This window comes from Nonomuraea solani (assembly GCF_900108335.1).
Lineage (GTDB): Bacteria > Actinomycetota > Actinomycetes > Streptosporangiales > Streptosporangiaceae > Nonomuraea > Nonomuraea solani.
In genome coordinates this window covers 1-55,142 of record NZ_FNVT01000018.1, presented here as the reverse complement: position 1 = coordinate 55,142, position 55,142 = coordinate 1, and the positions used below count along the sequence as shown (strand labels likewise).

At 69.2% G+C, this 55,142-nt stretch carries 56 protein-coding genes and 3 pseudogenes (1 of these 59 running past the window's edge); 26 read left to right on the top strand and 33 right to left on the bottom strand.

Annotated features, from left to right (window positions below):
- Positions 1-818, top strand: the 3' portion of a protein-coding gene (locus tag C4V41_RS44060) for an NAD(P)-dependent alcohol dehydrogenase (protein ID WP_103962003.1). 136 nt of this gene lie to the left of the window's left edge; the window shows 818 of its 954 coding nt (coding positions 137-954); the start codon falls outside the window, past its left edge; it ends in the stop codon at positions 816-818.
- Positions 819-1,117: 299 nt separating this feature from the next.
- On the opposite strand, the gene C4V41_RS44055 is transcribed toward C4V41_RS44060, so the two are convergent.
- Positions 1,118-1,786, bottom strand: coding sequence for a GntR family transcriptional regulator (locus tag C4V41_RS44055; protein WP_103962002.1), 669 nt, complete (start codon positions 1,784-1,786; stop codon positions 1,118-1,120).
- Positions 1,787-1,909: 123 nt separating this feature from the next.
- Between C4V41_RS44055 and C4V41_RS44050 the strand changes: the two genes are divergently transcribed.
- Genes C4V41_RS44050 through C4V41_RS44030 form a run of 5 tightly spaced genes read left to right on the top strand, consistent with a single transcriptional unit; the run spans position 1,910 to position 7,562 of the window.
- Entirely contained in the window at positions 1,910-2,959 is a 1,050-nt protein-coding gene (locus C4V41_RS44050) for a sugar ABC transporter substrate-binding protein (RefSeq protein WP_200824637.1), read from the top strand.
- A gap of 28 nt (positions 2,960-2,987) precedes the next feature.
- Positions 2,988-4,073: a mandelate racemase/muconate lactonizing enzyme family protein gene (locus C4V41_RS44045; protein WP_103962001.1), complete on the top strand. Its 1,086-nt coding sequence runs from the start codon at positions 2,988-2,990 to the stop codon at positions 4,071-4,073.
- Complete coding sequence (locus C4V41_RS44040; protein ID WP_200824636.1) at positions 4,070-5,086, top strand: ABC transporter permease; 1,017 nt, start codon at positions 4,070-4,072, stop codon at positions 5,084-5,086. The genes C4V41_RS44045 and C4V41_RS44040 overlap by 4 nt, the downstream gene beginning before the upstream one ends.
- On the top strand, positions 5,083-6,048 hold the full coding sequence (locus tag C4V41_RS44035; protein ID WP_103962000.1) for an ABC transporter permease: 966 nt from the start codon (positions 5,083-5,085) through the stop codon (positions 6,046-6,048). Before C4V41_RS44040 ends, C4V41_RS44035 begins: the two co-directional genes overlap by 4 nt.
- Positions 6,048-7,562: a sugar ABC transporter ATP-binding protein gene (locus C4V41_RS44030; protein WP_103962187.1), complete on the top strand. Its 1,515-nt coding sequence runs from the start codon at positions 6,048-6,050 to the stop codon at positions 7,560-7,562. Before C4V41_RS44035 ends, C4V41_RS44030 begins: the two co-directional genes overlap by 1 nt.
- Before the next feature lie 29 nt (positions 7,563-7,591).
- Here the strand turns inward: C4V41_RS44030 and C4V41_RS44025 are convergent, their stop codons facing one another.
- The 11 genes from C4V41_RS44025 to C4V41_RS43975 all read right to left on the bottom strand — a co-directional run bounded on the left by C4V41_RS44025 (position 7,592) and on the right by C4V41_RS43975 (position 17,855).
- Positions 7,592-7,927, bottom strand: coding sequence for a DUF3703 domain-containing protein (locus C4V41_RS44025; RefSeq protein WP_235030762.1), 336 nt, complete (start codon positions 7,925-7,927; stop codon positions 7,592-7,594).
- Positions 7,920-8,687 (bottom strand): cation transporter, encoded by a 768-nt coding sequence (locus C4V41_RS44020; RefSeq protein WP_103961999.1) that lies wholly within the window; start codon positions 8,685-8,687, stop codon positions 7,920-7,922. The genes C4V41_RS44025 and C4V41_RS44020 overlap by 8 nt, the downstream gene beginning before the upstream one ends.
- Positions 8,684-9,076, bottom strand: a complete 393-nt coding sequence (locus C4V41_RS44015) for an ArsR/SmtB family transcription factor (protein ID WP_103961998.1) — start codon at positions 9,074-9,076, stop codon at positions 8,684-8,686. Before C4V41_RS44015 ends, C4V41_RS44020 begins: the two co-directional genes overlap by 4 nt.
- Positions 9,077-9,298: 222 nt before the next feature.
- Positions 9,299-9,508: a hypothetical protein gene (locus C4V41_RS44010; RefSeq protein WP_103961997.1), complete on the bottom strand. Its 210-nt coding sequence runs from the start codon at positions 9,506-9,508 to the stop codon at positions 9,299-9,301.
- A 23-nt stretch (positions 9,509-9,531) separates the two neighbouring features.
- Positions 9,532-10,434 carry an aminoglycoside phosphotransferase family protein gene (locus C4V41_RS44005; protein ID WP_103961996.1) on the bottom strand — a complete coding sequence of 301 codons (903 nt, stop codon included), beginning with the start codon at positions 10,432-10,434 and terminating at the stop codon, positions 9,532-9,534.
- A gap of 315 nt (positions 10,435-10,749) precedes the next feature.
- Entirely contained in the window at positions 10,750-11,346 is a 597-nt protein-coding gene (locus C4V41_RS44000) for a TetR/AcrR family transcriptional regulator (RefSeq protein WP_200824633.1), read from the bottom strand.
- A 120-nt stretch (positions 11,347-11,466) separates the two neighbouring features.
- The gene (gene mhpA, locus C4V41_RS43995) at positions 11,467-12,978 is read right to left on the bottom strand and encodes a bifunctional 3-(3-hydroxy-phenyl)propionate/3-hydroxycinnamic acid hydroxylase MhpA (protein ID WP_268808803.1); all 1,512 of its coding nucleotides are present in this window, start codon (positions 12,976-12,978) and stop codon (positions 11,467-11,469) included.
- Positions 12,975-14,876: an acyl-CoA synthetase gene (locus tag C4V41_RS43990; RefSeq protein WP_103961993.1), complete on the bottom strand. Its 1,902-nt coding sequence runs from the start codon at positions 14,874-14,876 to the stop codon at positions 12,975-12,977. The genes mhpA and C4V41_RS43990 overlap by 4 nt, the downstream gene beginning before the upstream one ends.
- Positions 14,873-15,832 carry a fumarylacetoacetate hydrolase family protein gene (locus C4V41_RS43985; protein ID WP_103961992.1) on the bottom strand — a complete coding sequence of 320 codons (960 nt, stop codon included), beginning with the start codon at positions 15,830-15,832 and terminating at the stop codon, positions 14,873-14,875. Before C4V41_RS43985 ends, C4V41_RS43990 begins: the two co-directional genes overlap by 4 nt.
- Positions 15,829-16,971, bottom strand: a complete 1,143-nt coding sequence (locus tag C4V41_RS43980) for a VOC family protein (protein ID WP_103961991.1) — start codon at positions 16,969-16,971, stop codon at positions 15,829-15,831. Before C4V41_RS43980 ends, C4V41_RS43985 begins: the two co-directional genes overlap by 4 nt.
- Complete coding sequence (locus C4V41_RS43975; RefSeq protein ID WP_160150592.1) at positions 16,968-17,855, bottom strand: MBL fold metallo-hydrolase; 888 nt, start codon at positions 17,853-17,855, stop codon at positions 16,968-16,970. Before C4V41_RS43975 ends, C4V41_RS43980 begins: the two co-directional genes overlap by 4 nt.
- Positions 17,856-17,919: 64 nt before the next feature.
- On the opposite strand from C4V41_RS43975, the gene C4V41_RS43970 reads away from it, so the two are divergent.
- From C4V41_RS43970 to C4V41_RS43955, 4 genes are all read left to right on the top strand, one after another.
- Positions 17,920-18,642 carry a DUF3159 domain-containing protein gene (locus C4V41_RS43970; RefSeq protein WP_160150591.1) on the top strand — a complete coding sequence of 241 codons (723 nt, stop codon included), beginning with the start codon at positions 17,920-17,922 and terminating at the stop codon, positions 18,640-18,642.
- Positions 18,643-18,815: 173 nt separating this feature from the next.
- Positions 18,816-20,006: a hypothetical protein gene (locus C4V41_RS43965; protein WP_200824632.1), complete on the top strand. Its 1,191-nt coding sequence runs from the start codon at positions 18,816-18,818 to the stop codon at positions 20,004-20,006.
- 473 nt (positions 20,007-20,479) lie between these two features.
- On the top strand, positions 20,480-21,253 hold the full coding sequence (locus C4V41_RS43960; protein ID WP_103961989.1) for a MerR family transcriptional regulator: 774 nt from the start codon (positions 20,480-20,482) through the stop codon (positions 21,251-21,253).
- On the top strand, positions 21,250-21,846 hold the full coding sequence (locus tag C4V41_RS43955; RefSeq protein ID WP_103961988.1) for a GyrI-like domain-containing protein: 597 nt from the start codon (positions 21,250-21,252) through the stop codon (positions 21,844-21,846). Before C4V41_RS43960 ends, C4V41_RS43955 begins: the two co-directional genes overlap by 4 nt.
- Here C4V41_RS43955 and C4V41_RS63410 read toward each other — a convergent pair.
- From C4V41_RS63410 to C4V41_RS43915, 8 genes are all read right to left on the bottom strand, one after another.
- Positions 21,836-22,273 (bottom strand): site-specific integrase, encoded by a 438-nt coding sequence (locus C4V41_RS63410; RefSeq protein WP_200824631.1) that lies wholly within the window; start codon positions 22,271-22,273, stop codon positions 21,836-21,838. The genes C4V41_RS43955 and C4V41_RS63410 overlap by 11 nt on opposite strands.
- Before the next feature lie 31 nt (positions 22,274-22,304).
- Positions 22,305-24,614 (bottom strand): KOW domain-containing RNA-binding protein, encoded by a 2,310-nt coding sequence (locus tag C4V41_RS43945; protein ID WP_103961987.1) that lies wholly within the window; start codon positions 24,612-24,614, stop codon positions 22,305-22,307.
- A gap of 424 nt (positions 24,615-25,038) precedes the next feature.
- Positions 25,039-25,245 carry a hypothetical protein gene (locus C4V41_RS43940; protein WP_146104008.1) on the bottom strand — a complete coding sequence of 69 codons (207 nt, stop codon included), beginning with the start codon at positions 25,243-25,245 and terminating at the stop codon, positions 25,039-25,041.
- Positions 25,242-25,676: a hypothetical protein gene (locus tag C4V41_RS43935; RefSeq protein ID WP_103961985.1), complete on the bottom strand. Its 435-nt coding sequence runs from the start codon at positions 25,674-25,676 to the stop codon at positions 25,242-25,244. The genes C4V41_RS43940 and C4V41_RS43935 overlap by 4 nt, the downstream gene beginning before the upstream one ends.
- 1 nt (position 25,677) lies before the next feature.
- The gene (locus tag C4V41_RS43930; protein ID WP_103961984.1) at positions 25,678-26,331 is read right to left on the bottom strand and encodes a DUF998 domain-containing protein; all 654 of its coding nucleotides are present in this window, start codon (positions 26,329-26,331) and stop codon (positions 25,678-25,680) included.
- A 152-nt stretch (positions 26,332-26,483) separates the two neighbouring features.
- On the bottom strand, positions 26,484-27,629 hold the full coding sequence (locus C4V41_RS43925) for an FAD-dependent monooxygenase (RefSeq protein ID WP_103961983.1): 1,146 nt from the start codon (positions 27,627-27,629) through the stop codon (positions 26,484-26,486).
- Between the two features lie 19 nt (positions 27,630-27,648).
- The gene (locus C4V41_RS43920) at positions 27,649-28,653 is read right to left on the bottom strand and encodes an NAD-dependent epimerase/dehydratase family protein (protein ID WP_103961982.1); all 1,005 of its coding nucleotides are present in this window, start codon (positions 28,651-28,653) and stop codon (positions 27,649-27,651) included.
- Positions 28,650-30,263 carry a CocE/NonD family hydrolase gene (locus tag C4V41_RS43915; RefSeq protein ID WP_160150590.1) on the bottom strand — a complete coding sequence of 538 codons (1,614 nt, stop codon included), beginning with the start codon at positions 30,261-30,263 and terminating at the stop codon, positions 28,650-28,652. The genes C4V41_RS43920 and C4V41_RS43915 overlap by 4 nt, the downstream gene beginning before the upstream one ends.
- A gap of 169 nt (positions 30,264-30,432) precedes the next feature.
- Here C4V41_RS43915 and C4V41_RS43910 point away from each other — a divergent pair, with 169 nt between their 5' ends.
- The gene (locus C4V41_RS43910) at positions 30,433-30,891 is read left to right on the top strand and encodes a GbsR/MarR family transcriptional regulator (RefSeq protein WP_103961980.1); all 459 of its coding nucleotides are present in this window, start codon (positions 30,433-30,435) and stop codon (positions 30,889-30,891) included.
- Positions 30,892-30,926: 35 nt separating this feature from the next.
- On the opposite strand, the gene C4V41_RS43905 is transcribed toward C4V41_RS43910, so the two are convergent.
- Positions 30,927-31,733, bottom strand: a complete 807-nt coding sequence (locus tag C4V41_RS43905) for an alpha/beta fold hydrolase (protein WP_235030761.1) — start codon at positions 31,731-31,733, stop codon at positions 30,927-30,929.
- Positions 31,734-32,212: 479 nt separating this feature from the next.
- Positions 32,213-33,040 carry an NAD(P)H-binding protein gene (locus C4V41_RS43900; RefSeq protein ID WP_103962183.1) on the bottom strand — a complete coding sequence of 276 codons (828 nt, stop codon included), beginning with the start codon at positions 33,038-33,040 and terminating at the stop codon, positions 32,213-32,215.
- Between the two features lie 165 nt (positions 33,041-33,205).
- Between C4V41_RS43900 and C4V41_RS43895 the strand changes: the two genes are divergently transcribed.
- The 6 genes and pseudogenes from C4V41_RS43895 to C4V41_RS64695 all read left to right on the top strand — a co-directional run.
- Entirely contained in the window at positions 33,206-33,541 is a 336-nt protein-coding gene (locus C4V41_RS43895) for a winged helix-turn-helix transcriptional regulator (RefSeq protein WP_235030760.1), read from the top strand.
- A 482-nt stretch (positions 33,542-34,023) separates the two neighbouring features.
- Positions 34,024-34,812: a DUF4158 domain-containing protein gene (locus tag C4V41_RS43890; protein ID WP_160150589.1), complete on the top strand. Its 789-nt coding sequence runs from the start codon at positions 34,024-34,026 to the stop codon at positions 34,810-34,812.
- A 54-nt stretch (positions 34,813-34,866) separates the two neighbouring features.
- Positions 34,867-36,393, top strand: a complete 1,527-nt coding sequence (locus tag C4V41_RS43885) for a DUF4241 domain-containing protein (RefSeq protein WP_103961977.1) — start codon at positions 34,867-34,869, stop codon at positions 36,391-36,393.
- 86 nt (positions 36,394-36,479) lie between these two features.
- Positions 36,480-36,848: a DUF6192 family protein gene (locus tag C4V41_RS43880; RefSeq protein WP_146104007.1), complete on the top strand. Its 369-nt coding sequence runs from the start codon at positions 36,480-36,482 to the stop codon at positions 36,846-36,848.
- Positions 36,849-36,938: 90 nt separating this feature from the next.
- Positions 36,939-37,295, top strand: coding sequence for a hypothetical protein (locus C4V41_RS43875; RefSeq protein WP_200824630.1), 357 nt, complete (start codon positions 36,939-36,941; stop codon positions 37,293-37,295).
- Positions 37,296-37,380: 85 nt separating this feature from the next.
- Positions 37,381-38,047: pseudogene (locus tag C4V41_RS64695) on the top strand (IS5 family transposase); the annotation flags it as partial.
- A 377-nt stretch (positions 38,048-38,424) separates the two neighbouring features.
- Here C4V41_RS64695 and C4V41_RS43855 read toward each other — a convergent pair.
- A complete protein-coding gene (locus C4V41_RS43855; protein ID WP_200824629.1) occupies positions 38,425-40,854 on the bottom strand; it encodes a tyrosine-type recombinase/integrase in 2,430 nt (809 codons plus the stop codon).
- Positions 40,855-40,896: 42 nt separating this feature from the next.
- Between C4V41_RS43855 and C4V41_RS66255 the strand changes: the two are divergent.
- A pseudogene (locus C4V41_RS66255) lies at positions 40,897-41,423 on the top strand (Tn3 family transposase).
- Between the two features lie 21 nt (positions 41,424-41,444).
- Here the strand turns inward: C4V41_RS66255 and C4V41_RS43845 are convergent.
- Positions 41,445-41,720, bottom strand: coding sequence for a hypothetical protein (locus C4V41_RS43845; protein ID WP_103961970.1), 276 nt, complete (start codon positions 41,718-41,720; stop codon positions 41,445-41,447).
- Positions 41,721-41,982: 262 nt separating this feature from the next.
- On the opposite strand from C4V41_RS43845, the gene C4V41_RS43840 reads away from it, so the two are divergent.
- From C4V41_RS43840 to C4V41_RS43830, 3 genes are all read left to right on the top strand, one after another.
- On the top strand, positions 41,983-42,972 hold the full coding sequence (locus C4V41_RS43840) for a hypothetical protein (RefSeq protein WP_103961969.1): 990 nt from the start codon (positions 41,983-41,985) through the stop codon (positions 42,970-42,972).
- A gap of 564 nt (positions 42,973-43,536) precedes the next feature.
- The gene (locus tag C4V41_RS43835) at positions 43,537-43,956 is read left to right on the top strand and encodes a hypothetical protein (RefSeq protein ID WP_103961968.1); all 420 of its coding nucleotides are present in this window, start codon (positions 43,537-43,539) and stop codon (positions 43,954-43,956) included.
- The gene (locus tag C4V41_RS43830) at positions 43,953-44,147 is read left to right on the top strand and encodes a helix-turn-helix transcriptional regulator (protein WP_103961967.1); all 195 of its coding nucleotides are present in this window, start codon (positions 43,953-43,955) and stop codon (positions 44,145-44,147) included. Before C4V41_RS43835 ends, C4V41_RS43830 begins: the two co-directional genes overlap by 4 nt.
- A gap of 417 nt (positions 44,148-44,564) precedes the next feature.
- Here C4V41_RS43830 and C4V41_RS43825 read toward each other — a convergent pair whose 3' ends face one another.
- Positions 44,565-44,966 carry a DUF6326 family protein gene (locus C4V41_RS43825; protein ID WP_268808802.1) on the bottom strand — a complete coding sequence of 134 codons (402 nt, stop codon included), beginning with the start codon at positions 44,964-44,966 and terminating at the stop codon, positions 44,565-44,567.
- A gap of 233 nt (positions 44,967-45,199) precedes the next feature.
- Here C4V41_RS43825 and C4V41_RS43820 point away from each other — a divergent pair, with 233 nt between their 5' ends.
- Both C4V41_RS43820 and C4V41_RS43815 read left to right on the top strand, forming a co-directional pair.
- The gene (locus C4V41_RS43820; protein ID WP_327537507.1) at positions 45,200-46,375 is read left to right on the top strand and encodes a sensor histidine kinase; all 1,176 of its coding nucleotides are present in this window, start codon (positions 45,200-45,202) and stop codon (positions 46,373-46,375) included.
- 15 nt (positions 46,376-46,390) lie between these two features.
- A complete protein-coding gene (locus C4V41_RS43815) occupies positions 46,391-47,071 on the top strand; it encodes a response regulator (RefSeq protein ID WP_103962181.1) in 681 nt (226 codons plus the stop codon).
- A gap of 426 nt (positions 47,072-47,497) precedes the next feature.
- Here C4V41_RS43815 and C4V41_RS43810 read toward each other — a convergent pair whose 3' ends face one another.
- Together C4V41_RS43810 and C4V41_RS43805 are read right to left on the bottom strand one after the other, a co-directional pair.
- Positions 47,498-47,803 (bottom strand): hypothetical protein, encoded by a 306-nt coding sequence (locus C4V41_RS43810; protein ID WP_103961965.1) that lies wholly within the window; start codon positions 47,801-47,803, stop codon positions 47,498-47,500.
- 64 nt (positions 47,804-47,867) lie between these two features.
- Positions 47,868-48,632, bottom strand: coding sequence for a M12 family metallopeptidase (locus C4V41_RS43805; RefSeq protein WP_200824628.1), 765 nt, complete (start codon positions 48,630-48,632; stop codon positions 47,868-47,870).
- A 656-nt stretch (positions 48,633-49,288) separates the two neighbouring features.
- Between C4V41_RS43805 and C4V41_RS43800 the strand changes: the two genes are divergently transcribed.
- Positions 49,289-50,218, top strand: a complete 930-nt coding sequence (locus C4V41_RS43800) for a ferritin-like domain-containing protein (protein WP_160150585.1) — start codon at positions 49,289-49,291, stop codon at positions 50,216-50,218.
- 80 nt (positions 50,219-50,298) lie between these two features.
- Entirely contained in the window at positions 50,299-50,496 is a 198-nt protein-coding gene (locus C4V41_RS43795) for a hypothetical protein (RefSeq protein ID WP_200824627.1), read from the top strand.
- A gap of 224 nt (positions 50,497-50,720) precedes the next feature.
- Here the strand turns inward: C4V41_RS43795 and C4V41_RS43790 are convergent, their stop codons facing one another.
- Positions 50,721-51,743, bottom strand: coding sequence for a glycoside hydrolase family 3 N-terminal domain-containing protein (locus C4V41_RS43790; protein ID WP_407670153.1), 1,023 nt, complete (start codon positions 51,741-51,743; stop codon positions 50,721-50,723).
- A gap of 170 nt (positions 51,744-51,913) precedes the next feature.
- Positions 51,914-52,114: pseudogene (locus C4V41_RS66250) on the bottom strand (alcohol dehydrogenase catalytic domain-containing protein); the annotation flags it as partial.
- A 1-nt stretch (position 52,115) separates the two neighbouring features.
- Between C4V41_RS66250 and C4V41_RS63405 the strand changes: the two are divergent.
- Entirely contained in the window at positions 52,116-52,418 is a 303-nt protein-coding gene (locus tag C4V41_RS63405; protein ID WP_103961963.1) for a hypothetical protein, read from the top strand.
- A 48-nt stretch (positions 52,419-52,466) separates the two neighbouring features.
- Here C4V41_RS63405 and C4V41_RS43775 read toward each other — a convergent pair whose 3' ends face one another.
- The 4 genes from C4V41_RS43775 to C4V41_RS43760 form a co-directional block, all read right to left on the bottom strand.
- Entirely contained in the window at positions 52,467-52,958 is a 492-nt protein-coding gene (locus C4V41_RS43775; RefSeq protein WP_103961962.1) for an SRPBCC family protein, read from the bottom strand.
- A gap of 32 nt (positions 52,959-52,990) precedes the next feature.
- Positions 52,991-53,635 carry an SRPBCC domain-containing protein gene (locus C4V41_RS43770; protein WP_200824626.1) on the bottom strand — a complete coding sequence of 215 codons (645 nt, stop codon included), beginning with the start codon at positions 53,633-53,635 and terminating at the stop codon, positions 52,991-52,993.
- Positions 53,636-53,942: 307 nt separating this feature from the next.
- Positions 53,943-54,143 (bottom strand): ferredoxin, encoded by a 201-nt coding sequence (locus C4V41_RS43765; RefSeq protein WP_103961961.1) that lies wholly within the window; start codon positions 54,141-54,143, stop codon positions 53,943-53,945.
- 24 nt (positions 54,144-54,167) lie between these two features.
- Positions 54,168-54,887, bottom strand: coding sequence for an alpha/beta fold hydrolase (locus C4V41_RS43760; RefSeq protein WP_103961960.1), 720 nt, complete (start codon positions 54,885-54,887; stop codon positions 54,168-54,170).
- Between the last annotated feature and the right edge of the window lie 255 nt (positions 54,888-55,142).

Genomic DNA, 55,142 nt, shown 5'->3' with positions numbered 1-55,142 from the left:
TCCGCGCGGGCAGACTGCCCGGCATCATCCGGACCCGCTTCCCCCGGGGCCTCGGCGGCGACTTCACCGGCCGCGTCGAAGCCCTGGGTTCCGGAGTTCGCGCGTGGAAGGTGGGGGAGGAGGTGTGGGGGGTCATGCCGCACTTCGCCTCCGGCGCCATCGCCGAGTACGTCACCGTCCCCGAGCGGCGGCTCGCCCGGGCGCCGAAGAACCTGAGCCTGCTGGACGCCGCCGCCCTGCCCGCCTCAGGCACCACCGTCATGACCGCCCTGATCGACAAGGCCGCTCTCCTCAGCGGCGAGCGACTCCTGGTCCGCGGCGCCGCGGGAGGCGTCGGCAGCCTCGCCGTGCAACTGGGCAAAGCTCTCGGCGCCCACGTCACCGCACTCGCCGGCGCCCGCAACCTCGACTGGGTCACCGAACTCGGGGCCGACGCGGCCTTCGACTACCGTACGACCCGGCCGGAGGACCTCGGCCGCTTCGACGTGATCGTCGACGTCGTGGGCACCGACCTCGGGGTCTACCGGGCGCGGCTCACCCGCGGCGGTCGCATGGTCGCACTCGCCTTCGACCCGGAGCGCGTCTGGACCTCCATAGCCGCCTCAGGACTACAGGCCGTCCTGTCACCCCGGCGGATGAAGCTCTTCAGCAACAACCCCTCTCCCGGCCGGATCGCCGAACTCACCGCCGCCGCCGAGGCGGGCAGCGTCCGCCCCGCGATCGACACCGTCTACCCGATGGACGGCGTCGCGGAGGTGCACCGACGGCTCGAAGCGGGCGGCGTACGCGGAAAATACGTCATCGACGTGCGCCGCTGACCTCTGACACGCCGCTCGTTCGCCCAACGCGATCTGTCCAGAAGCCCACCAACAGGTCACCTTGAACGTGCGCACGGCCACGTACACGTCGTCGGAATCCGGTGACCAGCCGAGCCGCTGTCAGAAAGGCGATGAAAGGCCGCCGCCGACGGGTCGCGCTCGTCGGCGCGGTGGTAGCTACCCGTCAGTGGATGTGAACCGCACGGCTTACTGGGTCTCCCCGTTCGCGAACGCCGGCTGACGACCGGACTCGGAGCTCGAGTGGCGGCGACCGCCCGGACCTGGCCGAATTCAGGGTGTCAGTCGAAGGCCGTCAGTTGCCGCTCGCGCGCCGCGCTCAGGTGTCCTCGCATCGCCGCTTCGGCCGCGTCCGGGTCACCGGCGCCGATGGCCGCCGCGACGCGTTGGTGCTCCGCGATCGTCGTGCCGGCGTGGGCGTAGGGAAAGTATCTCCGGTGCAGGTGAAGGTGGACATGCAGGCGTTCGAGGCCGTCGCGGAGCAGGGGGTTGCCCGACGCGTCGGCGATGAGGTCGTGGAAGCGGGCGTCGTGGGTGGTGAAGGCCGCGTGCCAGCCGCCGGGGTCGTCCGGCTCCCGCGCGATCGAGGTGGCGGCCTCCGCGATGATCGACTCGCGCTGCGCGGAGGTGGCCCGTTCGGCGGCACATCGCGCGGTGGCGCACTCCAGCAGCAGCCGCATCTCGAACAGGTGGTTGTATTCGGCACGGGTGAGCAGCGGGCTGACCGTGTAGCCGACGAGCGGGCGCTTGCGGACCAGCCCGTCGGACTCCAGGCGGGCCAGGGCTTCGCGAATCGGCGTCTGGGACACCTCGAGATCGCGGGCCAGCGCGTCGATGTTGACGCGGTCGTCCGGCCGCATGCTGTGTTCGAGGATGCGTGCCCTGAGGACGTCGTAGACGTCGTCGCCCAGCGTCGACCGCCTGAGCCGGGGCGGTTCGGTGGATGCCATCGGGCCAATCCTCCCACGGAGTCGGCGAGTCGTCCGGAAGTCAGGTCTTGACGTCCTGACAAGGAGGAACTATACCTCCATGAAACATCCTATAGGATCTACGATTCTGTGAAAGGTGTGGTCGTGAATCAACGATCATGGATCCGGTTCGGCTGGCTGGCAGCCGCCTTGGTGCTCGCCGTTACCGGGTGCACGAAGAAAAGCGACGGCACGACCACGGCCGGCGCGCCTGCCCGGACGCCCGGCCAGGTCAGAATCGCCCTGGTCCCCGGCGGGGCGCATCCGTACTTCCAGCCGTGGAAGGACGCCGCCGCCACGGCGAAGAACGATCTCCGCGCCGGCGACGTCACCTTCAACGAGACCTCCGACTGGGACCAGACCAAGCAGAACGACGTGCTGAAGTCCCTCGCCGCGCAGGGCTACAACGCCTTCGGCGTCTTCGGCGTCTCCCCGGAGAACATCAACGCCACCTTCGAGGACCTCAAGCGGCAGGGCTTCCCGGTCGCCTCGCTGGCATCCTGCCCGGCCGGCGACGTCGACAAGGCGGACTTCTGCCTGTCCACCGACGTGCGGCTGGCCGCCTACAAGGCCGCGCAGGCCGCGATCGAGGCCATGGGCGGTCAGGGCGCCCTCGTGCACCTGACCGGCAACAAGGTGGATTCCAACACCCAGCGCCGCATCCAGGGGGTGCGGCAGGCCGTCGATGAGAGCGGCGGAAAGGTCGAACTCCTGCAGACCGTGACCGACGTGGACAAGGACCTGCAGACGGCGCAGAAGGCCGTCGCCGACCTGCTCGCCGCCAAGGGCGACCAGATCCAGGGCATCGTCAACACCGCGTACAACCCCGCGGTGGCCGCCGCGGAGGGCGTCCAGCGCGCCAAGCTGCCGATCAAGGTCGTCGCGATCGACGACGACAAGACCATCCTCGCCGGCCTCAAGGACGGCTCGGTCGCCGCGACCGTGCTGCAGAACCCGGTCGGCCAGGCGTCCGTCGGGGCGTACGCGCTGATGAAGCTCGCGGGCGGCTGCACCATGAGCCGGCCGGGAGTGATCATCGACTCCGGTTCCTTCGTCGTGACCAAGGACGCCATCGACACCTACGACACGGACCGCCGGGCGAAGACGGACGAGCTGAGGAAGGCGTTCGACAGCCGGTACCTGTCCTGCAAGTAGTCCCACGAGCTCAGGAGGAGTCACCCCCTTGCCCGCGATCATCCACGCCGAGGCCTATCTCGTCGACCTCGAGGTCGAAACCGTCCGAACGGACGCCGTCCAGTCGTTCGTCAAGCAGGAGACCGTCTTCGTCGAGATCCGGACCGACGACGGCGGCACCGGCACCGGCTACACGTACACGATCGGCACCGGCGGCACCGCCGTGCTCGCCCTGCTGCGCGACTACCTGCTGCCCAGGCTGGCGGGCGCGGACGCCCGCCGGGTGGAGGCGGTGTGGCACGACCTGTTCGCCGCGACCCGGGCGACCACGGTCGGCGCCATCACCTCCCTGGCCCTCGCCGCCGTGGACACGGCCCTGTGGGACTGGCGCTGCCGCGACGCGGGCCAGCCCTTGTGGGTCCTCGCCGGCGGCGCGAAGGACCGCATCCCGCTGTACGACACCGAAGGCGGCTGGCTGCACCTCACCACCGAGGAACTCATCTCCGGAGCCAAGGCGAGCCAGGCCGCGGGCTGGCCCGGCGTCAAGCTCAAGATCGGCCGCTCGCCCGCGGAGGACGCGGAGAGGCTGGCCGCGGTCCGTGCGGCGGTCGGGCCCGGCTTCGACCTGATGCTCGACGCCAACCAGTCGCTCACCCCCGCGGAGGCCGTCAGGCGGGCCCGGCTGCTCGAACCGTCCGATCCCTACTGGTTCGAGGAGCCGCTGCCGGGCGATGACATCGCCGGGCACCAGGCACTGGCCGCGGCCGCCTCGATCCCCATCGCGGTCGGCGAGTCGCTCTACTCCGTGGCGCAGTTCCGCGAGTATCTGCACCGGCAGGCCGCCGGCATCGTCCAGGTGGATGTGGCGCGCATCGGCGGCATCACGCCCTGGCTCAAGGTCGCGCACCTGGCCGAGGCGTACAACGTGCCGGTCTGCCCGCACTTTCTCATGGAGCTGCACGTGAGCCTGTGCTGCGCGGTGCCCAACAGCCGCTACCTGGAGCACATTCCCCAGCTCAGGGCGATCACGCGGCGGGAGATCGAGGTCGTCGACGGGCACGCCCTGGCGCCGATGTCCGCCGGCCTCGGCATCGAGTGGGACCGCGACGCGATCGACGATCGGAGAGTGGGGTGAGCGCACGGACGGCGACACCGCTCTGGGCGAACCCGCGCCTCGGGCTGCTCATCCTGCTGATCGCCCTGGTCGCGCTCTTCACCGCGCTGCGGCCGGCGTTCATGGACACCACGCTCACGCTCGTGCCGCTGCAGGCGGACATCAGCGTGTACGCGGTGGTCGGCCTCGCCCAGCTCGCGGTCCTGTCGCTGGGGCACATGAACATGGCCGTCGGCCGGATGGCGGCGATGAGCGCGTTCGCCATGGGGCTCGCCTACGACCGGCTCGGCGTGCCGCTGGTGGCCGGCCTGGTGATCGGGCTGATCGTGGGCATGTTGCTCGGCGCGCTGGCGGGGCTGATCATCTCGCGTACCGGTGTCAACTCGTTCGTGGTCACCCTGGCGATGGACTTCGCCCTGGTGGGGCTCATCACGATCCTCTACACCACGTTCACCGACGGCGTCGCCTTCACCAGCCGGCCCGCCGGCATGGACGCGCTGCGCAACGACACCTTTGCCGACTACTGCATGGGCGATGTGTGCGGTCCGCACATCCCTCTCGTCGCTCCGCTCACCCTCGTCGCGGTGGCGGCGGTGGGACTGCTGTTCCGCTTCGGCAGGCTGGGCCGGGAGATCTTGATGACCGGCGCCAACGAGAAGGCGGCCGAGCTGTCCGGCATCCCCGTCCGGAACCGGGTGGTACAGGCCCACGCGCTCAGCGGGCTGCTGGCCGGGCTGGCCGGCTTCCTGCTCGCCGCGAACAACGGCGCCTTCTCGGCGCGCATCGGCGACGCGTTCCTGCTGCCGTCGTTCCTCGGCCCGGTCCTCGGCGGCACGCTGCTGGCCGGCGGCGCCGTCAGCGTGCTCGGCACGGTGCTGGGCGCGACGCTCACCCAGGTCATCTCCAAGGGCCTGAACCTGCTGCAGTTCCAGCTCGACCAGCTCAATCTCTACATCGGCCTGGTGCTGCTCGGCGCGCTGTCGCTCGACCGGGTGCGCCACGTCGTCGCGGAACGAAGGGGGGCGCGGGCATGAACGCCGGCATCGCCAAGGACGTCACCACCCGGCCGGAGTTCACCCTCGCGGTGCTCGCCGCCGCCGGTTTCGTCGCGCTCGCCGCCGCCACGGACGGCAACCTGCTCTCCCGCGGCACGCTGGAGGCGTTTTTCCGCTTCCTCGCCGTCCCGATCGTCATCGGACTGTCCCAGATGGTCGTGCTGGCCGTCGGCCAGATGAACCTGTCGGTCGGTACGCTCACGGGCCTGTCCGCCATGGTCGCGGCCTGGCTCATGCTCGAAGGCGGTCTGCCCGCTCCGCTGGCCGTGCTGGGCGCGCTCGGGGCCGGCCTCGCCGCCGGTCTGGTCAATGGGCTGCTCGTCGTGTTCACCCGGATCAACGGCTTCATCGTGACCCTCGCCACCATGACGATCATCGAAGGGCTGCGGTACGGGGTCAACGGCCCCGACACCTTCCAGGGATACTCGCCGGGGCTGCGTGACCTGGGCGCCGCCTCGGTGCTCGGACTGCCGGTCGTCCTCATCCTCGCCCTGGTGGTGGCCGCCCTGGTGGCCCTGTTCTTCGGCCGCGCGGTCGCGGGCCGGCAGTTGCTGGCGACCGGCGGCAGCCCGTTCGCCGCACGGCTCTCGGGCGTCTCCAACGACCGGTCGATCGTCATCGCGCACGGGCTCAGCGGCCTGCTCGCCGGGGTCGCCGCCGTCATCACGGTCGCCGCCTCCGGCTCCGTCAACTCCAGCATCGGTGACGACCTGCTGCTGCCGAGCTTCGCCGCGCCCATCATCGGCGGGGTGGCGCTAGCGGGCGGAGTCGTCAGCGTCGCCGGCACCTGCCTCGCGGCGTTCCTGATCCGGCTGGTGGACGTCATGCAGGCGCAGTTCGGCATCAACCCGCGCTGGATCGACCTGATCGTCGGCGCGGTCGTCCTCGGTGCGGTGCTGCTGGGCACCGTACGCCAGAAGCTGTCGAAAGGGCCGTCGTGATGCTCACCGCCGAGAACCTGGTGAAGACGTTCCCGGGAGTCCGCGCGCTGGACGGGGCCGGCCTGCGGCTCGCCGCGGGCAGCGTGCACGCCCTGCTGGGCGAGAACGGCGCGGGCAAGAGCACGCTCATCAAGATCCTGACCGGAGTGCACCGGCCGGACGGCGGGCGGGTCGCACTCGGCGGCACCGACCTGCACCTGAACGGGCCGCTCGACGCCCAGCGGGCGGGCATCGGCGTCGTGCACCAGGAGCGCAACCTCATCCCCGGCTTCTCCATCGCCGAGAACATCCTGCTGCACCACCTGCCGCGGCGCTTCGGACTCGTCGACCGGGCGCGGATGCGCGCCGAGGCCCGCCGCTGCCTCGGCCTCCTCGACCTGGACCTCGACCCGGACACCCCGGTCTCCCGGCTCTCCGTGGCGCAGGCGCAACTGGTCGAGATCGCCAAGGCGCTGAGCGTCGACAGCAAGGTGCTGCTGCTCGACGAGCCGACCGCGTCGCTCACCGCGGACGAGGCCGACCGGCTCTACGGCATCGTGCGCAGGCTGCGCGACAACGGACACGCCGTCGTGCTCGTCAGCCACAAGCTGGAGGAGGTGTTCGCGATCGCGGACACGGTCACCGTGCTGCGCGACGGGCGCAGCGTGGCGGAGGCCGAGCCGCTCGCCGGCCACACGCAGGACCAGATCGTCGACCTCATGGTCGGGCGGGCCTACTCCTCGGTCCGCCTCGCCGAGCGGCACGTCGACCCGGCGACGCCGCCGCTCCTGCGGCTGGACGGGCTGTGCACCGCGCGGGGCCACCGCGATATCTCGCTGTCCGTGCGGCCGGGGGAGATCCTCGGACTGTACGGCCTGGTCGGGGCCGGCCGCAGCGAACTCGCCAAGGCGCTCGTCGGGCTCGACCGGATCACGTCGGGAACGATGGAGGTACGCGGCCGTCCGGTGCGCATCCGCGGTGTCGGCGACGCGCTCCGCGGCCACCGCATCGGCTACGTGAGCGAGAACCGCAAGGAAGAGGGCCTGTTCCTGGACCAGCCGGTGGCCCGCAATGTCGCCGTCACGGTGTGGCGACGACTGGCCAGGGCCGGGCTGGTGACCGACCGGGCGGAGCGCCGCCTGCTGACCCGGTACGTCGACCGGCTGGGCATCCGAATCTCCGCACCGTCCCAGCTCGCGGGCCAGCTCTCCGGCGGCAACCAGCAGAAGGTCAGCCTCGCGAAGTGGCTCGCCGCCGAATGCGAGATCCTCATCGTGGACGAGCCGACCGTCGGCATCGACGTACGCACCAAGGCGGCCTTCCACGAGCTGATCGCCGAACTGGCCGGAGCCGGGCTGGCGCTGCTGCTGATCTCCTCGGACCTGCCGGAGATCGTCACCCTCGCCGACCGGATCGCGGTGATGAACGACTTCAGCCTCCGCGGCGAGCTGGTCAACGACCACGACTACGCCCGGATGAGCCAGGCGATCATCCGGTTGATCCACGACGAACGGGCGCCGGGGGAGCAGGACTGACATGCTCCTTGCGCTTGCGGGAGTGAGGGTCAGGCGGCCTGCAGCACGGCGGCCAGGTCGTCGGGGACGGGCATGGGCAGGGTGATGCCGACGCGGGCGCGGCCGGTGTTGCCTTCGGGGTAGCGGCCCAGCGCCGAGCCCGGTGCCGCGACGATAATGCGCAGGACCTGGCCGAACGCTTCGCGGCGGTCGCGCTGTCGGACGGCGAGGGCCAACATGGCGAGGTGGTTGGCCGTGTGCGGCCATGGCCAGGGCTGGGACAGGATGTGGGCGAGTTCCAGGTGCCGCCAGCGGGCCTGCGCCTGGGTGGCGGTGCGGGCGGCGCGCATCTCGGCCTGGTAGGCGGCGCGCACCCGCTCAGGCATCCGGCCGATCATCGCGCCTCCTGATCGTCGTGTCGATGCTGACGGTGGTGGCGGGGGTGTCGCTTTGGCAGCAGCCGTCGGCGCAGCCCTCCTCGCTCGCCGCGGCGATCTCGTCCGCCTCACCGGCGGGGGCGAGCGGGTGCGGGCAGCAGGCGTCCCCGCGCCAGGCTTCCCGGCCTTCCTTGACCGCGACGGCGGCGATGACCAGGGCGGCGATCGGGTCGGCCCAGGACCAGCCGAACAGGCTGTTGAGCGCCAGCCCAACGAGCAGTACGCCGGACAGGTAGGTGCACAGCAGGGTCTGCTTGGAGTCGGCGACGGCGGAGGCGGAGCCGAGCTCGCGGCCTGCGTGGCGCTGGGCGTACGACAGAAACGGCATGATCACGAGCGAGAGGGCGGCCAGGATCAGGCCGGGAGTGGAGTGCTCGGCTTCGACGGCGCCGAGCAGGGCGCGTACGGCGTCGAAAGTGACGTAGGCGGCCAGCGCGAAGAATGAGATCGCGATGACTCGAAGCGCGGTCTTCTCTCGGCCTTCGTGATCGGCGGCGGAGAACTGCCAGGCGACCGCGGCGGCCGAGGCCACCTCGACGATGGAGTCGAGACCGAAGCCGATCAGCGCCGCGGAGGAGGCGATGGTGCCGGCGGTGATGGCCACGGCCGCCTCGATCACGTTGTAAGTGATGGTGGCCGCGACCAGCAACCGGATGCGGCGCCGCAGTAAGGCCCGCCGGTCCGGAGCGGGCAGGTTCAGCGAGGTCATGACATACCCTGCGCCTCAGCCGAGCCCTGCTGGGTGACGTGGACAGGGCACAACACCACGGCGTGGCCGGTGGCGGCCAGCAGGTGCTCGGCCGAGGCCAGCAGATCCATCAGCTCGGGCCGGGTCAAGGAGTAGAACGACTGCCGGCCTTCGGCGCGGTAGTCGACCAGATCGCAGTCGCGCAGACAGGCCAGATGCTTGGACACCGTGGACTGGGCCAGGCCCAGCTCCGCGGTGAGGTCCACCACCCGGGCCTCGCCGCGCGCGAGCCGTTGCACGATACGGAGCCGGGTCTCGTCGGCCAGGGAGTGGAACAGCGCCGCCGCCGGGGAGATGCCGGCCGCGATGTCGGCGCTGACACACCGGCCACCATCAGAATCAATCGCCATCTAGCGATGATAGCTCAAATGGCCTATATCATCGCAATTTGTGGGCCGTTCTTTCGCCTATGAACGCTGAGCAAGCCAGCCGTTGGATGGCCGTCGACTCCAGCACCGTCGCCCACTGGGAAAGCGGGAAGGACACCATGCGCGTGCTGAACCTGGCAGCCGTCCCGCCCGCGCGATAGCGTCCGGAGCTACCTGAGGGCGGCGAGTCGTGTCAGGCGCCTATCAAGCGAGCTCGGCGTGCTCTTCCTCCTCATCGCCCGCATTGCCGAGGCCGAACGCGAAGGATGGTTCGGCGAGGTTGAAGGACTCCAGGTCAGCCTGGCTGGCGATGACGAGAAGCTCCGCCAGCTCGATCAGGGCCACAGGCCGCGGACCTTGGCATTCCCACCACGCGCGGTGATCGACGAACCTCACGAAGGTGGGCTGCCGCATGGCCGAACACCTTCACGTGTGCATCAAATGCCCTCCAGAACACGATCAAGTGCCGCCCGGCCTGCAGGTCCCCAGTTCGGCTTGCCGCCGGGAAGGCCGCGATCTCCGTTCTGCCCCATGAGCATCAGGAAGAGGCTCTTCATAGTGGCCAGCCCGCGGGCGCGCCGGATCGCCGCCTCGTCCGCGTGCGCGTACGCGTCGAAGAACCGTGCGGCCGCGCCCGCGGGGAGCAGCACCCACGCCGCGCCGAGGTCCCACGCCGGATCGCCGGCGAACAAGGCACCGAAATCGATCACGCCCGAGAGCCTCCCGTCCGAGACGACGACATTCGCGGGATGGAGGTCACCGTGCACCCACACCGGCGGGCCCTCCCACTCGGGGGCCGCGACGGCATCGTCCCAGACGGCCCGGACGGCGCGGACATCGCCGACGGCGTCGCGGTCAATGGCCTGCAAGAACTGCTCGAAGCCGCCCGTACACCTCTTGGGGTGAGCGCCGAAGTCCGAACTGGCCGGGGCGTCGGCGGGCGCCTTCACATGGAGCGCCCTGAGGAAGCCCGCCAGCGTGTCGGCCGCGTGGGCGCCGCGGCTGATCGAGCCGTGGTCCAATGGCTCGCCGGGAACCCAGGTCATCACGGTCCAGTGCTTGGGGAATTGCTCGGACGGTTCGCCGAACCGCACCGGGGTCGGCACCGGGAGCGGCAGGCGCGGGGCCAGAACGGGTAGCCATCGCCGCTCCTTGAGCTGGAGCTCCGGGGTGGAGTCCATGCGCTGCATGCGCACGGCCAACTCGTCCCCGAGGCGCCACATTTGGTTGCCCCAGCCACCCGCCACCTCGCGGATGGCCAGCCCCGCAAGATCTGGATGTTGCTCCTGCAGCAGGTCGCGGACCAGGTCGGCGGTGATCTCGATCTCGGTGTCGGTCATGCGAAGTCACAGTACTGAGGCGGCAGGCGGAGGCGGGCGTTGGTCGAGCAGATCACCCGGCGGCTCTCGGGGTCGAAGGGGGGCCCACCATCAGCTCGAACAAGGCACGGGCTACGCCCGTCCATCTGAAAGGACCAGCTCGGGTCTTTGCACAGGTCCCAAGCTGTCTCATGGGGATCAGGTCTGGGGGGAAGAGTCAACTGCCAAATCGTCGCATGGATGTAGAGCCGGAAGGGTTGAAAATTTCTTCCTGCTGGCGGATCAGGCTGCCGAGGTGCGAAGGCACATGTGTGCCGCCCGATGCTGCGACCGACCTCAGATCGCCGTGACCGGCCCTTCGTCAGGGGGAAGCGGGAGCGTCACGATCCGGTGTGCCTCGGCGTCTTCCATGCCGAACATGCGCAGCATGTTGAGCACGGTCTGATCGGCGACATGGTCGACAGACGTCTTCGGGTCGACGCCGCACAGGTGCATTGTCGCGATCAGGCTTCCCGCCGTGCAGGCGAGCGCCACGCCGATGTCCTCCGTCTTGAAGCGGCCGGCGGCGACCGCCGCCTCGATGTCCCTGCGGGCGCGGGGCGCGTGGCCGTAGGACGCGGCGAGCAGCGCGCCCCTGCCACTCATCAGGACCCGTGCGATTCTGGGGCGTGTGCGGATCAGTCTGCCGGTGAGCCTCATTGACGTTGCGAAGACCTCGGCCGGGTCGGCGACGTTCGAGAGCATGTTTTCCAGCCAGGCGGCGTGTGACTCGAGTGCCTGGGCGATCGCCGCGTCGAGGAGTTCCGCCTTGGATGAGAAATGGTTGGAGAACGATCCGAAGCCGACGTCAGCCGCCTCAGTGATCTGTTGGATGCTGACGTCGAGGTCACCGCGCTCGGCGTAGATCTCCTGCGCAGCCTCGATCAGCGCCATGCGTGTGCGCAGCTTGCGCCGCTCTCCGCGCGATGGTGGCTGTTGAGACATGGCGATGATCGTACCTGGAAGGGCCTGTGGCTCATTCATCGGTTCGCCGTGCGCGTCGTCGTGTGGGCTTCAATGCATGCCTGCCGGTCCGGCTGCGCTGATTACGCGGTCGGGGTCGACTTGGACCCAGCCCACGCCCGCGTCTCGGAGCCAGCGGGCGAGGAGTCGCTCGCCCTTGTTGCCTTCGGGGTCGATGGTCAGCCATGTCGATGGCAGCGCGTCGGGTACGGTCGCGAGGTCGACGTGGGGGAGCGCGACGATCATTGTGCGATCGCCCAGCACTTGGTCGATCAGGATGGGTTCGTCGTGTGGGCCGGGCAGGTGGACAAGGGGGAGGAGTGTGCCGCGTACGGTGTGGGGGGTGTGCCGCTGTATTCGGGGGCCGGGTTTGAGGGGCGGAGTGCGGCTGTCGAGCAGGATTCGGCTCAGGAGCCGGGAGCGTGCGAGTTTTGGCACGAGTCGGTGGCGTGCGAGTGTGGCGAGGTGGCCGCCGCCTGTCATTACTTGGCCCATGGCCTTGGCTCGTTTGATCATCGCTGTCGCGTGGGGTTTGCGTTCGGCTTCGTAGGAGTCGAGGAGTCCGGGTTTGGCGTGTCCGCGCAGCGCGGCCGCTATTTTCCACGCGAGGTTGTGTGCGTCACGTAGGCCGGCGCACATGCCCTGGCCGATGAACGGGGGCGTGACATGGGCGGCGTCTCCGGCGAGGAAGACGCGGTTCGCGCGCCATTGTCGCGCGATGCGGGCGCGGAAGGTGTACTCCGTGCATTTGATCATGGTCAGTCGTTCGTCCGGGATTGTGCGGACCCATGGTCCGATCAGCCGGCGTAGGGCTGGGATGTCTTCGAAGTCGGCGGAGGTCTCGTCGTTGAGGAGTTGGAATTCCCAGCGGTAGCGGTTGGGTCCGATGCGCATGTAGGTGCCGGCCCGGTGGGGGTCGCAGACTTGGTGTACGCCGTCCCATGTGTCGAGGTCGAGGTCGCAGCGGATGTCGGCGATGAGCCAGCGCTGGTCGAATCCGAGGTCGTCGCTGGTGAGGCCGAGCCGGTGGCGGACCGTGCTGTTGGCTCCGTCGCAGCCGATCACGTAGGGCGCGCGCAGGCTGGCCTCGGCGCCGTCGGGGCGGCGTATGTGGACGGTCACCGATGTGGCGCGGCCGGTGTGGAGGTGCAGCAGTTCGTGGCCGCCGAGAAGTTTCACGGTGGGCAGGCTGGTGAGGTTGTCGCGCATCAGGCGTTCAAGGTCGGGCTGGTCGAACATGTTGGCCTGCGGGAGACCTGTGGCCGTCGCTCGCTCGCGGGTGAAGGTGGCCAGTTCTCGGTGGTGTCGGTCGAGGAGCCGGAGGCCGGACGCGGGGCGGGTGCGGGTGGCGAATTCGTGGCCGATGCCCAGCTCGTGGAGGATTCGGTAGACCTCGTCGTCGAGGTGGACGGCCCGTGGCAGCGGGTAGACGTCGTGATGGCGTTCGACGACGGCGACGCGGAGGTCGCGGCGGCCCAGCAGGGTCGCCGCCGTCAGGCCGGTGGGGCCGCCACCGATCACGATGACATCCAGGGCTTCGGTGTCGGTTTTCGCCGGTGTCACCGTCCTGGCTCCTTTGCTTTCGTTTCGGTACGGATGTCGATGTCGTATCCCCGTAGGATGGCTGCGGCTTCGCCGAGCTTGCCGTCGCCGGTCAGGTGTGCGACCAGCCGGCCTGCGTCGTGGGCGATGTCGATGTTGACGGTGTCGATGCCGCGTTCGGTGAGCTCGTCACGGAGGTGTCCGGTCGCGGCTTGGGCGCGCAGGGCGGGTTTGAAGGGTTTGCCGATCTCGGTGAGCGGGATCGAGTCGAGCACGGTGATCGTTTTGGGGCGCGCTGCCGGTTCGCTGATGTGCTCGTCCGCCCATGCCATCAGCTCTTGCGCGGTGATGTCGGTGGCTGAGAGTGCGACGAAGGCCACCGGCACTTCGCCGGATGTACGGTCGGGCCGGCCGACGGCTGCGGCGGCGCTCACGGCGGGGTGGCGGAGCAGGACGTCTTCGATGATGGCGGGGTCGATGTTGTGGCCGCCGCGGATGATCAGGTCCTTCTGCCGGCCGCGCAGGTGGATCCGCTCGTTGAGCACGAATCCCAGGTCGCCGGTGCGCAGCCAGCCGTCGATGACGATGTCGCTGTCGGAGACCCGTCGGTGGTCACCGTCGCGCCGCAGATATCCCGCGAACACGGTGGGTCCGCTGATCACCAGTTCGCCGGTCTCGCCCGGGGGCAGCGGTCGTACTCGGCCGTTCGTCTCGTCGACGACGGCGGCCGCCACCGTCTGGTAGGGCAGCCGTTGTCCGGCCGAACCGGGGTGTGCGTCACCGGGAAGGGTCGCCGATGACGCGCACGTGCCCTCGGTGAGCCCGTAGCCTTCCAGCAGTTCGAGCCCGGTGGCCTCGGTGAATGCCCGCCGTACGCTGTCCGGTAGTGGCGCGGCGCCGACTATCGGAGTTTTCAGGGAGCTGATGTCGGCGTCGACCGGTATGGCGGCGAGGAGCGCGTAGACGGTCGGCACCGCCGACATGGCGCGCGGCCGGTAGTGCTCGACAAGCCGCCAGAACGAGGTGTAGAGCTTCGGGTCGCGGTAGCCGCGGGGGCTCGGCCAGATCGACCGGGCTCCCGTCACCATTGGCGCCAGTGCGGTCACCAGAAGTGCGTTGACGTGGAAGAGCGGCAGGCCGGCGACAATGCTCTGTCCTGCGGTGGCGCCGCCTGCCAGGGTGAGGCTCCATGCCATTACCGCCTGGTTGCGGTGGGTGTGGGCGGCCACCTTGGGGGTGCCGGTGGTGCCGCCGGTGTGGAAGAAGGCCGCGAGGTCGTCGGGCGCCGGCGGTGCGGTGGGCAGGGCCGCGGGGGCGGGCTTGTCGCCGTTCACGAGGTCGTCGAGCCGTAGGGTGCGCAGTCCTGGCCGTTTCTCCAGTTCGGGTGCCCTGCGGTGGTCGTGGCCGTCGGGTGACAGGGCGACAAGGGTCTCGATTCCGAGGGCGGCGGCGCCGTCGAGGAGTCGTTTCCAGAGTTCCTCGTCGAGTTCGGGGCCGGCGGTGATCAGCACGCGGGAGCCGGTGAGGCGGATGATGTGGGCGACGTGACGCAGGTCGAGCGCGGAGTTGACGGGGGCGGCGATGCCGATGGCCTCGGCTGCCAGGGTGGCGGCGAGGAGATCGCCGCAGTTGGGCGCCATCAGGGTGACCGCGTCGTGGCGGTCGATGCCCACTGTGTGCAGGGCGTGGGCGATCGCGTGCACGCGTTCGAGCAGTGCGCCGAACGTGACCCTCACGTGGTTCTCGATGGCGGCCGTGTCGGGGATCCACAGGGAGCATGGTTCGTTCGGCCATCGCTGTGCGGCGCGTACGAGCAGGTCGTAGGTGGTGAGGGCGAGGTCGCGGCCGGACAGTGGCTCGCGCTCGATGGCGTGGAGATCGGCCGGCCCGGTGAGCGGCGGGAGGCCGGCCGGGCTCACAGTGCGGTCCTGCGCGCCGGGCCGCGCACGATGTTCGTCTGCCGGCCGAGATCGATGCCGGTCAGGGGGTCGGTGATGGTCGCGGCGATCACGTCGCCGTCCTTGAGATAGTGGGGGTTGTCGGCCTGGCGTTTGAAGAAGGCCTTCCACTTCACCGCCGGTGGGAGGAGGGCGCCGATCTTCTCCAGTATCGGGCCGGGTGCCTTGAGGGCGGTGCCGCCCGGCGTGCCGGTGAGTAGCAGGTCACCGGCATCGAGCGCTTGGAAGCGGGCGAGCAGGGTGAGCGCGCGGGCGGGTTTGACGATCATGTCCGCTACGGTGCTGTCCTGGCGGATCTCGCCGTTGACGCTCAAGGTCAGCCGCAGTCGTTCGAGGGTGGCGAGCTCGTCGCCGTCGAGCAGGGTGAGGTACGGGCCGACGGGGGTGAAGGTGGGGTAGGACTTCGCTTCGTAGAACTGCGTGCGGGTGAGCTGGATGTCGCGGGCGCTGACGTCGTTGGTGACGGCGATGCCCGCGACCACGTCGGTGAGGTCGTCGTCGGTCACCACGGTGCCGACGTCGATTCGGCGCCCGATGACCAGGCCGAGCTCGATCTCGTAGTCGAGGAATCCGACGTGGTCGGGGCATCGGATGGCGTCGTTCGGCCCGCAGACCGAACCCGATGCCTTGCGGAAGAAGGTGGGAAGCACCGAGCGGGGGTCGAATCCGGAGTCGTGGGCGTGGCTGCGGTAGTTGACCATCTGGGCGACCACCCGGGCCGGTACGGTGACCGGGGACAGCAGGCTGACGTCCTGGAGTCTGGGCCCGTCGGGATCGGGTGTGCCGGCGGCCTTCTCTATCGGTGACCGGTCGGCGAGGAGGTCGGCGGTGGTCGTCGCGTCGGTCGTGATCCGGGTGAGCCGGCCGTCGTGTTCGGTCCACCAGCCGTCGCCGGTGCGTGCCACGTTCGTGCTCATGCCGCCATCGCTTTCGCCAGTGCCTTCAGTACGTCTTTGTCGATTTCGTTGGTCTTGTCGCCCAGCGCCTTGAGCAGGGCCGCGACCGTGCCGGGGCGGGGTGTGCCTCCGAGGAAGTCGCGGGAGACGGGTGGTCCCCATTGGGCGAGTCCGCTGGCGCTCATGGGTGCCCAGCCCGGGGTGAGGGAGGCGTCGAAGAGGTCGCCGTCGGCGTAGTGTTCGACCATCATCTGGTCGGGGTCGCGCCAGTAGTCGAAGATCTGGCTGCCCTGGATGTGCCGGCCGATGCCCCACACGCGCCGGTAGCCCTGGTCGGCGAGGTGCTGTCCGCCCGCTGCCACGGCGTCCAGGTCGGTGACCTGGTAGGCCGAGTGCACGTATCCGACGCGTGGCCCCAGGTGCATGGCGAGCGTGTGGTGGTCCGTCGGTACCGAGCCGAGGTCGCAGCGCATGAACGCCATCGTGGGTCCGCGGTCGCGGAGGTCGTCGAGGTAGAGGAAGTCGCTGACGATCAGGCCGAGTGCCTCGAGGTACCACGACAGGGCGCGCTGAAATCTCGTCGTCTCCAGCACGATGTGCCCGAGGCGCTGCACGTGTGCCGCGGCAGGCGGGGTCCGCTGGGGGGTGTTGAACCGCGTCGGTTTCGTGCCGAAGTTGAGTTCCAGCGGGTCGCGTTCCGTCAGGGCGGCCGGCCGGTCCAGGCCGGCGACGACACGTACCGTGATCCCGCTCGGATCCGTGAGCTGGACGGCTTGGCCGCTGCCGAGCGGCAGGACGTTCGCTCCGGCCCAGCGGGCCAGCCGGCGCACGTCGGTGACCGATTCCGCCAGGAACGTCGTGCCGGCGAAGCGGGCGTCACGGCCGCGGCGGATGACCAGGCACGGCAGGGCCGAGAAGGTTCCGCGCAGGCTGAGCCGGTCCGGTGTGCGCTCGTGGACGACGAACCCGAAGTCGCGTGCGAAGCGTTCGGCACGGTCGAGGTCGGGTTTCACGAACTCCAGCCAGCCGAGCTCGACCACCTTGATCACCGGGTTGCGGGCGCGGCCCGGGTGTTCCCCGCGCAGTGCGCCGAGCTCACTGTGCAGCCCTTGATGCACATCGGCCTGGGCGACCGCGCCTGGGATTTCGATTTCGATCATTGTTGATCACCTGGGATCGTCTCCGGGGGAAGGGTGAGCGTCATGAGGTCGTGGCCGACCGATATCCGCCCGGCGAACCCGCCGCGGCGCACGTCGGCCTCGTACGCGGCGACCTGGTCCGGCGTCGTCGGCTCGGGAATGAGATGGGTGAGCACGAGGTGGGGTACGCCGACGTGCTTGGCCATCTCGCCCAGCGCCACGGTGTCGGCGTGGTAGCTGAAGATCGTCTCGAAGGGCGTGTTCCGGGCGAACTCCGCGAGCGCCGTACTCCGGCACGCCTCGTGGACCACGATGTCGGCGCCGGCGGACAAGGCAGCGATCTCGTCGCAGACCCGGGTGTCGCCGGACACGACGATCACCCCGTCGGGGGTCGTGATCCGGTAGCCGACGGCCTGTTCGACCGGCTCGTGGCGTACGCGGACGGCCTCGACGGCGACGCGGCCACAGGGACTGCGCCAGACCTCGGCCGGGACGTCCGGGAGCTGAAACCAGTGACCGGTCACCTGGGGCGGGCCGTCCTGCACGTGCCGCATCCGCACCTCCACGTCGTACGCGTTCGCGGCCAGCACTCGCTGGACGAAGGCGGGGGCGTGGCCGTCGGCCGCCACCACCGGGAGAGGGCCGGTGCCGTGCAGGTGGTCTTGAACCCAGCGGGTGTGGGCCAGGTCGGCGACGTCGCTGACGTGGTCGCTGTGCAGGTGGGTGAGCAGCAGGGCCGACAGTTGGTGCGGGTTGATCCCGGTCTGGGCCAGGCGCATCAGCGTGGACCGGCCGGCATCGATCTGCAGATGGACATCTTCGTGGCTCACCAGTACGCCCGGGCCCGCCCGGTCCGCGCTCGGGAACGGAACGCCGGTGCCGGTCAGCGTCACGGTGGTCGTCATCGCCGGCTCCTTTCGCTTGTGAAAGCCTGGCTCTCGCATAGATGATTGCTTTATCAGAGTTGATGTGTCAATCATTATTGTGCCGCGGCTGTACGGCGTCGATGACGCGACGGCCGTCCCGGCCACCCGACGACGGCAGGAGGAAGCATTGCCCGGCGAAGGCAACGAACCGATACGCGTCCCACCTCGGCGGGCGGCCGACGTCGGGCGGCACATCGTCGACGCGGTCGCCGCGCCGGCGGCCTTCCTGGCGGCCGAATCACGCTGGGGTCCCGAGTGGGGGGCGGTCGTCGCGCTGGTGGTCGCGCTGGTGGTCGCCCTGGTCCGTCGTCATCGCGGTGACCCGTTGCTCGTCGTCACGGTGTCGACCTCGATCGTGGCCTTCCACAGCGTGAGTGCCATCGCCTTCGGCGAAGGGCGCGCGTTCTATTTCCCCGAGCTCGTCATCAACGCCGCCGGCCTCGTGGTGTGCGCAGGTTCCCTGGTCATCGGACGCCCCATCACCGAGCCGGTGTGCCGCAGGACCGGGCTGGAACCCGCGCGCACGGCCGGCGATCCGGCGGCCCGGCATCGCCACCGCCGCCTGACGGCCGCCTGGACCGCGCTGTGGGTGAGCCACCTCGTACCGCTGTGCGCCCTCTACGCGATCGACTCGGTCGTCGGGCTCACTCTGCTCAGCGCGCTGTTCGCCAAGCCGACGATGCTCGCGATGGCCGGCCTCACCATCGTGACGGTGCGCCGTGCCGTACCCGTCAAGGCTCGACCGGCTCCATCAACCGGGAGGTGAGGTGTCGTACGGGCAGCACGCAAGCGTCATTGTCGGTGGCCACGCGCTCGGATCCACGTGCTCCCTGGCGGGCGGCCGACATTGACAGTTTCATCAAGTTAGCGCAAACATGGGCTCGCCCGATCAAGAACGCTGTAACAGCATCCCCGACCTTCACGCAGGGAGCAGAGCGCATGCTACGCCGACTGTCGATCATCTCCTTGACCGCGGTGATCGCCGTCTCAACGGCCACTTCCACCTCCGCGTCCGCCCAGGCAGGACTCGCGACCGACCGCAAACCCGACCGCGCGCACGGCGCCCTGGGCGCCAACTTCAACCAGAACATCGACGACCTGGACTACGCCGAACTGCGCGAGGCCGGAGCCGAGTGGGTACGCGGATTCTTCCCGATGCCCGCCACCGACCAGGGCGACCCCGGCGGGCACATCGCCATCCGCACCCTCAACGAGGCGTCCGGGCGCGGCCACCAGACCATCCTCAGCCTGAAGTTCCCCTACAACAACGCCTCCTTCCCCGCGCCCGGCAGCGCGAAGCTGGCCGCGGAACTGGCCCGGCTGGACAAGGTCCTGCCCACGGTGATGGGCAAGGTGGACATCCTCACGATCGGCAACGAGCCCTTCATCGAAAGCCTGCCCGCCGAACGCGACCAGCGCCTCAACGCCTTCTACGAGGCCGTCGCCCGGCATGTCATCGACTACCGGCGCAAGCGGTGCGGCACCGGCTGCGGCACCGCGCTCTACATGGGCGCGCTCAACCGGCTCGACCAGGCCGACTGGCGCTCACCGGCCGCCGTACGCTGGATGACCTTCGTCCGCGAGACGCCGGACATCGAGGGCGTGGACATCCACCCGCACCTCCCCTCGCCCCAGAGCGCCCAGCCGTTCCTGGACTTCATCCTGCCGAAGATGCGTCCCGAGCAGACGTTCCTGGTCACCGAGTTCTCCCTCGTCCGGTACTGGAAGCAGCACCTGCGGGACAAGATCCCGGCCGGGTTCGCCAGGCGGTACGGTTTCGCCGCCGGCACTCAGGTCTGGCAGGTCATCAAGGCCGCCATCGACGAGCCGTTCACCGAGAAGAAGTGGGACGCCTTCCTGACGTCCAGCCCCTGGTTCAAGAGCCAGTCCGGCTTCCTGCGCGACCAGATGAAACTGTACCGGGGCACCGGGCGGCTGGCGGTGGCCACGTACGGGTTCAAGCAGGACAAGCCGATGGTCACCAATTTCGGGCCGGACAAGGACCCGTGGCTGCTCAACAGCGTGTTCGCGCCGTACACGGTCAAGCCGCGCGCCTCGTCCGCGCTGTCGGGGCGGGGCTTCTGGCTGGAAAGCTTCAAAGCACTGCAGCAGACCTCCCGACGGAACTGATGGGCCTGCCCTGAGCACGAGATATGGCCATCCGGGAGAGGCGCAGATGGATCCCTGACTGTCCGTCTGGTGGCGCGGTCTGAGCAGGCCATCTGCATGATCGCCTGGCGCAAATGTCCAGACCCGCGCACCGTCCTGACCATGGTTCGGCCCACCGCCGACACCGCCAGGATCGGGTGGCTGCGGCCGGGCAACTCCGTGGTTGCCGTCCAGTTCGCCACGTCCCGGATCCGGATGCCGTACTGGCGGCAGCGGGCAGTGGGTCAGGCTGTCGCTCGGAATCACCGACCCGAACAGGCGCACCGTAGCGACCTGGATCGGCTACGGACACGTGTCCACCCGCGCTGAGACCCTCGATGGCCAGCGCGATGCCCTGACCGCCGCCAGGTTCGTTGACGAGGCATCGGGAAAGATCGATCAACGCCCGGAGCTCGACTGGACTCTCCCACATTGGGAGACCCCATGCTGGGGGCATGGACGAGGAGCTGTTGCCGATCGGGCGGTTCGCCAGGCTCGGTCGGCTGAGCATCAAGCAGCTGCGGCATTACGCCGAGCTCGGACTGCTGGTGCCCGCGTACGTGGACGAGCACACCGGCTACCGCTACTACCGGCACGAGCAGGCGCGCGACGCGCTGTCGATCGGGCTGCTGCGCTCGCTCGACGTCCCGCTCACCGTCATCGCGCAGGTGCTCTCCGATACGCCCGGTGTCCTGGAAGGGGTGCACGAGCGGCTGGAAGCCGAGCTGGCCAGGCGCCGATCGACGCTGGCCGCCCTGGAGCGCGTCATGACGGAGGGCCTGCCGTCCGCTCCCGTCACGGTGGTCACAGAACCGGCGCGGCGCGTGGCGGTGGCCACCGCCACGGCGGCAGACCCGTCAGACGTCGGCCGGGCCACCTCGGATGTCATCGCCAGGCTGCGGGCTGCGTCGTCGGCCGCCGCTCCCGAGCTCATCGGCCTGTTCCCGCTCGACCTCGGCGAGCCCGTCACCGTCTCCGTCGCTCTGGTCAGCGAGGAGCCGGTAGCGGGGGCACAGCTCGACGTGCTGCCAGGCGGCCGGTTCGCCAGCGCCACTCACGTCGGCCCGTACGGCCAGATCGGGCTGACCGCGCATGCGCTGCTGTCCTGGTGTGCTGAGCGTCGCTGTCCCGTCCGCGGTCCGATCCGCGAGGTGTATGTGTCCGACCCGGCAACCACCCCGCCCGATCGGCTGATCACCCACCTGATGATTCCTTTGGAGGAGCTATGACACCGCAATTGGTCCACTGCGACCCCGTCACCTGCCTCAACGTCACCGGCATGGGCGAGCCCGGCGGCGCCGAGCACGTCTCGGCCATCGGCGCCCTGTACGCCGTGGCCTCCGTCATGGGCGGCCCGGCCGGCCCTCTGGAGGGCCGTTGGTGGGTGGAGGACACCTCTCGGCCGCCGCTGGAGGTGCCGCGCGATCAGTGGCGGTGGCATCTGCTGCTGCCGCTGCCTGACGTACCCGAGCCGGGGGTGGCCGAAGCGGCGCGTGAGCAGGCACGCGCATCCGGCGCGGCCGTCGACCGCGTCCAGGTTGTCACCTTCACCGAGGGCGAATGCGTGGAGTTGCTCCACGAGGGGCCCTACAGCGAAGAGAAGGCGTCGCTCGACGTGATGGACGCCTACATGGACGAGCACGGTCTGGTGCGCAACGGGCTGCACCACGAGATCTACCTGACCGATTTCACCGATCCTGAGCCCAAGACGATGCTCAGGCAGCCGGTGGCACGCAGCTCCGCAACGCGCTGTCCAAGCTCATCACCAGACATGGCTGGACTACCAGGGATGAGCCCCGCTGACCGGCGCCTCAGTGCTTAGCGGGAATTTCCAGCCGGATATGACCAGGACCCCAGATCACCGCCAGGACCTTGGCGACGTCGGCCGCGCCGGCGGGGCGGGGCAGGTTCTTGGGCACCTTGACGGGAGCGGACGGCAGGCCCTCCGTCATGATGCGGTCCATCGGGTTGGCGGCCAGAAGGTCGTGGCGGACGGCCCACGTGGCGAAGGAGGCGATCGCGGCGCGCTTACGCTTGCGGCCGGCCGGCGACAACTCGGCGAGCCCGGCCAGGAACGCGCGAACCGGCGCGGCGGTCAGCTCGCCGATCTCCTCGCCGTGGTGGGGCGAGGACCGGATCCACCGTACCGACCTCCACCACTCGCGAAGTTGCCAGACAACATGGACGCCGAGGCCGCCACGCTCGGGCGCACGCCCGGCACCCCGTCTGCGCCTTCGCCTGCGTGACACGGCGCGCTTGCGAGGTCTTGCCCGGCCCGCGTCACGGGCCGAAGACGAGGTCGGTGCCGATGCCGTCCAGCCAATCCCAGAACTGCCTGTGGCCGCTGATCTCCCACCCCTTGAATGCCCAGGCAGCGACCGTGGGATTGCCGTCCCCGTCCAGCACGTCGAGGTCAAGGACGTAATCGTCGTAGTCGGCACGGCCTACAGAGTGGACGAACCGGTCCGGCGGCAGCCCGCCGAGCCGCTTGGCTGCCACGCTCCAGCTGTCGCCGTCGAAGAACTCCAGGGTGTTCATGGTCAGCGCGCCGCCGACGCCATCGCCGAGAGCCGGCTTCAGGTGGTGGTGGATCGCCCAAAAGTCACGGATCGGTCGTGGCACCGGCCCAGCCAGTAGCGGCACCCTGGCGGCTGGGTCGGCGTAGTGCGGTGCGGCGCCGATCACGATGGACAGGTAATAGTCGATGGCCGGGTCGGCGAACCTGTCAAGACCGTCCGGTGCAGGGATGAGCCGTCCGCTGCCGTCGTCGTCCCGGTGCCAGGCGAAGTAGCCGAGCGCCGCCGTGCCGTCGTCCTGCGAGAGCAGGGCCAAGGCGAGGGTACGGTCGCGGACGGCAGCGACAAACCGCGGCGCGAGCTCGGCGACCGGAGCCCAGACCCGCGTGAGCGCGGCGGCGAGCCCGCCATCGGCCGGGATACCCCACGGATTGTTCGGGAACGGCACGTCGCCGATGCCGTCGTGCAGGAAGAGCCCGGTCACCGTCGTGCCATCCTCGACGATCGGCTGAACCAGGTCGAGACGGCGCCCAGCGAGCATCGCCCGCGCAAGCCGTCCCTTCCGGACCCAATCGTCCTCGGCGGCGTGAAATTGGGCGGCGAGCGCGCCCGCCAGCTCATCAGCCAAGGGACTCGCCGCGGCCGCCGGTGCACTGGCGTCGGACGGCGCCGGAGCCAGTTCGCCGACGCCTTCGAAGGTGACCCCGGGCACCCGCTCCGGGAGGTCGCCGAGATCGGCGATCCCCGTACGCCCGAGGCTGACGAAGTGCAGCCCGGGCAGCTCGGTGACCACCGACAGATCCTGCGCGGGGCAGGCGACCAGCCCCAGCACCTGCAGTGTCGCCATGCCGGCGAGCGGGGACAGGTCATGTACCCGGGTCCGGTGCACGAACAACCGGCGCAGCTGGAGCCCGGCCAGCGGGGTGAGGTCCTCGAGCGGGCCATCGCACATGGACAGATCACGCAGGTGCGTCGCGGCGGCCACGGGCGAGATGTCGGTGACCAGGGTGCCGTCCAACGTGAGGGAGGTGACCTGGGTCAGGCGGGCGAGCGGGCCGATGTCGTCGATCGGAGCCTCGACCGTCAGTTCGCGCAGGCTCCGCGCCGGGGCGAGGGCTGAGGCGAGGACTACCACGTCGATCGGGGCGGTCGAATGCACCGCCAGCCACCGCAGGTTCGGCAGTTGCGCGAGCGGGGACAGGTCGGCCGGCCGGTACAGGTCGAGCCGGAGCCCGTCCACCGCCTCGAGCGCGTCCGGCGGGATCGGGCCGTCGCTGATCCCGGTCGCGGAACGGATCGCCAGTTCGACGCTGCGCTCCTGGGGCAGGCCGACACCGGTACGGGCCGCTCGCGCGTAGGCGTACCGGCTCGGGTTGCCGCGCGAGGGGCCGGCCCGGCGCTCCTCCTCGGACCGGCCGGCCTCCCACCGCTCGTAGTCCCGGTCCTCAGCAGCCATCCGCGCCCGTTCGAGACGTTCGCCGGCCCGGTCGAACGGCGAAGCCTCCTCTTCCGCCTCCACGCCCACTTCTCCGAAGATGGCGGCGAGCAGGCGCTGCTCGGCGTCGGGCTCGGGGGCCCGTTCCCGCTGTTCGGCGGCGGCTGGGCGACCCGGCAGCCAGTATGCGGGGTCGGCGTCGATCACCCGGCGGGCCTCGTCGACCGCACGCTCGGCGAGCTCGCGGCCATACCGCTCCAGCGCGGTCAGCTTGCGTGCCTCGGCCCGCGCTCGAGCCTTGTCGCGATGAACGACGTAGGCGTCCCACTCGGCGGCCAGATCGGACTCGGGTGCGTCGAGGCGGTCAAGGAAGAATGCGAACGTTTCCGTCTCGGCGAGCCGGTCGTGCTCGACGGCGATCCGGTCGCGCAGTGCCGCATGCGTGTCGGTGACGACGTCCACGACCTGCGGCCCCGAGGTGGCCCCGGCGATGCGTACCTGGCTGGGGTGCAGCTCCACCACGGTCCGTCGGCCGAAGACGCTGACTTGGACCAGCACCCGGTCACCCTCGTGTGAGGTGAGCACCGCATCCAACCCGGCGTAGATGCCATCGACCACATCAACCCGGATCTCGTCCATAACAGATCTTGGCACGTTCAGGGGTGCCGACGCCCATTGATCGCACCCCTCGGCGAGGGCAGGGCGGCAGCCCGTACAGGATGGCCTCCAAGGAACCTGGACCGGTTCAGGGCCCGCCACAGCGCCCCGCCTCCCTCGGCGGGCGCATACGGCTGCGGACCGATGCCACCATCGAAACGCTCATGGCCAAGAGCGACCTCGACGTCGGCACCGAGGCCCTCTTGCGCGGGCCGCAAGCTGTAGATCGCTCAGTGTCTACCGGCCGGGCTGGGCTGGTGATCTTCTGCGACGGTCCTGCTCCGAATCGGCGGCAACCCCGGGGGCCGCCCAGGGTCCGCATTTGTTCGGCCTCGGCCGGCATCGGGTACGGCGTCGGCTGCGCGAGAGACTCGGTCGGCTGTCACGTTATCGCGGGTAAAAACGTTCACGTGGCGGCGCCGGTGCGCGTCCAGGCTGTCGGCGTCGTGCTCGGCCAGCAGCCGGCGCCGTTGAGTCCGAGCAGGGCGTAGATCTGGCCCGCCCGCACGCTCAGGTCGACGTCGTGAACGGCCACGACGTCGCTGTAGCGCTTGGTCAGGCCGCTCACCTCGATGACCGGAGCCCCCGCGCTGCCCATCAGGTGCTCCTTCATGGCTGGGCGATGAGCATGAATAGCGCCCAGATGAGCAGCGCGGCCTGCAGGAGGATGTCGCGCCCGGCCAGCCGGGGATGGGCCTGGATGGCGTAGGACATGGTCTTGATCGGCGTGAGGGGCGGCGGAGGTACGCGGCCGGGCGCGAGCGGCCGGATGAAGCGGTGGAAGAACACCTGGGTCAGCGTGAGGCCGACCAGCAGGCCGGTGGTAAAGCTGAGGTGTTCCAGGCCGACGGCGGCCAGCAGGGCGACCAGGACGATCATGAGCACCAGCAGGATGTCGTCGAACCAACGCAGGAAGCCGCCGCCCGCGTGCACGGCGGCGATGCGCTTGATGCGGGTCGGGTACGGCACGGCGAACAGGCTGACGAACTTGATCAGGGCCTGCAGAATGTACAGGCCGAGCAGGATCTTCAGCGCGACCTCCACCTCACACCTCCGCAAGGGCGCTACGGCGGCGCAGCCGGGCCGCGGCGGCGATGATCCAGGCGAATCCGACCAGCAGGGCGGCGTGTTCGAGCAGCCCGGCGGGCGCGGGCCGAAGCACACCCTGAACGTCCAGGCGGAAGGCGAGGCCTGCGGCGACGGCGAAGGCGATGACCAGCGCCCCCGACCAGCGCGAGTAGAGCGCCCATCCCCAGCTACCAATGTCCAGGCTTCGCGCCAGCGTGAACGGCGTGGCCGCCAGCGCAGCGAACAGCACCAGCCCGGCCAACCCGTGGGCGCGGCCTGCGGTGGTGACCACCTCGGGTCGGCCGGGCGGATAGCCGAGGGCGGGATCGGTGGGCACGATCCCCGCCACGACCATCGCCAGGCCACCGGCCACCAGAAGGACCGGCGCCCAGACGGCGGCCCGGCCGGGAGGAAGAGCACGGCGTATCCCGGCGGCGAAGCCGAGCAACAGCAGCCCGCCGATCACGAAGTTGGCCGTTTGCAGCCAGCCGCGCTCGCCGGCGCCGAGCTGGCTGGCGCCGTGATGCCAGAGGCTGTAGCCGGGCCGGGTGGCGCCGTCGATCAGGAGCAGCGCTGGGACGAGTACGCCGGCGGCGATGCCGCAGGCGAGAAGGGTTGGGGTCGGGCGCATCGGGAGCAAGCCTCCTAGCTCCGCGATCGGAAAATCGCGGGCCGACCAGGCTTCCCGGCTCACCGACGTTCGCGCCACTCTTCGAGGCGCGTTCTTGCAGACGCCTGGAATGTAACACCTGGCCGGGCGGGCGGCCAGGTGTCTCACCACGCTCAGCCCTTGATGAAGCGGCGGATCATGTACCGGCGGACCGGCGGCAGGGCGGCCAGCCGCAGCGGCAGCTGGCTCAGCCACAGCACCACCGGGTTGGCGGGGGCGTAGACGCCTTTGACGCGGCGGCCGAGCTTCTGCTTGTGTTCGGCCTCGGGCCGGATGGCGGCCTCCCACGCGGCCAGTGCGGCGGGGATGTCGCCGGGGTGGGCCTCGAGTTCGGTGCCGAGGCGATCGGCTCCGCCGACGGCCAGCGCGGAGCCGTACCCGGCGAACAGGGTGACGCACCAGGCGGCGTCGCCGAGCAGGACCACGCGGCCTTTGCTCCAGGATGGTGAGACGACCTGGCTGATGGTGTCGAAGTAGACCGAATCGGCCCGCGCCAGCCCGGCCAGGGCTTCGGGGATGACCCAGCCGAGGTCGCCGTAGATGCGCTGCAGTTCGGTGGTCACGTCCTCGCCCGGGCGGGCGTGGCTGGCGCGGTAGCCGAAGAAGGCGACGTTGCGGCCGTCGGGGATGCTGATGACCGCGGCGGTGCGCCCGCCGGAGGACAGGGTGCCGGTGGCCCCGGTGGCGATGCTGGCAGGTCGTTTGTCGAGCATGAAGACGGCGACCTTGTGCTCCAGGTCGAGCAGGAAGTCCTCTTCCGGGCCGAAGAGCAGGGCGCGGGTGGCCGAGTGCAGGCCGTCGGCGCCGATCAGCAGGTCGGCCTCCTCGACGGTGCCGTCGGTCAAGCTCACGCGTACGGCGTGGGTGTCCTGGTCGACGGCGGTGAGGGTGGCGCCGAAGCGGATCTCGGCGTGGCCCTCGACCTTCTCGTACAGGACGGCCTCCAGGTCGCCGCGCAGGATGGTGATCGAGCGCGGACCGGTGGTGGCGGCGATGGTGGCGCGGTCGAGGGCGAAGCGGCGTTCGCCGTTCGGCTTGTGGTAGACGAGTTCGTCGGTGATGAAGCCCTTCTTGAGCAGGTCGGGCAGGATGCCCATGCGTTCGGCGGCGTCGTAGCCGATGCCGCCGAAGGTGACGGCGTAGCCGCCGCCGCGCCGCTGCGGGGCGCGTTCGACGATGAGGGTGTTCCAGCCGATCTGGTGCAGGCGCAGGGCGGTGGCCAGGCCGGCGATGCCGGCTCCGATGATGATGGCGCGCATGAATGTCTTCGCGTTTCTCTTAGTGGGAGAACTGGTCGAGCAGCCGCTGTTCGGCGGCGGCATCCAGCCAGGTGTCGGGGGAAGGCGCGTCCGTGCGGGGTGCCGGGTCGCCTTCGGCCTGGAGCCAGGCCCAGGTGTCGGCGAGGGTCTCACGCAGCGGGCGCGTGGTGAGGCCTTCGGCCAGGGCGGCGCTGACGTCGGCGTCGTGCATGCCGCTCGGCGCGCTGCCGTCGGGCAGCCGTAGCCCGAGCTCCATGCCGAGTGGCAGGCCATGCCGAAGGAGCAACTCCGGCGGCGCCCACACCAGTTCGGTGTCGAAGCCGGTGACCTCCAGCGCCGTGGTGAGCAGCTCGCCGAGGGTGATCGCGCCGGGTGAGCCGGTCACGGTGAAGGCGCCGGCAAGGCCGCGTTCGGCGCAGGAGAGCATCCAGGTGGCCAGGTCCCGGACGTCGAGGTACTGCAGGGGCGTGCCGGCGGGGGCGGGGGCCAGGACCCGGCCGCCCTTTTCCAGGCGGCGCAGCCACCACGGGATGCGGCCGACGTCCTCATACGGGCCGAGGATCATCCCGGCCCTGGCCAGCAGCGCACGCTCGCCGAAGGACTCGGTGACGGCGAGCTCACCGCCGCGCTTGGCAGCGGCGTAGTCGGCGTCGTCGGTGCCGGCTGGGTCGCCGTCGACCAGGGGCGCGTGCTCGTCGGCACCCGGTGGCCAGGGCCAGCGGTGCACGCCGCGGCTGGAGACGTACCCGTAGTGCCCGACCCGGCCGGCCAGCAGGCGGGCGGCCTCGCGCACCACGCGTGGCGCCCAGGCCCAGGTGTCGATGACGGCGTCCCACTCTCCGTCGCCCAGCGCCCGCCGTACGGAGTCGGGGTCGGTGCGGTCGGCGATCAGCGCCCGCACCCCGGGGGCGGGGTCGCGGCTGAGGCCGCGGTTGAGCGTGCTCACCTCATCGCCGCGCTCCAGTGCGGCTTCCACGATGGCGCGGCCGACGTGGTGGGTGCCGCCGAGGACGAGGACTTTCATGATGCTCCAGGGATGAGGGGCAGCCAGAGGGCTGACGGGTGGCTGCGGTCGTGGAAGATTTCGTGTTTCGAGGGGCGCAGGCTCCTGGCGGTGGCGAGCGGTTCGCCGGTGCCGGGGTTGCGGCCGAAGCGTGGGTGGGCGCCGCTGGAGACCTGCACCCGGATGCGGTGGCCGCGCTTGAATCGGTGGGCCATCGGCCACAGGGTGATGTCGGCGACCCGGATGTCGCCGGGGTTGTGCAGCCGGATGATGCCGTCGCACACGTTGACCGACCGGCCGCGTGGGTCCACATCGCAGACGCGTGCGAAGTAGTCGGCGTGCGGGTTGGCCGAGCGGGCGTGCACACGGACGCGGACCGGGCCGATGGCCTCGACGTCTTCGGCCAGGGGCGCGGTGGTGAAGGTGAGCACGTCGGCTCTGGCTTCGATGGGCCGGTTGTCCTTCGCCCCCGCCGACAGGCCCACCTGCGTGCCGCCCACGGTGGGGGTCGGGTCAGCGGGGTCGTATCGGTAGCGGCTGGGAGAGCTCCGGCGGTCGGGCGGGGTGCGGCTGAGTCCGCCGTGCGGGTGCAGGAACCAGGGCGTCGCCTCGTGCGCGGGCGGCCAGGCGGGCATGTCGATCCAGCGGCCCGCGCCGGTGACGAACAGCCGCACGCCCGAGGGAGCCGGCCGTCCGAGCAGCGCGGCATCCAGCGCGGCGAGCGCGTCGGGCAGCCCTTGGCGGGTGTAGAGCCCGCGGCCGTGCCCCCAGGGGCCGACCAGTAGCCGTACCTGACGTCCGGCGGCCACCAGCGCGGCGTAGTCGGCCAGCATGCCCGGCAGGAAGAAGTCGTGCCAGCCACCCTGCAGGTGCACCACCGGCGGCATGCGGGCGACGTTGTGGCGCTGGTCGGTGCTCGTCCAGTACTTCTCGCCGGGACCGTGGCGGACCCAGTGCCGAAACCAGGGCACGGGGTGCCCGGTCAGCGCCTGATCGGCCTCCTGCAGCGGGAGGGTGAGCGTGGCATCCGACAGCCGCCGCGCGGCGCCGACCATGCCGGCCACTTGGCGGGTGATGCCGTAGCCGCTGGAGAACATCCGCTCCACCAGCTGCACCCAGCCGAGCGTGTTACCCGTCGCGAAGGCTCCTCCGGGGTACATGAAGCCGCGAGCGAACTCCGATGGCGCGTCCTGGATGAGTGCGATCTTCCATTCCGGGATGTCGCGGGCTGCCAGCTCCCACTGCACGTAGCCGAGGTAGCTGGCGCCCCATGTGGCCAGCCCGCCGCCGAACCACGGCTGAGCGCGCAGCCAGCTCAGGGTGCCGTCGGCGTCGGCCGGGTCGATGACGAACCCGTCGAAGCGGCCGCCGGATCCGGCGGTGCCGCACAGGCTTTGATACAGCACCTGGTAGCCGCGCTCGGCCAGCAGCGCCGGGAGCCGGTCCAGCACGTTGCCGCGGCCGTAGGGGCTGCGCAGCAGGACCAGCGGCGGATGGTGCTGACCTGCCGGGTAGTAGTGCGTGGCCAGCAGCCGCACACCATCGGAGGCTGGGATTTCCACGTTGCGCCGCACGTGCACCCGGTGCCGTAGGGCGGGGCGCACGCCGTACAAACGGCTGAGCAAGGTCATGGCCGGATCTGCTTCCTGTCGACGCCAATAGGACATCGCCGACCAGGCTTCCCGGCACACCATCGAACCCCTCCCGTGAGAGGCCGATACCAGGACTATACCGACTTTTCAGAAATTTCTGAAGGCTCAGAGTGTTCGGTATCCTGTTCCTCCTTAAGGAGGCGAGCACGTGAACGACCGGTATGAGCAGTGGCAGGCGGCCGAACGGCTGGCCCTGACCCTGATCGAGGGCGGCATGCAGCGGATGGCCGCGCGCACCCTGGCGGTCTTCCTGTTCACCGACCAGGACAGCGTCACCGCCGGCGAGATCGCCGACCGGCTGGAGGCCAGCGCGGGCTCGGTCTCCGGCGCGATCAAATCCCTGGCCACGGTCGGCCTGATCGAACGCCTGCCCGCCCCCGGCAGCCGCCGCGAGCACTACCGGCTCCGCGACGACGCCTGGGCCACCCTGTTCACCAGTCAGAACACCGTCATCCAGGCCATGCTCCAGGCCGCGGCCGCCGGGATCTCCGCCACCAAAAGCGGCGACCCAGCCCACCGGCGATTGGCGCAGATGCACGCCTTCTACGAATTCCTGCTCGGCGAACTCCCCGCCCTGCTGCACCGCTGGCACCAGCAGAGCGGCTGACCCCCAGTCCGAGACTCGAGAAGCGGTAGCCGCGCTCAGCCTGTGGCGAGGAAGTCTCGGACCTTCGTGGCGATGCGGGGGTAGTCCGAGCCGAACCAGATCATGTCACTGTCGGTCCGGGCCTCCACCAGTTCGGCGTTCGGCAGGACCGCTGCCAAGGACTCGGCGTGGGCGAAGGGCACCGACCGGTCGTGGCGGGTGGCGATGACCAGCGCGCTCTGGCCGACCTGTGCGGCGCAGTCGGGCACGGGGAGCATGTCGGCGACGAAGCCGTGGCCCGAGCGCATCTGAGTGAACAGTCCCGCCAGCGTAGCGCGTTCGGCGGTGGACAGGCCCGCCAGGACCTGGCGGGCGGGCAGGGCCGACAGGCTCCGCAACAGCAGGCGCAGCCCCACCGGCGGTGCCAGGCGGATCAGGGACCGCATGATCGCCCAGGTGCCAGCCTCGGTCCGGGCGTTGAACACCGCCCGGCCGCCCATCCGGGTCAGCCGGTCGGGCCGGGGCAGGAATGCGACCGCGCTTTGCATGATGACGCGCTCGACCAGGTGGGGATGGCGGGCGGCCAGCGTCAGCGCGGTGCGCCCGCCGGCCGAGATGCCCACGACCGCGGCCAGGCGTTCGATGCCCAGGCTCCGGCACAGCTCGGCGGTGGCGTCGGCGAACCCGGCCGGTGTCGTGCCCGTGCTCAACGGCGTACGCCCGTAACCGGGGCGTGAGGGCGCCAACACCGTGAACCCGGCCTCGGCGAAGACCTCCTCGCCCAGCGCCAGCCCAGCCCGCATGTGACCGCCGTGCAACACCAGGACCGTCTTGCGGTCCCGGCCCTCCAACGGGCCCTCCAATCGGTACTCCACCGGCCCGGCCGATGTGCGCGCCACGGTGGTGACGCGCTCGGACGGGCTGCGCGAGAAGTGAACACGGGCACCTCCTGGGAAGAAAAGCTGACCATGAGCTGGTCGGCTTGGGGCAGGTCTTCACGGCCAATCACGCCCGCGGTAGACCACGGCGCGCACGACGAGTAGAACGATCACCACCGCGCCCGCGGGCCAGAGCAGCGCCGGTGAGCCGCCTGAACCCAGCCAGACAAGAACGAAGACGATGAACAGTCCTAGTCGGGCTACCAGGTCGCTCACAGATGGCGCAGCCAAAGGTACGGGGTGCCGATCCAGGGTCGTGGTGGGCGTCCGGTGAGGGAACCTTCAACGGACACCCACCACGATCCGGATCGCGGCCGACCCAGTCGTCAGGCGGCAAGTTGCGGCCTCGGCCAGGCAGGCCATGGCCGAGGCCGGTAACGGTGCCGCGTTCTTCTCCGGACGGACTATTTGAAGGCCGAGGTGTTGCGCATCGCCCACTCGGCGAAGGTGCGGGGCGGACGGCCGAGGATCCTCTCGACGTCGGGGCTCACCCGCTGCTCGGCGGCCTTCGGCGTGCCCAGGATGTCAAGGGTGGACTCCACGATCGGCTCGGGCATGAACTGCAGCATCTGTGCCCGAGCCTCTGCCCGGCTCTGCTCGACGAACTGGACCGGCTCTCCCAGCGCGTCGCCGATCGCCATCGTCTGGTGGCGAGGTGAGATCGGTGCCGGTCCGGTCAGCACATACGCCTTGCCGATGTGGCCGGCGTCCAGCAACGCCGCCGCGGCGACCTCGGCGATGTCGGCCGGATCGATGGTCGGCAATGCGACATCTCCGAACGGCGCGGTGACCATCCGTTGTGTGCGGACCATCTCGGCCCACTGCAATGTGTTGGAGTCAAAACCTCCTGGCCGCAGCAGTGTCCATTCGAGATCCGATTGCGTGAGGGGGTCCTCCAGTGTTGAGGGGTGGCTTCCCGTGGCAACGCCCTGGGAGGACAGCAGGACAATCCGGCGGATCCCGCCTGCTTTGGCGACGTCGAGGACGTCGCCAACGTTGCCGCCAGCCGCCACGAAGTCGCCCGAGGTCAGCAGGAACAGCACTTCGGCACCATCGAGCGCGGGCGCGAGGCTTTCCGGCTGGGCCAGGTCGGCCTGCTGGTGCCGTACTCCGGCTGGCACATCCTGCGGTGAGACTCTCCGCGACACTGCGGTCACCTGTTCGCCGGCCGCGACCAGCGCCTGCACGAGCGGCTGTCCGACGTTGCCGGTGGCTCCAGTCACCACAATCATGTTCACTCCCAGTTATCGATGTCGTGGACTCGATGGAAGCTACTAGGGCTGGGATAGTAGGTACCTAGAGGAAAGTAATGGGAAGAAGGGCTTATTGTGACCAACGACACAATGTCGGCGTCTCCCGTCGACGTTGCACCGGAGCAGGCGTGTCCGATCGCTCCGGTGGTCGACATCGTCTTCAGCCGCTGGACCACGCCGATTCTGTGGGTGCTCAATGAATACGGGCGGCATCGGTTCGTGGAGCTGGAGCGCCGAATCACCACCATCACGCCCAAGGTGCTGACCGAACGGTTACGGCAACTGGAACGCGACGGTCTCGTCGTGCGCACCTACCACCCCGAGGTTCCGCCGCGGGTGGAGTACGAGATCAGCGAATTGGGACGAAGCCTGGCGCCGCTGTTCGCAGCACTCGCCGACTGGTCGATCAACCTGGGCGAGGTCGAGCAGGCCCGGCTGGACTACGACGCCAGGAAACCGGTCCGCAGCCGCCGAACCTGACCCGACAGGTTCACCGGAACATGGCTGGCGCGGAACGCGCGCCAACGTGACTACGTACGACAAGAGCACATCTACCTTCGACCGCCGTGCCTTCTTCGAGCTGCACCTCGCAACAAGCGAACCCCCCGTTGCCGGCATCGCCTGCTGCGGCTGGACGAGGCCCGCTACCGCCACTGACCGATTGGTTGCTGCTCAGGGGCCGACACCTACGGCGACGGAACCGTCACCGACTGCCTGTCCCTCTGCCTGTCGGCCTGGGACAAACCGACATCCTGTACGGCAAAGCCGCCCGCGACTGCACGCCCACGCAAATCTACGACGAGGTGCTCGCGCAGTTGCGCCGGGCGATCCGGGGGTGGACCTGCAACGGAACCGCTTCGTACGGTAAGCGCCTTCCCGCAGGCCAGGCCGGGTACCGAACGGGGCCTGTGTGGGGTCGTTAGCGTACGTTCCGGCTCCGATGCAGCTCGCCCTTGATCTCGGTGTCGCAGGCAGATCTTGAATTGTTCTTCTGCCTCGACGACGCCGACCGCCAGCTGATGGCGAAGGCGAAGCTGAGGGGTGATCACAATCGCCTCGGGTTCAGCATCCAACTCACCACCGTGCGTCATCTCGGCCGGTTCCTGAGTAATCCGCTGGAGGGGGTGCCGACCGAAGTCATCGACTTTCTGGCCGGGCAGCTCGGGGTGGCCGACCCTTCGTGCGTCAAGCGGTATGCCCGGCGCGAGCCCACCCATCGTGAGCATGCCGGGACGATCCAAGAAGCGCTGCGCCTGAGGGACTTCACCGAGGTGGAGGCCGACCTGGCAGAGTACGTGGCCCGGCGGGCGTGGATCACCGGGAACGGGCCCAAAGCGATCTTCTTCGACGCGCTGCGGTGGCTGCGCGAGCAGCAGGTGCTGCTGCCGAGACTCTCGCGGCTGGCCCGGCTGGCCCGGCTGGCCCGGCTGGCCCGGCTGGCCCGGCTGGCCCGGCTGGCCCGGCTGGTGGCGCGAGAGCGGGAGGCGGCGACCCGGCGAATGTGGGAGGCGCTGAGCGAGCAGCAGCGGCGGGACCTGGACGCGCTGCTGGTGGTGCCGGCAGGAAAGCGGATCTCCCGGCTGGAGGAATGGCGCATCGGTCCGGCGCGGGCTTCGGGCCCGCAGATGGTCAAGGCGCTCAGTGCCTGTGTCCGAACTTTGATCTTGGATGGGAGCCCGATCGAGCAGAACGAGATGGGCTGTGGTGCGGAGGCCGCCATCGTCGGATATGAGCTTTTTCCAACTTGGTGAGAAGGGGCGATGTAGATTCACCGCCTTGGCGAACGGGGAGAGGTTGTACAGACGATGCTGAGCGAGTCCGGGCCGATCGTGGTGGTGTACTGCGAGGGATGGGAACCTGTCCGGCACGCAGTGGTCGGCCCGTTACCACCCGATGAGGCGCAGCGAAGAGATGAGACTGGGGAGCAGTACGCCGCGCTGTTGTTCCTCGGAGATCGCGTGCGGGCGCTGTTCGAGGTGGTCTGGCGTCAGGGCGTGTGCGTGACGTGGGGGTTCGATGACCAGCGACGTCGCGTTGTGAAGCGTGACTTTCGCCGGTTGGCCGACGAGTTGCTGCTTGTCGAGCAGGTTTCCTGGGGGTATCCGACGGAGTCGGTGGCGGAGTTCGGTGCGGCGGCTAGGCAGACGACGGTGCGCCATGCAGCGCGCCAGGGCTATGTGCAGATCACGGCGGGGCACCCGGGACATTCGCAGAGTTCGAAGCTGGTCCCCGTCGCATCCGATCGGCTTCGCCTTGCGGTGCCGTGTTTTGGCGACTGGGCCGGGCTGGCCTTTTTCGGCGCCGACCAGATCGAGGAGGTCGCTGCTAGTACGGGCAACGCGCCCTCGTTTCGCGAGTATGTCGCGGCGCTCGCCGAGGAGGATGCGGCTTCTTCCTGGCTGCCTCATCCGTTGCTGCCGCTGGGCGTGCCGGCCGGTACGCCGTTCGCGCATTTGCCGCCTCCGGACGGTGTGGCCGTGGTCCCTTTCGACGCGCCGGTCTGGCAGCCGCCGCAACCGCTGCGAGTGGATCAGCGCCTGGTGGTCGCCCATCCGGCTTCCAGCGCCGCCAGCCCTGGTGCTCGCCTGGAGTCTCGGCAGGCCGGGACGCTGCGAGTGCCGACCGGTGAGCTGGTGGCGTGCGACCCCTACACCGTCTCGGACGCCAAGCCCTTCACCATGCGCGTGCCACCGGGCCGGTACCCAATGATGTTGACGGTGGTCGGAGAGGGCGACCCGGCGCAGGGTCGCGTCGCGGCGGCCTGGCTGGTCATCGATGCTGCGCCCGTGATCTCCTGGGAGCTTGCCACCCGGCCCGGGGAGGACGTGCGCACGCTTCCCGACGGGGAAGCGTTTTACTTCGCCGTCGACGCCGGCATGGCCTGCTTCGTCGACCGTGCCGCGGTGGACGGCCTGGCCTACCTCAGCGAGCCTGATAGTCAGCTTGCCGACGACTATGACGGTAACGGTGTTCATGTTGCAGAGGTGGACGAGCCCACCTCGGGTGCCAACCTCATCGCCTTCAGCAGCGGCTGGGGGGACGGAGCCTATCCGGTGTGGATCGGCCGGACCGAGGACGACGGCGTCGCCTGCGTCATGGCCGACATGCTCGTACTTGGCGAACCCGAGGACGTCCCGACGATCCCGCCGGAAACTGTGCCCTCGACGTTCGCAGTCGGCGATGCGGTGATGCTGGCCGACGGGCCCTTCGCCTCGCTCCCAGGCACGGTCAAGGGGATCGACGTCGATGGGCGCATGCTCACCGTGGCCCTTTCAATCTTCGGACGCGACCACGACATCGAGGCGCCCTTCCACCAGGTCGAGAAGCTGTAGGGAACATTCGCGGGTGGCCAGGCGCCGCGCCCATGGCACGGCGCCGACTTCCCGGCTGGTTCGTTTCAGGTGCGGCCAGGGCTGAAATGATGTCGGACAGACGTTGCTGGCAGATGGTCAACCGCGCGCAGATCGACCACGCCACCCAGGCCGTCGAACGCCACGTGGAGCCGGCCGTGCCGGCGATCCGCCGGCTGCAGCGCAGCATGGAGTTCATCGACCTGGTCGCCGCCTGCGCCCAGTTCACCGCCACCGTCGAGCGGACCATGGCCAAGCTGGCCGGCCACGACTTCACCGACGATGAACGCGGCGCGCTGCGCGATCGGCTGCAGCGGGTCCGCGCCGCCGCCGACTGGATCGAGCAAGCCATCGACACCGGCAACCTCACTCTGGAGGAGGGCTTGGCCGCCCTGCTGCGCGGCGAGGGCGGGCACGACGGACCGCGCGAGCCATGAGGCCTGGCACCCGATGCCCGACGCCAAGGACACGCCCGCCGGCCCCGGATCCCCACCCACGTCTGCGGCGAACAGGTCCGCATCACGCTGATGGAGGCCCGGCCCGCCGCGCTGATCACCAAACAACTGATGATCGCCACAGGGATGAGCGTCTACTACGTCCGCAAGGGCCTGCAATGGGTCAAGGACAAAGCGGCGCTGGAGCACCTGACCCCGCTCACCTGGACCCCGAAGGAGGGGTATCGGTTTTCCACCGACCCCGCCGACTGGATCAGCTACGAGCGACGCCAGTTCCACACCGAACTCACCCGGATCACCCGGCTGATCACCGCCACCGTCGGGCCACACGCCGGCGCACGCCCCAACGACAAGTTCGCCAGGATCATCCTGGCCCAGCTTGAAGGCGTCCGCGCGACGTTCGAGTCGCTGGTCACCGACCTGCCGTGATCTAACGAGCCGGGGTCGTCGAGGGCTGTCCGCATCCAGCCCTCCCGAGAAGCCCCCATGTCCCTTGCTCCAACCATCCTTGGGGTTGAGCCATGCGCCGACACACCGCTACCCGTCCGACACCAGCGCTGCGGAATGGGCGCTGCTGGAGCCGCTCTTGCCGCCGCCCGCCTGCCGCACCCCGCGCGGCGGCCGGCCCGAGGCCCATCCCCGCCGGGAGATCGTGGACGCAATCAGATATTTGGTCGATAACGGGTGCAAATGGCGCGCACTTCCTGCAGACTTCCCCCTTGGCGCACGGTTTACGGCTTTTTCGCCCGGTGGGCGCGTGCCGGAGCCACCACCGCGATCCGGGACCAACTGCGCGAACAGGTCCGGCTACGGGCGGGACGTTGCCGGGCCCCGGTGACGGCGATCATCGATTCTCAGTCGGTCAAGGCGGCCGAAACGGTCGCCCGCACCAGTCGTTGATATGATGCAGCAAAACGGATTAATGGGCGGAAAGGCATATAGCTGTCGATACGCGCGGCATGCCCCTGATGGTGATGGTGACCCGCGCTGACTACCCTGACCGGGCCGTCGCCCGCGACCTGCTGCTCCGGCTCCGGCTCCTTCACCCCCAGCTCACACCGACCTGGGCCGACTCGGCCTACTCAGGCGTGCTGGTCGATTGGTCGAAGCGAAGCCTGCGCCTGACCCTGAAAATCGTCAACCGCCCACCCGGCCAGAGCGGGTTTGTGGTGCTGCCCAGACTTATGTGGAATCTGATTTGTCAAGCGTGGCACTACGGCTCGGCAGTAGATATCGACTGGCCGGTGCCGCGTTGAACCTGGACAATCGCCTGTCGTGATGGGTATCTCCGGCTTCGAGCCGACCTTTCTTGTCGGACTCCAAGCCATCCACGATGAACACGGGCAGGGCTTGGCCGCGCTTGGTGGTCGGCGTCTGACTGGCTTCGCGCTCGTGCGTTTCGTCGAGGACGGGGACTGGTATGCCGACTGTCCCGTCGTCCTCAACTTCGACGGTGTTCAAGTAGAGGTCAGCCACTCGAAGTTCGATGAGCTGTCGATCGGCTGGAACACCATCGACACAACGGCTGCGATCACCGGCTGGGAGGAGTATGACGAGCTCACCCCGGTGTGGTCCAGCACCGACGAACGGCTTGAGCCGTTCGTCGGCCAGGAACTGCGCGAGGTTGCTCTCCTTGAATGGCAGCCATCAGGTCGTGACATGGCGGCCGGCACCCTTGCGGTGGAGTTCGTCTTCGATGCGGGTCACTTCCACATCGCCAACGCTCTCGACGAGAACAGCATCGAGGTCGGCGACGCCCATCCAGAATGGGTACGGCACCAACTGAGCTGTGGCACGTAGCCCGATTAGGTCGGCCTTCGGTTGATCTCGATGACCGGCAGCAGGGTCGCCTGGGCCCGTTGGCCAGCATCCGCTGGAGGTTGTCCTTGGCCTCCAGGAGCTGGCCCTTGCTGGACGTCTTCGGCGTGTAGAAGTCGCAGCGGGCGCAGGCCATTCGGTGTGGGCACTGCTCGAAGAAGGTGTAGGTGCAGTAGCCGTGTCCAAGGTCGTAGTACTGCCACGGCTCGCCATTCGCGGCGGCGCCGGAGGTGACGGCGTCCCGGTCGACGAGGACCTCGATGGTGCGCACGTTGCGTTCGAAGTAGCCGGCGTCGTTGTAGGCTCTGGCCAGCGTGTTCGGCGTGATCTTGGCGTAGTGCTGGGCCGACTCCGGGCTTCGGTGTCCGAGCCATGCTTGCAGCTCGAACAGGGTCATCGGCTCTTTGGCGTTGTAGAGCTGGCTGGCGATCGTGGACCGCGCCCGGTGGCTGGTGATGGCGCCGCGCGCGTCCGCGGCGGGAACTCCAGCCTTGCGGCATAGGGCGGGGATGATCGTCCTGTTGATGTAGGTCTTGTCCATCGCGTGGGCCCGCAGCGCGAACAGCAGGTGCACCTGGTCGCCGGTCTTGCGGTCCGTCAGGGTCGGCTGACTTGGCCGGGATGCCTCCCATGCCTCGATCGCCTTGCCCAGCAACGGATCGACCGGTTTGGTGAACGCGGTGCCGGTCTTGTGGGTGGGCACGTCCAGGAGGCAGACCGCGTCCCGGGCCAGAACCTCCCGGGAGTCGCCGGAGATGGAGAATCCGTCGTGCTGCCAACGGACGCAGCCGACTCGCAACCGAGCGATCTCCGCGCTGCGCTGGCCGCTGAACAGCCAGGCAAGCGATACCGCCCGAAGGAACTCAAGTGGGTAGCGCAGGCTGTTGTAGCTGGTCGGCAAGTCCTCGGGCTGGATGTTCAGCCCGGCCCAGAGCAGCTTGGCCCAGATGTCGTCGGCGATCACGCGGGGGTCTGGTCCGAGCATCGCCAGGACCGTTCTGGGCGTGGCGAGGGCCCGAGTGGGGTCGAAGCGCCTGGGGATCCACTCCCATTCCTGGCAGTCGCGGAAGAACGCCCTGGTCGCGGTCAGGTATCCGGCCTTGGTTTCCGCGGAGATCGGCTGTCCTTGCCTGTCGCCCAGGCCGCCGCGCCGCTGAACGTAGTCACCGATGCTCATCCGATCAAGCGCGGCGATCCAGGACGCGCAGGTCCGCCGGGTCCACTGGCCGGGTTCGGTGATCTCCGGGCCGACCTTGGATAAGACGCTGCGAGCAGTCGCGCGGGTCTTGGGAGCGAGCGTGGAAGTAGCGTGCCATCGCTCGACCCAGTCCGCCCACGGCCGCGCGGTGCCCTCGATTTCGGACATCCGCCCCCGGAACGGGGAGGGCGGGGCTTCGCAGAAGCCGAGGGAGGCGACGGCGCGCTGGATGGCGTGCAGGGCACCGATGTGTGGGCGTCGCATAGCAGGGTGCCGGCGCAGCCGGGCGAACGCCTCGGTGGTCAGGTCCTGAAGCAGTGGGCTGCGGTTGAGCAGAAGGGCCTGGCAGAGGACCGGAGAGATTCGAGAGTCCACGTCGGACTCGATCCGGTAGCCCCATCCGTCGAGCACCCGCTTGACCTGCTGGTGGGCCTGTTCGACGAGTTCTTCACCGAACACGCGTCGGCTCAGCGGGAGGCGCTGGAACCCACCGAGACGGTCGAAGTCGGTGAAGCCGCCAAGCAGGTAGGCGTATGCGGCCAGGGTCGACCGCGCGGTCCCATCGACCCACCCTGGGCTGGACCTGCGGAACTCCGCGCTGCCGACGCCGATCAACTGAAGCCAGTCCTCCGCGGTCCAGCACCAGAACGTCTTGCCCTGCCCGATGCAGCGCAGCAGGATCAGGGCGATGGCGTCGTTCACGCCCTGGCGTTGGTATGTGCTGTCCGGGCGCCACAATGACGCCCGGACGTCGTCCAGCGGGCGGAGCAGCCACTCGATGGCTGTCCATCCCGGAGCGTCGGGGTTGTGGCGGTCTGGTCGGCGACGCAGGTTGGTGCCCAGCTGCTGAAGCGCCGACACCTCCTGGGCGGTAAGACCATCGCGCTGCTGGTAGCGAGACGGGTCGAACGGCCATGTCCACGTGAAGTCCGGGGCCGCCGTGTCGACGGCCGCCGATGGTGAGGTGGTCACCGGCCCACGGCTCCGGGCCCCTGCTCGCCGAGGCGGGCGTGCATCTCCACGCGCCAGGCCGCGGCCCTGTCCACCGGCGCGGTCAAGGCCAGCGAGCTGTTTCGCTACTTCGCCGGCGGCGGCACGCCCACCCCGATCGGCCGCGCCCTGATGGAGCTGGGCAAGCTCGACCGCTCCACCTACCTGGCCTGCTACTTCGACGACGAACTCCTGCGCCGCCGCGTCCATACCCAGCTCAACGCCAAGAAGCCCGCCACACCCTGGCCCGGAAAATCTTCCACGGCCAAAAAGGCGAACTCCGGCAGAAATACAAAGAAGGCCAGGAAGATCAACTAGGGACGTTGGGGTTCATCACCAATGTCTGCATCCTCTGGAATACCGTCTACACGGCTCGCGCGCTGGACGAAATCCGCGCCGAAGGAAAGAAGATAGCCGCCGCCGACATCGCCCGACTATCCCCGCTGGGATTTGAGCATTTCAATTTCCTAGGCCGCTACAACTTCGCCCTACCGGAGATCATCCGGGACGGCGCCCTGCGCCCGCTGCGCACACCCCCGCCCGGCCAGTAACCCCTCCGGGCCGCATCCGCTTCACCCCGGCGTGGCGGGCTGCGTCTCGGACGGCATGAGCATCCGGCGGACCTGCTCATGGGAGACCCCGGCATGCTTGCCGATCCGGCGCAGCCCCCACCCCTCACCGCGGGCGTCCGCCATCGCCGCGGCCATCGCCTGCGAGGTGACGTCATCGAGCATCGCCTGTAGCTCCGCCAGCCGCGCCAGCCGTACTGCAGGAGCCAGATCGGCGATCTCGCTGCAGAACCGGGCAACATCCGACCGCAGGAACGCCACACCCTCTGAATCCGTCACAACGCAAGATTGGCCTGGTCAGAGATGGTGTGTCAAATTATGTGACACTAAGCCCGGCTCATCGTTCCACTAGTACTGGGAGGCCTCATACCGCGGAACACCACGAAAGCAGGCCGGACACCCCGGTACGGCTGGCCCTACCACCCGTGAGACGGCTGGCCGCCCGCTGGTTCGGGGGCCGCCAGGCTGGGGCGGAAACGAGCCGATTCCTAACGTCAGGGCTGTTCCCTCATCACGGCTTCCGCTTCGAAAGGGCGTGCCGATGTCCGCAGTCCTCGACCCACCCCGTACGGCGACCCGCCCCCTGCACCGCCCGCTCCTGCTGATGGTCGCCTCGATGGCACTGCTGCTGGTCGTCTCGGCCGTGGGCATGGTGGCCGATGACCGTGTCCTGCTCGGCGCGCCGGTCTGGGGCAAACCCCTCAAGTTCGCCGTGTCGTTCATCGTGTACGGCCTGACGCTGGCCTGGTTGCTGACACTGCCGCACCGGGCGAGCCGCTGGACCTGGTGGATGGCGACGCTGCTGGCCGTCACCGGCATGCTGGACGTCGGCGTCGTCGTGGTCCAGGCGGCACGCGGCACGTTCAGCCATTTCAACCAGGCGGACGACCCGTTCAACAACGTCATCCAGCCGATCTTCAGCGTGGGCGTACAACTGCTCATGCTGGCGAACGTCGTCCTCGCCGGGCTTCTGATCTTCCAAAGGGTCGGCGACCGAGTGCTCACCTGGGCGATTCGCGCGGGCCTGGCCTTCGTGATCGCCGGGATCGGCCTCGGGCTCCTGATACCGGTGAGGTCCAACGAGGTGTGGACGGCCAAGGACGCGGCCGGGCACGTGGTCCCGCTGGCCGCCCAGCACAACGTGGGCGTCCCGGACGGCGGTCCCGGACTGCCGCTCACCGGATGGAGCACGGTCGGCGGCGACCTGCGCATCCCGCACTTCGTCGGCCTGCACGGGCTGCAGGTCATGCTGATCGTGGCACTGGTGCTCGGATTCCTGGCGAGCCGGGTCACCCGGCTGCGTGACGAGCAGACCCGGACGGGCCTGATGATCGTAGCGGCCGTGGCGTACGCGGGCCTGATCGTCGTCGTGACCTGGCAGGCGCTGCGCGGCCAGGCGCTGATTCACCCTGACGGCCAGACGCTCGGCGCCCTGGCCCTGCTCATGTCCGCCACGATGGCGGCGGGCTGGGCGGTCCTCGCCGCGGGCGGTTCTCCGGGCCGGCGCCGGGTGGTTCGCCCGGGGGCCTGATCAACGCCTGCTGACGGCGCCTCTTCTCATGATCGCGGGCAACGAGGCCACAGACAGGCGAACCAGGACCATCCCAGGGACGCCGGCAGACCGTCGAGTACGCCGATTCTCTGGGACGCGACGACTCCCCGATGATCGCCGCGTCCACCGCCTGGACCGAGCCGACGCCGAAGCAGTCCTGCTCGTACGGGACGGGGAGCGGCCCATCATCGACCAGCGCGCTGAGCACCGCCGCAGGCCAAACGACCCGACCACCGTGCACCGGGCGGCAACCACCATGAGTCTTCGCCGGCCACCGGAACCGGATGGTGTCAATCCCCTGAAACTTGAACCAACTCGGCGCGTTCCTTCTCCCACGCCGCCTTCAAGGAAGCAGGCCCGGCTCGGGCCGCCATTGAGGCGCGGGCCGGCTTCGTTGGCCGCAGTTGTCGGACGGAACCAATGGCCGTTCCATGGCGCCCTGATCTGGGGTCGACCCGGCCGACGTAAAGGACACTTGACATCACGGCGGCCTCCTCCTACCGTGTCAAGTGTCCTTTACTTCTCGCCGCAGGAGGGCGACCCATGCAAGCACGCACCACGACCGGGGACTACCGGGAGTCGACCAAGGCAGCCGTCCGGCTCGTACTCTGGACAGTCGCCTGGACGGCGACCCTCGCCTTGGCCAAGTTCGGTCCCGACGGCTTGTGGGACCCTCAGCAACCGGCGGCGAGCTGGGCCGCGGTCGCCGTCAACCTGGCCGTCGGCATCGGATGGATCGTCGCCTTCATTCGCTTCTTTCAAAAAGTCGATGAGTTGCAGCGCAAGGTCATGCAGGAGGCCCTGGCCATCTCCCTCGGAGCAGGGTGGGTCGGCGGATTCGCCTATGTCGTCGCGGACAACGCCGGCCTCATCACTTACGACGTCAACACTGCGGTCCTGCCCGCGCTCCTGGGAGTCGTCTTCTTGATCGCCTTCGCCGCTGGCATGATCAGATACCGATGAAGAACCGCATCACGGAACTCCGGGCCGAACGCGACTGGACGCAGGCTGATCTGGCTCAGCGGATCAGCGTGTCGAGGCAGACGATCATCGCGATCGAAAAAGGCAAGTTCGACCCGAGCCTCCCCGTCGCCTTCCGCCTCGCCAAGGTGTTCGACCTGACGATCGAAGAAGTTTTTCTCGACGAGCAGTAGAACATCATCCGAAGGAGCTGAACACCGATCGGACGGCCGCGGAAGCACCCGCGCCGGTAGGTCGTCCATGCGATCCCGTACGTGCGTGCTCGGAAAGAGCATCTGTCATCGCCGGCATGGCTTACGCGAGGGGCCCGGCCCGACGGCCGGGAGCAAACCGGATACCGCCGAGTGGGGTGACGCGGCGCGTCAGAACTCCTCGTTTATGCGACACCCTCTGCCAGAACGCAAGGTTGATGCGGGTGGTGGGGCCGAGCACCCGCAGCTGATCGGCCAGCAGCACTTCGGTGCCCAGTGGCTTTCCGCCAGGGCCCCTCGATGGATGGCCGTAATCAGCTCCTGGTCGACCTGAAGACACCACCCGAGGGCACCCGCTGCGTCTTGTGAACGAGGTGCGGGCCCGGCATCGGCGAAGCCTCATCCCGCAGGACGGCTCACGGCGGGTGAGATGTCCATGCGCCAGGCCTGCCGCAGGATGACGGCCAGGCACACCATTTCCACGGCTGCCAGGACCAGGTAGTGAGGTTTCGCCGATCCGCCGCCGATGATGAACGCCGCGGTCAGCGGGACCGCCACCAAGGTGACCCGCCGGGTCATCGCCGGTTTCAACACAAGCGACAACACCACCATCACGATCGGGATCTCGACCATGACCGCGGATCCCACCAGGAGCAGCGGGGTGACGGGAACGCCCTCGGCATGCCCCGCCATGAGTCCCCGCAGAAATCCGGCGTTCAGGAAACTGAGAACATCCGCGTAGAGCATGCTGAACATGACGACGATCCACAAGGTGGAGAGTCTTGCTCGCACGTCACTCATTTCGGCCTCGGCGCCTTTCTGGGTCGTTGGACGGGGGCCAGGGATTCCCGGCCGGTTCCGCGCGGCTGCCGGCGATGACGGAAGCCGCCCGTACCGGTCATGGGGACAGGCTGACGCGACGGGCGGGAGCATCGCTACAGCCGCAGGTCGGCGCCCGGATGACCGAAGGTCGGCGGTACGGGATCTACTTTGGTCGGATTCCGCTGGACCGGGGGCGGACGTACCCTTTGGTCGTGACGACCCCGGCAGGCCTGGACCATCGGATCCTGCTCCCCGCCAGCGCGCTCAGCGGCCCCGAGCCCGCCCCGGCGCGCGCGGCCGGACGCACCGGGCGCGACTGGGCGGCCGATGTGGCGTTGTTCCTGCTGGCCATCGGCCTCACGGCGATCAGCGTGGTGGAAGGACTCGGCCGGCATCCCGCACCGGCGCCGTTCGCGGTGGACGCCGCCCTCGGCGGGCTGAGCTGCCTGGGGGTGTGGTTGCGGCGGCGCCGGCCGGTCGGCTTCGCGGTGGTCGCGGTGGCGTTCAGCGTCTATTCGATGTCGGCCGCGGGGGTGGCGCTTATCGCGCTGTTCACCGTCGCGGCGCACCGGCGCGTGGCGGTGGCCAGCCTGATCGTGGCCGGGTGCGTGCTGGTGCCGTTCCTGACGCCGCTGGTCCGGCCGGACGTCCCGGTGCCGCCCTGGTGGCAGGTCCTGCTGGGCTTCGCCTGCATGGCCGCGGTGCTCGCCTGGGGGATGTTCGTACGAGCCCGGCGGCAGTCCCTGCGCGAACGGGCCCGGCGGGTCGAGTCCGAGCGGGAACTGCGCCTCGCCCAGGTCCGCCAGTCCGAACGCGACCGGATCGCCCGGGAGATGCACGATGTGCTCGCCCACCGCCTGTCCCTGCTCAGCCTGCACGCCGGGGCGCTGGAGCTTCGTCCCGACGCCGCGCCCGAGGAGGTCGCCCGGGCCGCCGGGGTGATCCGCGACAGCGCGCACCGGGCGCTGGAGGATCTGCGCGAGGTCATCGCCATGCTCCGCGCCGGCCTCGACCGGTCCGGGGAGGGGCCGGAGCGGCCCCAGCCCACCCTGGCCGATCTTCCCGACCTGGTCGATCAGTCACGGCGCGCGGGCATGCGGGTGCTGCTCGACTGCCGGGTGGGGGAACCGGCGGCCGCGCCCGCGGCGATCGGGCGCGGTGCGTACCGGATCGTGCAGGAAGGGCTGACCAATGCCCGCAAGCACGGCCGCGACGGCCAGGTGTCGGTGACCGTCGGCGGGGCAGGGGCTGACGGTCGAGGTGCGCAACCCGGCCGGCGCCACCGCCGTCGCCGGGATCCCGGGCGGCGGAAGTGGCCTGATCGGCCTGGCCGAGCGGGCCGGCCTGGCCGGTGGACGGCTGGAGTACGGCCCGACCGCCACGAGTGAGTTCCGGCTGTGGGCATGGCTGCCGTGGCCGAGGTGAACGCCACGATCCGGATTCTCATCGTGGGTGACGACCCGCTGGTACGGGCCGGCCTGGCGATGATCATCGGCGGTTCGCCCGAGATGAGCGTGGTGGGCGAGGCGGCCTGCGGAGCCGAGGTGCCCGCCGCGGTGGAGGCCTGCGCCCCGGACGTGGTGCTGATGGACATCCGCATGCCCGTGCTGGACGGCCTGGCCGCCACCGAACTGCTGCGTGCCCGGCCCGACCCGCCCGAGGTCGTCGTGCTGACGACCTTCGACGCCGACGAGTACGTGCTGCGCGCCCTGCGCGCCGGGGCCAGCGGCTTCCTGCTCAAGCACACGCCGCCCGCCGAGATCCTGCGCGCGATCGTACGGGTGTCGGCCGGGGAACCCATCTTGTCGCCGACGGTGACCCGCCAGTTGATCGCCCACGTCGCCGACACCGGCGCCGCCGCGCGGCGGCAGCACGCCGTGCGTGTGCTGAGCCCGCTCAGCGAACGGGAACGGGAGGTGGCCGTCGCCGTGGGCCGGGGCAGGTCCAACGCCGAGATCAGCGGCGAGTTGTTCATGAGCATCGCGACCGTGAAGGCCCACATCTCGCGCATTCTCGGCAAGCTCGACCTCAACAACCGCACCCAGATCGCCCTGCTCGCCCACGACGCCGGCCTGACCGGCTGAACCTCACCCCGGCGGCGTTGCCGTGAGCGGGTCCCGCTTCACTGCCGGGTGCGCGGCCGCGGCGAACGCAAGGCTCTCCAGAACGGGGATCTTCGAGGTGGCGGCCGAGTCTTCGAACAGCAGCAGCCCTCGGTCTGGATGAGGAGGCCGGCCTCGGTGAGAAGGTGCAGCGACGACTGCGTCGCGGTCGACGAGCGTGAGTAGACGAACCGAAGGTGCCGCCGCTTCCAGGCTCGGCGTCGCGTAGCGAGGCCAGGGACAGAAGCCCGTACCTGCTCCAGGTGCCTAACGTTGGTTTCCGGCGCCTTCCTCCGCAGTGGCCGGGGCGCGCCACCCGAAGATCCTTCACCACCGCCAGTGCCACCTCGCATCCACCCTCGCAGCAGGACGAATCGCTCCGCTGCCCATCCTGCGATCGGGCGGCACTCACTCGACCACGAACGTCATCGTCACCCACCGGATCGCCGGCCAGGGGCCGCCGAGAGCGAACTCGATCTCGGCCCGGCCGGGGCGGCGCGCCAGGAGGGCCACCTTGCCGGGCGGGCCCTCCGGCGTGTGGACCAGTCCGTCGATCCCGAGCACGCCGATCAGGAAAGGTCCGAGAAGTTCGAGCGAGTCCGTGCCGGAGCGGATCCGGCCACCCGTCGCCCAGACCATGAGCAGGTCCCCGGTCCGCAGGGTCAGCGACTCCGGGGCCTCCTCCGCTGGCCGGAGCTCGATCACGCGTGCCACGGCGGCGCTCACCCCTTTCGCATGAGCGCCGCCGGGACACGTGCGCCCCCCGGATCGCCGCGGCTCACACTCCGACCGGCACGGAGCCTGTCTGGCGCAGCCCCGCCTGCACGTCAGGAGCCATGACATCGTCCTTTTCGTCCCAGTCAGCCGCCGTACCGGGCGCCATCTGGAGGGCCATCTTCGGGTAGATGGATCCGGCGAACAGGTAGTCGGCGGTGTTGATGTCCAGCCCGCCCGTGATGGGCTGGCCGTCCTTGGTGATCGACCCTGGGAGCTGGTAGCACATGATCGAGGTCTGGTCGACGGGCGTGCCGAACAAGGACGCCTCGTCCAGCGGTGTGAGCACCTGCTGGTCCACCGTCAGCGGGTCCCAGCCGTAGTTCTCCCAGAACCAGACGTAGGCCTTGTCGCGGTCGATCCGGGCCACCAGGCCTGCTCGCATGTGCTCGTGCGGGAAGCCCAGGGTGTGCCCGGCCTCGTGCCTGACCACACGCCGGAATTCGGCCTCGCTGGTCTGCATCGTGAATCCCTCGAGATTCATCGTCTGCTGTCCCTGCGGGATGAGCAGGACGTCCGTCCCGAGATAGGAGTAGTAGCCGCCAGGACCACGAGAGATCCGGACGGTACCGACGCCGTTGGTGCGTACGAACGACACGCACGAGGTCTGCGCCCAGGCGTTCAGGTGCGCGATGATGTGGTCCTGCAGGTCGATCGGCGTGTTCTCCATGAAGCTGACCGGGAGCTGCCGTGCGGAGGGTCCCCAGTATTTCTGCCGGACCACCGAGATGCGCTGAGGGGAGGGCGCCGTTCGTCCGTTGCTGGTCATGTCGCCCATTCCCACAAGGTGGGGGGCGTTGAGCGGGTTGACCCGGATCGCGGTTTCCGCCGCCCTTACCAGTAGCCGGGCGGGGAGACTTTTGAGTATGCACGACCCGGGCGCCGCGCCGTTGTGCGACGCGACGAGCCCTTCGCTGGTCTCTGGCGATTGGCCGGTTTCCACCGACCTCGCCATTTCGGCTATCGATCTCAGCGTCTCCAGATATCCGCGGTCCTCGACCATCGTCTCCCCCGTGCGGTTTGTCGGCATATGTCGCATTCGTTGCCGAGCTACCCGGCCTCGCCATGGACAACCAGGAGGTGCTCAATCTCTTGCGTGGTCATCGGTCAGGAATCACCAATGTGCGGGTCGCGTCAGGAGGGGAGTCTGTGACGCAGCGAAGGCGGTGGAGCATGGACGGTCACGATGAAGCTCGTCTTCACCGACACTCACAACCGTTTAACAGACGAGCTTCCCAGCACGGATGCCCTGCATTCCCAGGTTTCGACAAAACAATGATGACGTATGAGCCGCGATGACCTGGGAAAACTCCTCGACGTCTGAGAGAAGTGGGACGGGGCGCCGAGACCGGCGAAATCTTGCGGCCCCGGTGAGCCTGGAAGTGACGGTGTGCGATGAAGCCGGCGACTACGCGGACTCCTCCCATGAAGACGCTCAGGGAGTATGTCGAGGCACGAATCCTGTCGCCGGATGATCTCAAAGGCGCGTTGCAACTCGCGATGCGGCTGGAGTTCGCCACGATCCCGCCCTACCTGTGCGCTGAGTGGTCGGTCAAGGACGATCCGGACCGTACCCGGGCCGTTGTGCATCGGGTGGTGATCCAGGAGATGCACCACTTCGCTCTGGCGGGGAACCTGCTGACGGCGGTCGGTGGCACGCCGTCGGTGGCCAACGCGGACTTCCTGCCCGACTACCCGGCGAACGAGTTGCCCGGCGGGATCCCCCAAGAGCTGCCCGTCGACCTCAAGCCGCTGGTCAAGGATCAGATCGCGGTGTTCATGCAGATCGAGCAGCCAGATTTTCCCCCTGTCGCCCGCATGGAAGAGGCACCGGCGACCATCGGCGCCTTCTACGACACGATCGCCGAGACGTTCCGGGAGACCGAGCCAGAGATCGACCCGGGCGCGATCGCGGTGGAGGTCCCCCTCGCGCCGCCGATCAGGACCGTAGCCGACGCGATCGCGACGATCGACCGGATCAAGCGCGAAGGGGAAGGCGTTCCCGACTCGCCGAACTCACCCACCGGCGAGGGAACGAGCCACGCGCACTACTACCTGTTCAAGGAACTGTTCGTCCAGAAGCGGCTGATCAAGGTCGGTGACGAGTGGAGTTTCAGTGGTGCGCCCATCACCTTGCCCGAGGTGCACCACTTCGAGCCCTCGACGTCGGAGCCGGAGCTGTCGCTGGAGTTCCGGCGCATTCTGACCGGCCTGATGACCGGCCTGGAGTCGTGCTGGACGACGCCGGGCACCGAACCGGACGTATCGGCGATGTTCGACCTGAGATCTGCCGGCCAGGATCTCATCGAACGGGGCGTCCGCCCGGACTTCGCCTGGCTGGACAGGTCGCGATAGCTCTCGCTCAGGTCGGTACGCGGACAAGCACCTTTGCGGGCATGGCAGGGCAGGGCAATGTCCGATGAGCCCGCCAGGGGATGTTCCCAGCGCAGGTTCGGACGCGAGGAACGCCCGACTCCGCTGACGAACGCCTGCTGGCGCCGATCGGCCTGGGCCCCGGCGGTTGGGCCGATGAGACATATCTGAAGCTCGCGCTGCACGCTCTGGTCGAGGTCTCGCATCACGGCGGCGAGATCGGCCTGCTGCGCGACCTGTACCTGCGCGAAGGCGTCTGATTTCGGCGGTGGGCGACCTTGTCCGGCGGCCGTGTGCCGCCGGGCGGATCGGGCAGCCGGAAGGAGTGGCGGCCCAGCACGTTGACGTGGCCTCGCACGAACACACCCGGTGCGCCGCCGGCCGCTGGTGACGGCTCGGCATTGCGATACGCCACCGGCGACGGGTGTGAGTCTGTCCCTGGCCGTCCTGGGCATCGGTGATGGTTCGGAACCTCTGGACCAACTCAGCCAGGCGGTTGCGGCGCGCGGGCGAACAGCACGTCATCGAGGTCGCCGGGCACATCGGAGCGGGAGCGTTCGACGGCCGCCATCGAGGCGGGCAGGTCGAACGGCAGCTCGCCCCTCGGCGCCGCGTGGCCGGTGACCACCAGCGCGATCGCCCGGTCGCTGGAGGAAAAGGAACCCAGCAGCACGGTGGCGAGATCGGCCACCGGCGTCAGCACCGCCGGACGGTCCAGGGTCACGTCCACGACGAGCGGCGCCTGCGCGGCCAGATCGGCCAGCTCCGACACCACGTCGGCACTGAATTCGAGGCTACCGGCGTGGAAGAAGGGCTCCAAGACGAAGTCGTCGCGTGGCTCGAACGGGGCGGCCAGCCGGACGACGGCCGCGTCGGCGCCGGCGGGGTCATCGACGACCGTGGCCAGGCCGTCGAACGCTTCCTGCGCCATCCCCCGCACGTAGACCGTGCGCGGCCACGGGTGTGCCTCGGGGCGGCGCAGGAGCACGACCGAGGCCGTCTGCGCCCACATGCCCGCCCGGACGGCCTCGGGGGTGCCGACCGACGCGGCGGCATGATCTACATCGACGTACGGGTTGTCGAACAGCCCGAGTTCGAACTTGACGCTCAGCAGACGGGTGAGGGACTCGTCGAGGCGGCCTTCCCGCACCTGCCCGCCGCGTACGAGGTCGAGCAGGACGTCGGTGCAGGTCTCGCCGCCGAGCTGGTCGCATCCGGCGTCGAGGATCTTGCGGATGCGCGCCGGCCGGTCGAGGTGTTCCACGCCCCAGGCGCGCGCGGGCAGGTGCCGGCCGCCGATCAGGACGTCGCTGACGAATTGCCAGTCGGTGACCACGACGCCGTCGTAGCCGAGCTCGTCGCGCAGGATGCCGGTGATGATCTGCTTGTTGTAGCCGAACCCGACCTCTTCGATCTCGCGGCCTCGGTAGACCAGCCCGACGGGCATGCCGTAGTAGGGCATGATCGCCGTGGTTCCCGCCTCGACGGCCGCCCGGAACGGTTCCAGGTGCAGGTCGAACCGCCCCCCGGGGTAGACCTGCTCGCGGCCACAGGGGAAGTGGGGGTCATCGCTGCCTGCGGTGTTGCGGACTTCCAGCTCGGTGTGAGCCTTGGCGGCCTCTCCCAGGCGAATGCGGCGTGGCTGCCGCTGCCACCGCCGAACCAGCCGACCCGGTCGCCGATCGCGAAGTCGTTGACGTCGTCTCCCACCTCTGTCACGACGCCCACACCCTCGACACCGAGCGTGAAAGGGGTTTCCCGCGGGACGGCACCAGTGCGCTGATAGACGCCCATGTAGTTGATGCCCGCCACGTGGACCTCGACGAGGATCTGACCGGCCGCCGGCTTCGGCCGGTCCGACCCCGCCTTCAGTGCCATCATGGTCGACGAAGCCCTGACCGCCGCCCCGATCCTGCGGCTGTTCGAAGACGGCCTGACCCGTTCCCTGCCCGGCCTGCCCGCCGAGATCCATCGCGAACGGGCCACCATGGCCCGTCATCTGGTCGTGCAGATGTGCGTCGAGCGAGAACGGGCCCTGGCCGAAAACGTCCCCACGTTCCGGCCCACCTGGAATGACACGGCCGACGGGCTGATCGAGGTGATCGTCGCGATGTGGCAGGCGCCGGCCCTTCACGCCGGTTCCCGAAGGCCAGATGGCGGACCGTCGGTCTCGCTCGGGTAGATTCCGCTGGTACGCCACGCCGTCAGACGCCTGACCGGTTGCGGCAGATCAGCCCGTCGCTTCGCGGACGTCCTTTCCCTGCTCGGCGAACGCCTTGAAGTCCTGCAGGTGCTGTTGCGACTGCTTGCGGAAGGCGCCGGGCATCAGAAGTCCCACCAGCTTCATCAGAAAGCCGCTGAACCGGTATTCGTTCTCGACCTCCCAGAGCGTCGTTTCCGGGCCGGCTTCGGTCAGCCGGTCGCGCACGGCGCTCCACATGCCCTTGCCGACGATCTCGCGGTCGAAGTGAACGACGCTCGTTTTCGGGACCTCGCGCAGATCTGCCGGTTCCCGGCGGGTGATGGTCTCGGTGCACTCGATCTTCTGCCGGCCCATCTGCATCACGACCCGCGACTTGGTGCCGAGCTGCCCGTGCTCCCCATTCAGCGGCTCGTGCAGCACCAGGCCCCGCAGCCATTTCGGCAGGTGCGCCGGATCGGCGAGCAGCTGGACCGTCTTCTCCCTCGGCAGGGCGATCTCGATGGAGACGGTGTATCTCATGGGCGCATCATTCTTTTCCTTCTAGAGGAACGTCAGGCCGGGTCGGGTGCGTAGAACCTGGTGGTGGCCTCGACCGCGGCCGCGACGTGCTCCGGTTCGCCACCGGCGGCCAAATGAGCCTGGCCCCAGGCCGCGGCGCTGCGCCGGCTGAACTCGCGTCCTTCGGGCGACTTCTCGAACTCCTCGTGGTCGGCGATCTCGCCATCGGCCAAGAGCCGGGCCAGGGTGAGCAGAGCCAGGTCCCAACCGACGCCGCCGGCGCCGGGGCCGTAGGTGGGGAAGGAGGGCTCCCCAATGAACGCTGCGTGGATCAGTTCGAGCTCCGTGTCGCCGACGGGGCCCGGGACCAGGCGCACTTCCACCTCACTCGTGCCGGGCCAGGCGTCGGCGTCCGGTCCGTACAGCCAGGACACCTTGAGCAGACGCGGCGGCTCGCACCGGAGGATGTCGCCGTGCTCACCACTGTCCAACTCGAACTTTCCGCCCAGCCGAAGGTCCCCGGTGACCGGCTTCAACCAGCGGCGCAGCCGCTCGGGGCTGGTGATGGCGTCCCAGACGTCGTCGATCTCCGCATCGTATCGACGCCGCAACTCCACGGTGTACGCCTCGCCGGCGGGCACTCTGCCGTTGCCCATCGCCCGGCGCACGGCGGCCAGCTCGTCCAGTACGTCTTTCATGTCATGCCTCTGTCGGTGGTGGATCGGCTTTGCCCGTATCCGTGCCCGCCCCGGCCTGCCGGATGGGTTCCCAGGGCTGGGAGATGGCCGACTCGCCCCGGAGGTCTGCTCACGGCCGGCGAACGGCTCCAGATGCGCCGGTGCGTGGGGTCGCCGAGGATGTCGAACACGTGCACGGCGGAGATCGTACCGTCCTAGGCTTATATAAGTCAAATCTGATATTTTGGCGCCGCGTCAGCGGCACCGCACAGGTTGACCTGCGGAACGCCCGATGAGTTCCAGAGCACCCGGTTGGCCGCGAGCACGCTCACGTGTCCTCGCTCACGAAGATCGCCGCTCCGGGGCAGACGTCGGCGGCTTCGCGGACGGCCGGGTGGAGTTCGTCGGACGGCCGTTCGTTCAGCAGGATCACGATGCCGTCCTCGTCGCGCTGGTCGAACACGTCCGGCGCGAGCAGCACGCACGTACCGGCGCCGCAGCATTTGTCCTGGTCGATGGTGATTTTCACGATGGGTCTTCCCTTCAGCGGTGATCAGGCGGCCGGGACTCGGATCAGCAGGTCGGCGACGGCCTTGGGTTCGGTGATCATCAGGTCGTGGCCGGTGTCGATGTCCCAGACGCGGCCCGCGGCGGCGGCCTTCGTCATGCGGGCGGGGTCACGGTGGGGGAGGGTGTTGGTGCAGACGATGTGGGTCTGCGGGAGGTCCCACAGCGCGGCCTCGTTGGTCAGGCGCAGCGGCTGTTCGAAGCACTTGTACGGATGCGGCGTGAGTCGTGCCGTCAGCCAGGCGATGTCGCCGGGGTCGGTCACCCCGTAGTGCGGGATCGGTTCGGTGCCGGGCCAGAGGACGAGTTCGACGCCGTCGACCACGCGGCCGGCGGCGCGGGCGGCCCGCATCTGCGCCGGGGAGACGTCGGCGAGGGCCTGGCCATTGACCGGGGTGGCGGCGTCCAGGTAGACGAGGTGCCCGATCCGGTCGGTGGCGCGGTCGGCGACGCCGGTGATGACCATGCCGCCGTAGCTGTGGCCGACCAGGATCACCTCGCGCAGGTCCTCGTACTCCAGCATCGTGATGATGTCGTTGATGTGGAAGTCGAGGTCGATGTCCGGGCGCAGCAGGTGGGCCCGCTCGCCCACGCCGGTCATGGTCGGGGTGTGCACCTCATGTCCCGCCGCCCGCAGGATCCGGGCGACGTGCTGGTAGCACCAGCCGCCATGAGCGCCACCGTGGACGAGGACGTATGTAGCCATGATGTTCTCCTTTGAGTCGTCAGTGAGAGGGGGTACGCCGGCGGGGCAGGAAGGCGACGATGGCGCGGGTGTGGGGCACGGCAAAGCCTCCGGATAAAGCGTGTGATTGATTCGATTAAACCATATGATTTACATGGGTGGCGCCTACGATGCGATGCAGGGTGGACAGGGAGGAGAGGGTGATGGCGGGCAGGACTGCGCGGCCCGAGCGGGGGGCCGCGACGCGGGAGGTGATCTTGGCCACCGCGGAGCGGC

Bases quoted from the DNA above. Each gene is read 5' to 3' on its own strand.
- C4V41_RS43875 (WP_200824630.1), top strand. From the start codon at position 36,939: ATGGAGGCCCGGCCCGCCGCGCTGATCACCAAACAACTGATGATCGCC.
- C4V41_RS44000 (WP_200824633.1), bottom strand. From the start codon at position 11,346: ATGGCGCTGATCGAGGCTGCGCAGGAGATCTACGCCGAGCGCGGTGAC.
- C4V41_RS43805 (WP_200824628.1), bottom strand. From the start codon at position 48,632: ATGACCAGCAACGGACGAACGGCGCCCTCCCCTCAGCGCATCTCGGTG.
- C4V41_RS43980 (WP_103961991.1), bottom strand. From the start codon at position 16,971: ATGATCGAAATCGAAATCCCAGGCGCGGTCGCCCAGGCCGATGTGCAT.
- C4V41_RS63405 (WP_103961963.1), top strand. From the start codon at position 52,116: ATGGTCGACGAAGCCCTGACCGCCGCCCCGATCCTGCGGCTGTTCGAA.
- C4V41_RS43930 (WP_103961984.1), bottom strand. From the start codon at position 26,331: ATGCGCCCGACCCCAACCCTTCTCGCCTGCGGCATCGCCGCCGGCGTA.
- C4V41_RS43795 (WP_200824627.1), top strand. From the start codon at position 50,299: ATGTTCCCAGCGCAGGTTCGGACGCGAGGAACGCCCGACTCCGCTGAC.
- C4V41_RS43775 (WP_103961962.1), bottom strand. From the start codon at position 52,958: ATGAGATACACCGTCTCCATCGAGATCGCCCTGCCGAGGGAGAAGACG.
- C4V41_RS43940 (WP_146104008.1), bottom strand. From the start codon at position 25,245: ATGAAGGAGCACCTGATGGGCAGCGCGGGGGCTCCGGTCATCGAGGTG.
- C4V41_RS43960 (WP_103961989.1), top strand. From the start codon at position 20,480: ATGGACGAGGAGCTGTTGCCGATCGGGCGGTTCGCCAGGCTCGGTCGG.
- C4V41_RS43925 (WP_103961983.1), bottom strand. From the start codon at position 27,629: ATGCGCGCCATCATCATCGGAGCCGGCATCGCCGGCCTGGCCACCGCC.
- C4V41_RS43955 (WP_103961988.1), top strand. From the start codon at position 21,250: ATGACACCGCAATTGGTCCACTGCGACCCCGTCACCTGCCTCAACGTC.
- C4V41_RS43830 (WP_103961967.1), top strand. From the start codon at position 43,953: ATGAAGAACCGCATCACGGAACTCCGGGCCGAACGCGACTGGACGCAG.
- C4V41_RS44035 (WP_103962000.1), top strand. From the start codon at position 5,083: ATGAACGCCGGCATCGCCAAGGACGTCACCACCCGGCCGGAGTTCACC.
- C4V41_RS43920 (WP_103961982.1), bottom strand. From the start codon at position 28,653: ATGAAAGTCCTCGTCCTCGGCGGCACCCACCACGTCGGCCGCGCCATC.
- C4V41_RS44025 (WP_235030762.1), bottom strand. From the start codon at position 7,927: ATGCCTGAGCGGGTGCGCGCCGCCTACCAGGCCGAGATGCGCGCCGCC.
- C4V41_RS43945 (WP_103961987.1), bottom strand. From the start codon at position 24,614: ATGGACGAGATCCGGGTTGATGTGGTCGATGGCATCTACGCCGGGTTG.
- C4V41_RS43770 (WP_200824626.1), bottom strand. From the start codon at position 53,635: ATGAAAGACGTACTGGACGAGCTGGCCGCCGTGCGCCGGGCGATGGGC.
- C4V41_RS43835 (WP_103961968.1), top strand. From the start codon at position 43,537: ATGCAAGCACGCACCACGACCGGGGACTACCGGGAGTCGACCAAGGCA.
- C4V41_RS43985 (WP_103961992.1), bottom strand. From the start codon at position 15,832: ATGAGCACGAACGTGGCACGCACCGGCGACGGCTGGTGGACCGAACAC.
- C4V41_RS43880 (WP_146104007.1), top strand. From the start codon at position 36,480: ATGATGTCGGACAGACGTTGCTGGCAGATGGTCAACCGCGCGCAGATC.
- C4V41_RS44010 (WP_103961997.1), bottom strand. From the start codon at position 9,508: ATGCGGCAGCCCACCTTCGTGAGGTTCGTCGATCACCGCGCGTGGTGG.
- C4V41_RS44020 (WP_103961999.1), bottom strand. From the start codon at position 8,687: ATGACCTCGCTGAACCTGCCCGCTCCGGACCGGCGGGCCTTACTGCGG.
- C4V41_RS43900 (WP_103962183.1), bottom strand. From the start codon at position 33,040: ATGATTGTGGTGACTGGAGCCACCGGCAACGTCGGACAGCCGCTCGTG.
- C4V41_RS43800 (WP_160150585.1), top strand. From the start codon at position 49,289: ATGAAGACGCTCAGGGAGTATGTCGAGGCACGAATCCTGTCGCCGGAT.
- C4V41_RS43760 (WP_103961960.1), bottom strand. From the start codon at position 54,887: ATGGCTACATACGTCCTCGTCCACGGTGGCGCTCATGGCGGCTGGTGC.
- C4V41_RS43815 (WP_103962181.1), top strand. From the start codon at position 46,391: ATGGCTGCCGTGGCCGAGGTGAACGCCACGATCCGGATTCTCATCGTG.
- C4V41_RS44055 (WP_103962002.1), bottom strand. From the start codon at position 1,786: ATGGCATCCACCGAACCGCCCCGGCTCAGGCGGTCGACGCTGGGCGAC.
- C4V41_RS44005 (WP_103961996.1), bottom strand. From the start codon at position 10,434: ATGACCGACACCGAGATCGAGATCACCGCCGACCTGGTCCGCGACCTG.
- C4V41_RS43975 (WP_160150592.1), bottom strand. From the start codon at position 17,855: ATGACGACCACCGTGACGCTGACCGGCACCGGCGTTCCGTTCCCGAGC.
- C4V41_RS43915 (WP_160150590.1), bottom strand. From the start codon at position 30,263: ATGACCTTGCTCAGCCGTTTGTACGGCGTGCGCCCCGCCCTACGGCAC.
- C4V41_RS43825 (WP_268808802.1), bottom strand. From the start codon at position 44,966: ATGAGTGACGTGCGAGCAAGACTCTCCACCTTGTGGATCGTCGTCATG.
- C4V41_RS43965 (WP_200824632.1), top strand. From the start codon at position 18,816: ATGCTACGCCGACTGTCGATCATCTCCTTGACCGCGGTGATCGCCGTC.
- C4V41_RS44015 (WP_103961998.1), bottom strand. From the start codon at position 9,076: ATGGCGATTGATTCTGATGGTGGCCGGTGTGTCAGCGCCGACATCGCG.
- C4V41_RS43885 (WP_103961977.1), top strand. From the start codon at position 34,867: ATGCTGAGCGAGTCCGGGCCGATCGTGGTGGTGTACTGCGAGGGATGG.
- C4V41_RS43840 (WP_103961969.1), top strand. From the start codon at position 41,983: ATGTCCGCAGTCCTCGACCCACCCCGTACGGCGACCCGCCCCCTGCAC.
- C4V41_RS44030 (WP_103962187.1), top strand. From the start codon at position 6,048: ATGCTCACCGCCGAGAACCTGGTGAAGACGTTCCCGGGAGTCCGCGCG.